Annotated in this window: 47 protein-coding genes, 1 tRNA gene and 1 pseudogene; 19 read left to right on the top strand and 30 right to left on the bottom strand. The window is 69.7% G+C overall.

The window, feature by feature from the left end; translation table 11 throughout:
- Positions 1-121: 121 nt before the first annotated feature.
- Positions 122-2536 (bottom strand): MFS transporter, encoded by a 2415-nt coding sequence (locus ABTZ94_RS09745; protein ID WP_502967213.1) that lies wholly within the window; start codon positions 2534-2536, stop codon positions 122-124.
- 104 nt (positions 2537-2640) lie between these two features.
- Entirely contained in the window at positions 2641-3162 is a 522-nt protein-coding gene (locus ABTZ94_RS09740) for a MarR family winged helix-turn-helix transcriptional regulator (protein ID WP_351199236.1), read from the bottom strand.
- Between the two features lie 563 nt (positions 3163-3725).
- Between ABTZ94_RS09740 and ABTZ94_RS09735 the strand changes: the two genes are divergently transcribed.
- A complete protein-coding gene (locus ABTZ94_RS09735; protein ID WP_351199222.1) occupies positions 3726-3944 on the top strand; it encodes a hypothetical protein in 219 nt (72 codons plus the stop codon).
- 39 nt (positions 3945-3983) lie between these two features.
- Here ABTZ94_RS09735 and ABTZ94_RS09730 read toward each other — a convergent pair whose 3' ends face one another.
- The 9 genes from ABTZ94_RS09730 to ABTZ94_RS09690 form a co-directional block, all read right to left on the bottom strand.
- The gene (locus ABTZ94_RS09730) at positions 3984-4799 is read right to left on the bottom strand and encodes a hypothetical protein (protein WP_351199220.1); all 816 of its coding nucleotides are present in this window, start codon (positions 4797-4799) and stop codon (positions 3984-3986) included.
- Between the two features lie 67 nt (positions 4800-4866).
- The gene (locus ABTZ94_RS09725) at positions 4867-5733 is read right to left on the bottom strand and encodes an RNA polymerase sigma factor SigF (protein ID WP_351199218.1); all 867 of its coding nucleotides are present in this window, start codon (positions 5731-5733) and stop codon (positions 4867-4869) included.
- Positions 5734-5970: 237 nt separating this feature from the next.
- Positions 5971-6852: an RNA polymerase sigma factor SigF gene (locus ABTZ94_RS09720; RefSeq protein ID WP_351199216.1), complete on the bottom strand. Its 882-nt coding sequence runs from the start codon at positions 6850-6852 to the stop codon at positions 5971-5973.
- Positions 6853-7049: 197 nt separating this feature from the next.
- On the bottom strand, positions 7050-7343 hold the full coding sequence (locus ABTZ94_RS09715) for a Dabb family protein (protein WP_351199214.1): 294 nt from the start codon (positions 7341-7343) through the stop codon (positions 7050-7052).
- Positions 7344-7352: 9 nt separating this feature from the next.
- Entirely contained in the window at positions 7353-7517 is a 165-nt protein-coding gene (locus ABTZ94_RS09710; protein WP_351199212.1) for a hypothetical protein, read from the bottom strand.
- Positions 7518-7973: 456 nt separating this feature from the next.
- Positions 7974-8058, bottom strand: a tRNA-Ser gene (locus ABTZ94_RS09705).
- A gap of 78 nt (positions 8059-8136) precedes the next feature.
- The gene (gene tadA / locus ABTZ94_RS09700) at positions 8137-8565 is read right to left on the bottom strand and encodes a tRNA adenosine(34) deaminase TadA (protein ID WP_351199234.1); all 429 of its coding nucleotides are present in this window, start codon (positions 8563-8565) and stop codon (positions 8137-8139) included.
- Positions 8566-8667: 102 nt separating this feature from the next.
- Positions 8668-9234 carry a tRNA adenosine deaminase-associated protein gene (locus tag ABTZ94_RS09695; protein ID WP_351199232.1) on the bottom strand — a complete coding sequence of 189 codons (567 nt, stop codon included), beginning with the start codon at positions 9232-9234 and terminating at the stop codon, positions 8668-8670.
- Between the two features lie 187 nt (positions 9235-9421).
- Entirely contained in the window at positions 9422-9658 is a 237-nt protein-coding gene (locus ABTZ94_RS09690) for a hypothetical protein (protein WP_351199210.1), read from the bottom strand.
- Positions 9659-9763: 105 nt separating this feature from the next.
- Between ABTZ94_RS09690 and upp the strand changes: the two genes are divergently transcribed.
- Entirely contained in the window at positions 9764-10399 is a 636-nt protein-coding gene (upp, locus tag ABTZ94_RS09685; protein ID WP_266747425.1) for a uracil phosphoribosyltransferase, read from the top strand.
- A gap of 45 nt (positions 10400-10444) precedes the next feature.
- Here upp and ABTZ94_RS09680 read toward each other — a convergent pair whose 3' ends face one another.
- The 3 genes from ABTZ94_RS09680 to ABTZ94_RS09670 form a co-directional block, all read right to left on the bottom strand.
- Positions 10445-11038 carry a LytR C-terminal domain-containing protein gene (locus ABTZ94_RS09680; RefSeq protein ID WP_351199230.1) on the bottom strand — a complete coding sequence of 198 codons (594 nt, stop codon included), beginning with the start codon at positions 11036-11038 and terminating at the stop codon, positions 10445-10447.
- A gap of 164 nt (positions 11039-11202) precedes the next feature.
- A complete protein-coding gene (locus tag ABTZ94_RS09675) occupies positions 11203-11499 on the bottom strand; it encodes a type II toxin-antitoxin system VapB family antitoxin (protein WP_072488263.1) in 297 nt (98 codons plus the stop codon).
- Positions 11500-11909: 410 nt separating this feature from the next.
- Complete coding sequence (locus ABTZ94_RS09670) at positions 11910-12527, bottom strand: HhH-GPD-type base excision DNA repair protein (protein ID WP_351199207.1); 618 nt, start codon at positions 12525-12527, stop codon at positions 11910-11912.
- 390 nt (positions 12528-12917) lie between these two features.
- Here ABTZ94_RS09670 and ABTZ94_RS09665 point away from each other — a divergent pair, with 390 nt between their 5' ends.
- The 3 genes from ABTZ94_RS09665 to ABTZ94_RS09655 all read left to right on the top strand — a co-directional run bounded on the left by ABTZ94_RS09665 (position 12918) and on the right by ABTZ94_RS09655 (position 15280).
- A complete protein-coding gene (locus tag ABTZ94_RS09665) occupies positions 12918-13709 on the top strand; it encodes an alpha/beta fold hydrolase (protein WP_351199205.1) in 792 nt (263 codons plus the stop codon).
- On the top strand, positions 13706-14986 hold the full coding sequence (locus ABTZ94_RS09660; protein ID WP_351199203.1) for a cytochrome P450: 1281 nt from the start codon (positions 13706-13708) through the stop codon (positions 14984-14986). Before ABTZ94_RS09665 ends, ABTZ94_RS09660 begins: the two co-directional genes overlap by 4 nt.
- A gap of 108 nt (positions 14987-15094) precedes the next feature.
- Positions 15095-15280: a hypothetical protein gene (locus ABTZ94_RS09655; protein ID WP_351199201.1), complete on the top strand. Its 186-nt coding sequence runs from the start codon at positions 15095-15097 to the stop codon at positions 15278-15280.
- A gap of 55 nt (positions 15281-15335) precedes the next feature.
- Here ABTZ94_RS09655 and ABTZ94_RS09650 read toward each other — a convergent pair whose 3' ends face one another.
- The 7 genes from ABTZ94_RS09650 to ABTZ94_RS09620 all read right to left on the bottom strand — a co-directional run bounded on the left by ABTZ94_RS09650 (position 15336) and on the right by ABTZ94_RS09620 (position 25677).
- Positions 15336-16682 carry a type III PLP-dependent enzyme domain-containing protein gene (locus ABTZ94_RS09650; RefSeq protein ID WP_351199228.1) on the bottom strand — a complete coding sequence of 449 codons (1347 nt, stop codon included), beginning with the start codon at positions 16680-16682 and terminating at the stop codon, positions 15336-15338.
- A 129-nt stretch (positions 16683-16811) separates the two neighbouring features.
- The gene (locus ABTZ94_RS09645) at positions 16812-18545 is read right to left on the bottom strand and encodes a helix-turn-helix domain-containing protein (protein WP_351199199.1); all 1734 of its coding nucleotides are present in this window, start codon (positions 18543-18545) and stop codon (positions 16812-16814) included.
- 36 nt (positions 18546-18581) lie between these two features.
- On the bottom strand, positions 18582-19820 hold the full coding sequence (locus ABTZ94_RS09640) for a cytochrome P450 (RefSeq protein ID WP_351199197.1): 1239 nt from the start codon (positions 19818-19820) through the stop codon (positions 18582-18584).
- A gap of 67 nt (positions 19821-19887) precedes the next feature.
- Positions 19888-21282 (bottom strand): NAD(P)/FAD-dependent oxidoreductase, encoded by a 1395-nt coding sequence (locus ABTZ94_RS09635; RefSeq protein WP_351199195.1) that lies wholly within the window; start codon positions 21280-21282, stop codon positions 19888-19890.
- A complete protein-coding gene (locus ABTZ94_RS09630) occupies positions 21272-21523 on the bottom strand; it encodes a ferredoxin (RefSeq protein ID WP_351199226.1) in 252 nt (83 codons plus the stop codon). Before ABTZ94_RS09630 ends, ABTZ94_RS09635 begins: the two co-directional genes overlap by 11 nt.
- A 652-nt stretch (positions 21524-22175) precedes the next feature.
- Complete coding sequence (locus ABTZ94_RS09625) at positions 22176-23927, bottom strand: ABC transporter ATP-binding protein (protein WP_351199193.1); 1752 nt, start codon at positions 23925-23927, stop codon at positions 22176-22178.
- A gap of 13 nt (positions 23928-23940) precedes the next feature.
- Entirely contained in the window at positions 23941-25677 is a 1737-nt protein-coding gene (locus ABTZ94_RS09620) for an ABC transporter ATP-binding protein (RefSeq protein ID WP_351199192.1), read from the bottom strand.
- 285 nt (positions 25678-25962) lie between these two features.
- On the opposite strand from ABTZ94_RS09620, the gene ABTZ94_RS09615 reads away from it, so the two are divergent.
- The 7 genes from ABTZ94_RS09615 (at position 25963) to ABTZ94_RS09585 (ending at position 36295) form a co-directional block, all read left to right on the top strand.
- Positions 25963-26991: an NAD-dependent epimerase/dehydratase family protein gene (locus ABTZ94_RS09615; protein ID WP_351199190.1), complete on the top strand. Its 1029-nt coding sequence runs from the start codon at positions 25963-25965 to the stop codon at positions 26989-26991.
- A gap of 17 nt (positions 26992-27008) precedes the next feature.
- A complete protein-coding gene (gene asnB / locus ABTZ94_RS09610) occupies positions 27009-29000 on the top strand; it encodes an asparagine synthase (glutamine-hydrolyzing) (protein ID WP_351199188.1) in 1992 nt (663 codons plus the stop codon).
- On the top strand, positions 28990-30210 hold the full coding sequence (locus ABTZ94_RS09605) for a glycosyltransferase family protein (RefSeq protein ID WP_351199186.1): 1221 nt from the start codon (positions 28990-28992) through the stop codon (positions 30208-30210). The genes asnB and ABTZ94_RS09605 overlap by 11 nt, the downstream gene beginning before the upstream one ends.
- Positions 30207-31790, top strand: coding sequence for an asparagine synthase-related protein (locus tag ABTZ94_RS09600; protein WP_351199184.1), 1584 nt, complete (start codon positions 30207-30209; stop codon positions 31788-31790). The genes ABTZ94_RS09605 and ABTZ94_RS09600 overlap by 4 nt, the downstream gene beginning before the upstream one ends.
- A 61-nt stretch (positions 31791-31851) precedes the next feature.
- Positions 31852-33372, top strand: a complete 1521-nt coding sequence (locus ABTZ94_RS09595; protein ID WP_351199182.1) for a B12-binding domain-containing radical SAM protein — start codon at positions 31852-31854, stop codon at positions 33370-33372.
- Complete coding sequence (locus ABTZ94_RS09590) at positions 33362-34645, top strand: glycosyltransferase family 2 protein (RefSeq protein ID WP_351199180.1); 1284 nt, start codon at positions 33362-33364, stop codon at positions 34643-34645. The genes ABTZ94_RS09595 and ABTZ94_RS09590 overlap by 11 nt, the downstream gene beginning before the upstream one ends.
- A gap of 57 nt (positions 34646-34702) precedes the next feature.
- Positions 34703-36295 (top strand): carbamoyltransferase C-terminal domain-containing protein, encoded by a 1593-nt coding sequence (locus ABTZ94_RS09585; RefSeq protein WP_351199178.1) that lies wholly within the window; start codon positions 34703-34705, stop codon positions 36293-36295.
- Positions 36296-36326: 31 nt separating this feature from the next.
- Here the strand turns inward: ABTZ94_RS09585 and ABTZ94_RS09580 are convergent, their stop codons facing one another.
- From ABTZ94_RS09580 to ABTZ94_RS09560, 5 genes are all read right to left on the bottom strand, one after another.
- Positions 36327-37157 (bottom strand): Moenomycin biosynthesis protein MoeN5, encoded by an 831-nt coding sequence (locus tag ABTZ94_RS09580; RefSeq protein ID WP_351199176.1) that lies wholly within the window; start codon positions 37155-37157, stop codon positions 36327-36329.
- The gene (locus tag ABTZ94_RS09575; RefSeq protein WP_351199174.1) at positions 37154-37996 is read right to left on the bottom strand and encodes a geranylgeranylglyceryl/heptaprenylglyceryl phosphate synthase; all 843 of its coding nucleotides are present in this window, start codon (positions 37994-37996) and stop codon (positions 37154-37156) included. The genes ABTZ94_RS09580 and ABTZ94_RS09575 overlap by 4 nt, the downstream gene beginning before the upstream one ends.
- A gap of 136 nt (positions 37997-38132) precedes the next feature.
- Positions 38133-39218, bottom strand: coding sequence for a prenyltransferase/squalene oxidase repeat-containing protein (locus ABTZ94_RS09570; protein WP_351199172.1), 1086 nt, complete (start codon positions 39216-39218; stop codon positions 38133-38135).
- 206 nt (positions 39219-39424) lie between these two features.
- Positions 39425-40105, bottom strand: coding sequence for a hypothetical protein (locus ABTZ94_RS09565; RefSeq protein ID WP_351199170.1), 681 nt, complete (start codon positions 40103-40105; stop codon positions 39425-39427).
- On the bottom strand, positions 40102-40773 hold the full coding sequence (locus ABTZ94_RS09560) for an ABC transporter ATP-binding protein (protein WP_351199168.1): 672 nt from the start codon (positions 40771-40773) through the stop codon (positions 40102-40104). The genes ABTZ94_RS09565 and ABTZ94_RS09560 overlap by 4 nt, the downstream gene beginning before the upstream one ends.
- Positions 40774-41358: 585 nt before the next feature.
- On the opposite strand from ABTZ94_RS09560, the gene ABTZ94_RS09555 reads away from it, so the two are divergent.
- The 3 genes from ABTZ94_RS09555 to ABTZ94_RS09545 all read left to right on the top strand — a co-directional run bounded on the left by ABTZ94_RS09555 (position 41359) and on the right by ABTZ94_RS09545 (position 44923).
- Positions 41359-42432 (top strand): glycosyltransferase family 2 protein, encoded by a 1074-nt coding sequence (locus tag ABTZ94_RS09555; RefSeq protein WP_351199166.1) that lies wholly within the window; start codon positions 41359-41361, stop codon positions 42430-42432.
- 85 nt (positions 42433-42517) lie between these two features.
- Positions 42518-43333, top strand: coding sequence for a glycosyltransferase family 2 protein (locus ABTZ94_RS09550; RefSeq protein WP_351199164.1), 816 nt, complete (start codon positions 42518-42520; stop codon positions 43331-43333).
- A gap of 39 nt (positions 43334-43372) precedes the next feature.
- Positions 43373-44923, top strand: a complete 1551-nt coding sequence (locus tag ABTZ94_RS09545) for a glycosyltransferase family 2 protein (RefSeq protein ID WP_351199162.1) — start codon at positions 43373-43375, stop codon at positions 44921-44923.
- Between the two features lie 101 nt (positions 44924-45024).
- Here the strand turns inward: ABTZ94_RS09545 and ABTZ94_RS09540 are convergent, their stop codons facing one another.
- On the bottom strand, positions 45025-45495 hold the full coding sequence (locus tag ABTZ94_RS09540; RefSeq protein ID WP_351199160.1) for an ArsI/CadI family heavy metal resistance metalloenzyme: 471 nt from the start codon (positions 45493-45495) through the stop codon (positions 45025-45027).
- 79 nt (positions 45496-45574) lie between these two features.
- Here ABTZ94_RS09540 and ABTZ94_RS09535 point away from each other — a divergent pair, with 79 nt between their 5' ends.
- From ABTZ94_RS09535 to ABTZ94_RS09520, 4 genes and pseudogenes are all read left to right on the top strand, one after another.
- A complete protein-coding gene (locus ABTZ94_RS09535; protein ID WP_351199158.1) occupies positions 45575-45982 on the top strand; it encodes an ArsR/SmtB family transcription factor in 408 nt (135 codons plus the stop codon).
- Complete coding sequence (arsB, locus tag ABTZ94_RS09530; RefSeq protein WP_351199156.1) at positions 45979-47076, top strand: ACR3 family arsenite efflux transporter; 1098 nt, start codon at positions 45979-45981, stop codon at positions 47074-47076. Before ABTZ94_RS09535 ends, arsB begins: the two co-directional genes overlap by 4 nt.
- Positions 47069-47467 (top strand): annotated as a pseudogene (locus ABTZ94_RS09525) (arsenate reductase ArsC); the annotation flags it as partial. The gene arsB and the pseudogene ABTZ94_RS09525, both read left to right, overlap by 8 nt.
- Before the next feature lie 94 nt (positions 47468-47561).
- Positions 47562-48419: a hypothetical protein gene (locus tag ABTZ94_RS09520; protein ID WP_351199154.1), complete on the top strand. Its 858-nt coding sequence runs from the start codon at positions 47562-47564 to the stop codon at positions 48417-48419.
- Between the two features lie 842 nt (positions 48420-49261).
- Here ABTZ94_RS09520 and ABTZ94_RS09515 read toward each other — a convergent pair.
- The 3 genes from ABTZ94_RS09515 to ABTZ94_RS09505 all read right to left on the bottom strand — a co-directional run.
- Positions 49262-52033 carry an alpha/beta hydrolase gene (locus tag ABTZ94_RS09515; protein ID WP_351199152.1) on the bottom strand — a complete coding sequence of 924 codons (2772 nt, stop codon included), beginning with the start codon at positions 52031-52033 and terminating at the stop codon, positions 49262-49264.
- A gap of 720 nt (positions 52034-52753) precedes the next feature.
- Positions 52754-54619, bottom strand: a complete 1866-nt coding sequence (locus ABTZ94_RS09510; protein WP_351199150.1) for a DUF262 domain-containing protein — start codon at positions 54617-54619, stop codon at positions 52754-52756.
- A 226-nt stretch (positions 54620-54845) separates the two neighbouring features.
- The coding region (locus tag ABTZ94_RS09505) for a hypothetical protein (protein WP_351199148.1) at positions 54846-55169 on the bottom strand (324 nt) is incomplete at its 5' end.

Here is a 55169-nt window from a genome sequence, read left to right as displayed (position 1 = left end):
CGGCAGGCCGTCCCCTGCCTGCCGTCCCCGCCACCGGGGCCCATTTCCACCGGCCGGTACAGCGTCTCCGCTCGAAACGCCGACCCGCCAGGGGTCTGTGGTTACGACCTCGCCCAGGTCGTTACTCGCCGGGGTGCGCGAGCTCGATGTCGTGGCCGTCGACCCCGCGACCGGCCACGGTCAGCGCACCGGCCACCGGCGGGTAGCCGGTCGCGATGACCGAGTACTCGCCCGCGTCCAGGTCGGTGAAGGCGTACGCCCCGTCGTCCCCGGTCGTCGAGCTGGCGACCACATTGCCCGCCGCGTCGACCAGCGTGACCCGGGCGTCCGGCAGCGGCAGGCGGCCGGTACCGGCCCGCACGACGCCCTGCACCAGCGCACCGGACTGCAGTGCGGCCTCGATCCGGGTGACGCCCTGGCCGCCGATCTCCACCGGCAGCGCCAGCGGACGGAACCCTGCGGCGTTCACCGCGACGGTCACCGAACCGGGGACCAGTTCACCGAAGGCGAACTCGCCCGTCTCACCGGATGTGCCGGTGGCCAGCACATCGCCGCGCACGTCGGTCACGATGACCATGGCACCCTCGACCGGCGCAGCGGTCTCGGCGGTCCGCACGGTTCCGGCCAGGCCGCTCGTACCGGAGAGCAGGATGTCGTACGAGAGCGGCTCGTCACCGACGACCACGGTGGACGCCTGCGGCTGGAAGCCGTCGGCGGACGCGATCAGGACGTAGCTGCCGGAGCCCGGCGCGTCCAGACCGTAGCTGCCGTCGGTCTGGGCGACGGAGCGTCCCAGCTGCCGGCCGGCCAGCGAGATCAGCGTGACGGCGGCCTGTGCGACGGGTGCGCCCTCGGCGCCGCGCACCACACCGTGCACGGCCGTGCCCAGCATGGTGGCGACCGGGGCTTCCAGGGTGTCGACCGAGGAGACCGGGGCAGTCCGGGCCGTTGCCCGGGAGACCGGCGCCCCAGCGACGGCCGGAGCCTCGACCGCCTCCGCGACGGGGACCTCGGCCGCGGCCGGGACCTCGCTCACGGAATTCGTCTTCAGCGCGACCTCCTTGATGAAGATCGTGATCAGGAAGGCGATCAGCGCGGCCGGAGCGGCGTACAGGAAGACATCGCCGACACCGTGTCCGTAGGCGCTCTCCACGACCGTACGGATCGGCGCGGGCAGCTTGTCCAGGTCGGGGATGCCCCCGCCGCCGGTGCCGCCATGGCCCATGGCCGCGCTCTTGGGGCCGAGCTCCGTGAGGCCGTCCTTGACGTAGTGGGTGACGCGGTTCGCCATGACGGCGCCGAGCGCCGAGACACCGATCGCACCACCGAGCGAACGGAAGAAGGTGACGACGGAGCTGGCCGAGCCGAGGTCGGACGGGTCGACCTGGTTCTGCGTGGCGAGCACCAGGTTCTGCATCATCATGCCGATGCCGAGACCCATCACGGCCATGAAGACCGCGATGTGCCAGTACTCCGTGTCGTACCGGATGGTGCCCAGCAGCCCGAGCCCGGCGGTGACCAGGAAGCCACCGCTGACCAGCCAGGCCTTCCAGCGGCCCGTCTTGGTGATGATCTGGCCGGAGACCGTCGAGGAGATGAACAGACCCGCGATCATCGGGATCGTCATGACACCGGACATCGTCGGCGACTTGCCGCGCGCCAGCTGGAAGTACTGGCTGAAGAAGACGGTGCCCGCGAACATCGCGACACCGACGAACAACGAGGCCAGCGACGCCAGCGTGATGGTGCGGTTGCGGAAGAGGCGCAGCGGGATGATCGGCTCGTCGGCCCTGGACTCGACGACGACGAAGATCGCTGCGAGCACGGCGGAGCCGATGAGCATCGCGACGGTCTGCCAGGAGAGCCAGTCGTACTTGTCGCCCGCGAAGGTGACCCAGATGAGCAGCAGCGACACGGCGGCGCTGATGAAGACCGCACCCCACCAGTCGACCTTGACGTCACGCTTCACGACCGGGAGCTTCAGCGTCTTCTGGAGCACGACGAGCGCGATGATCGCGAACGGCACACCGACGTAGAAGCACCAGCGCCAGCCCATCCAGCTGGTGTCCGTGATGACACCGCCGAGCAGCGGACCACCGACGGTGGCGACGGCGAACACCGCACCGATGTATCCGCTGTAGCGACCACGCTCACGCGGGGCGATCATCGCCGCCATCACGATCTGCGCGAGGGCGGAGAGACCGCCGACACCGATGCCCTGGACGACACGGCAGGCGATCAGCATGCCGCTGCTGGTCGACATACCGGCGACGACCGAGCCCGCGACGTAGATGACGAGCGCTATCTGGACCAGCAGCTTCTTGCTGAACAGGTCGGAGAGCTTGCCCCACAGGGGGGTGGTGGCCGTCATCGACAGCAGCGAGGCCGTGACGACCCAGGTGTAGGCGCTCTGGCCGCCGCCGAGGTCGGAGATGATCTCCGGAAGAGCGTTGGAGACGACCGTTGACGACAGGATCGCGACGAACATGCCGAGCATCAGCCCGGCCAGTGCTTCCATGATCTGCCGGTGTGTCATCGGCGCGCCGGACGAGGCATCGGACGATCCCCCGTGCTTGGCGTGGCCGCCCCGCACACCGGTTGGTGTGGTCGTAGCCATTGAGTTCCTTGTCTTTGCTTCTGTTACACAGGTGTGCGGGTGTACGAGTCGTTGTCGCTGTCGGCAGGCCGGGAACGGCAGTCGCCGATGTGCTTCCCGGGGGTGCACCCTCCTGGGCCGCGACAGGCGAAACTGTCACGCAGCCGGGCCAACAGCGTGTTGAGCTGTCCGACGTCGTCGTCGGACCAATCGGACAGGTTGTGGATGAACATGTCGGTGGTGCGCCGGTTCAGATCGTTGAGCACGTCGTGTCCGGCGGGGGTCAGCCGCAGGATGCGGGACCGCTTGTCCGCCGGGTCCGAGGACCGTTCGATCCAGCCACGCTCCGCCACATGGGCGACATGACGGCTGGTCACCGACATGTCGACGGCCATCAGCTCGGCCAGTCTGCTGATGCGCATTTCGCCGTGCTCACGGAGAAGTGCCAGTACGGCGGCGGAGCCGCCGGGGCATTCGGCGGGCAGCATGCGGGCGAGACCCCGTTTGACGGCCCCGATGGCGCTGAGCTGCCGGGCCAGTTCTTCGTACTGACTCCGTACGGCCACGGGCCCCCCAGACATCTCACCGGTTCATCTTGTTGCTTAGGGCAACGATAGAAGCTGTTGGTTGCTGCAGGCAAACGAAATGGGGCTTGCAGAAGTAAAGGAAAGCAAAAGGCTGCGTAGGGCTCGGGTCAAACGGCCAGCGTGTACGGGACGGGTCGGGTGTGTCTCGTGCCACACCCGAGGTGTGGACGGTGGCCTCGAAACGGCAGTAGGCCCCGAGCGTTACTCGGGGCCCGGCCGTCGCCCCGTAGGGGCATAGGGTGCCGCCGGACCGCTAGGGTCCTGACCCATGGCACACAACCGTTCCTTGGCGCCCGGCGCGAGGTGCTGTGCGTCTGGCGGGCCATCCCGAACGGTCTTGGACGACCTGGTTCTCCGCGTTCGCACCCCGGTGGCGGCACGCGTCACGCGCGTGATCCAGTCCGTGGCGGGCAGAGTCCCTGGTGCGAGAGGGGTCGAGCGTTGACCGCAGGAGCCTCTCCCACGTGACGACGCTACAGTTCCACAGGCTTCATATCGCAGTATCCGACGAGCACTTCACCCGATCGAGTGGGAATGCATTCATGCGTAATCAGCCGCCGGTAAATGGCGACCCCCAGGGCCCCGAGGGCAATTACGACGCCGCGGGCAGCACCCAGATGTTCCGCGCCTTCGTCGACGAGGGCGAGCCGCAGCGCCGGCAGCAGCCGGCCGCCTCGTCCGGACCGAAGACCGGGATGATCGTCACCGTTGCCGCGGTGATCGTCGTCCTCGCAGCGGTCGCCTGGCTCGCGCTCCGCTGACCCGCGCACCGGTTCCTCCGTAACTCCTGCCTCCACCCGTCACTTCAATACGGCGGTGACGTCCCGGGTCTCGACATGCATACCCAGGGGCACCCGCCAGGCGTCCACGCAGACGGTGTACGTCTTCGTCCGCGCCGCTCCCGCGTCGATCGGCGCGGGCAGCGGCGCGGTCGACTCGATGGTCGCCCAGTCGACCCCCAGCCCGCCGATGATGTGTGTGGCGAAGGTGACGGTCCCCGAACGCGCCGGTGATCCCCCGGTGTTGCGGACCTCCACAGTCACCTTCTCGCACCAGCGCTCGTCCGCGGCCGCCCGCTCGGGGGCACCCACCACCAGCACGGCAGGCCCCGCCGGCGCGGTGGGGCCGGGCGCCGGCGGGGTTGCGGGGTCCGGGGAGCCGCCTCCAGGGCCACCGGAGCCACCGGAGCCGGTCGTGCCACCTGTACCGCCGCCCGCACTGCCGGTGCCGCCGGCCGCACCGCCTGCGCCGGGGCCGGATGTGTCAGGCGTACCGGGCGGCCGGATCGCCCCGCCGCCCGCAGCGCTCGTACCCCCGGAGCCGTCGCCACCGGTGGAGGCGCCCGGCGAAGGCCCGCCGCCGTCGGCCCGGGCTCCGGTCCTCCCACCGTCCTTGCCACCCCTGTCCAGCGGCACCAGCGTCACCTTCCCCGACGGCGCCACCGCCCCCGACGGCGCTCTTTCGGGGCCCGTGCCCGCCGCGCCGACCGCCACATAGCCGTCGTCCGCCGTCCCGCCGCCGCAGGCGGCCAGCGCGCCGCCCAGACACAGCACGGCCGCCGAGGCGGCGATCACGAAGCCCCGGCGGCCGGTCGAGTCGAGTATCTGGCGTCGCATCGCGCCAGTGTGGCTGACGGTCCGTCAAATCGGAACCCTCGTGCGACGGTGCGGCGGTCCACGGCGGTCAGTCGGCGATGAGCCCTTCCCTGAGCTGGGCGAGCGTACGGGTCAGCAGGCGCGAGACGTGCATCTGCGAGATACCGACCTCTTCGCCGATCTGGGACTGCGTCATGTTGGCGAAGAACCGCAGCATGATGATCTGGCGTTCGCGCGGCGGGAGCTTGGCCAGCAGCGGCTTGAGCGATTCGCGGTACTCGACGCCCTCCAGCGCCGAGTCCTCGTATCCGAGCCGGTCTGCGAGGGAGCCCTCGCCGCCGTCGTCCTCGGGCGAGGGCGAGTCCAGCGAGGAGGCGGTGTACGCGTTGCCGACGGCCAGTCCGTCGACCACGTCCTCCTCGGAGACGCCGAGCGCCTTGGCCAGCTCGGGCACGGTCGGCGAGCGGTCGAGCTTCTGAGCGAGCTCGTCGCTGACCTTGGTCAGCGCGAGCCGCAGCTCCTGGAGACGGCGCGGGACGCGCACCGACCACGAGGTGTCGCGGAAGAAGCGTTTGATCTCCCCGACGACGGTCGGCATCGCGAACGTCGGGAATTCCACGCCCCGCTCGCAGTCGAACCGGTCGATTGCCTTGATCAGGCCGATCGTGCCGACCTGGACGATGTCCTCCATCGGCTCGTTGCGGCTACGGAACCGCGCAGCGGCGTAGCGCACCAGCGGGAGGTTGAGCTCGATGAGTGTGTCCCGTACGTAGGCACGCTCCGGGCTGTCCGTTCCATCGGGGCCCGGTGCTGGCCCCAGTGCGGCGAGCCGCAGGAACAGGGAGCGGGACAGAGTGCGGGTGTCGATGGCTTCCGACGAGCTGGTGAGCACAACTGGTGCGGGTGTGCTCTTCGTGAGCGTGAGCACCTTCGAGCTGCCCTGTTCTGCGGACATGCCACCCCCTTGAGGTCGCGGACGGTCGAGCGTTGAGCCGCGACCATCGGAGGAACGCAGCCTCCACCTGAATACCGGAGGCGAGGCCACGGCAAACGCGGTTTCCGCAGAATGTCACATGTCGTCAACGCGCTGTAGTGACATATCGACAAGTCCTTGTGGCGTCTGTGCAGTTAACAGGGGGTGTGCGGCATTTCGGCCGCCCGAACCGGACTTCGAGTGCTCTACCCGTTCCGGTTACGCCTCGATCTTGTTTGCGGATCGAAGTCGGGCGAAGCTACGGGCCAGCAGCCTTGACACATGCATCTGGGAGACACCCAGTTCGGCGCTGATCTGTGACTGCGTCAGATTGCTGTAGTAGCGCAGCAGCAGGATGCGCTGTTCGCGCTCGGGCAGTTGTACGAGCAGATGCCGGACCAGGTCGCGGTGCTCGACCCCCGCGAGGGCCGGGTCCTCGTAGCCGAGCCGGTCCAGGAGGCCGGGCAGCCCGTCGCCCTCCTGCGCGGCCTCCAGCGAGGTCGCGTGGTAGGAGCGGCCGGCCTCGATGCAGGCCAGCACCTCGTCCTCGGAGATCCTCAGCCGCTCGGCGATCTCCGCGGTGGTGGGGGAGCGGCCATGGGCGGTCGTCAGATCCTCGGTGGCACCGGTGACCTGGACCCAGAGCTCGTGCAGTCGGCGTGGGACGTGGACGGTCCGTACGTTGTCCCGGAAGTACCGTTTGATCTCGCCGACGACGGTCGGCATCGCGAAGGTCGGGAACTGGACACCGCGTTCGGGGTCGAACCGGTCGATGGCGTTGATCAGGCCGATCGTGCCGACCTGGACGACGTCCTCCATCGGCTCGTTACGGCTCCGGAACCGTGCCGCGGCGTAACGCACCAGGGGGAGGTTCGCCTCGATCAGTGCCGCCCGTACGCGGCCGTGCTCCGGGGTCCCCGGCTCCAGGTTCTTGAGCTGTCCGAAAAGGACCTGAGTGAGCGCCCTGGTGTCCGCGCCCCTGGTCCTGGCGGGCGGCGTCGTGCTGTCGGGCATCTCGGTCTGGACCGTGTCGACGGTTTCGACGGCCTGGAAGGTCTGGACGGTCTGGGGAGGCACTTGAGGCGCTGCACTGGCCGGCACGGTCACGCCACCCCTTTGCGGTCAACTTCGGTCAACTCATCCGTCAAAAGCGGTCATAGCATCACAAGACATGTCCACTGTGTGCAAGCACCGTATAGCGTCGTGTTGGGTTCAACTTGGTTTAAACACTAAAAAAAGCCCCTCGCCGTGGTGGCGAGGGGCTCAGGGGACCGGTTGGATCGGGCGGACCAGGTGAATCAGAACGGATAGTCGGCGATCACCCAGGTGGCGAACGCGCGCCACTGCCCGGCGGCGGACTGATGGGCAGGGTGCTCGATGTAGCGCTTCAGAGCGTCCTCGTCGGCGACCGCGGAGTTGATGGCGAAGTCGTACGCGATCGGCCGGTCGGTGATGTTCCAGGCGCACTCCCAGAACTCCAGCTCGGGAACCTTCCCCGCCAGCTCCTGGAAGGCCTTCGCCCCGGCGACGACCCGCGGGTCGTCCCGCTCGACGCCGTCGTTCAGCTTGAACAGGACCAGATGGCGGATCATGGGGTACTCCTACTTCACGAGCTCGGACATGAAGTCGCCGACGCCCTGTGCGGCACTCGAAATGCCCTCGAACCCTATCTGGACAAGTTCCGCCGCCCGGGCCGGGGACGTGATGATCGTGTACGCCACGAAGCCGACTATCACGTAGAGCGCTATCTTCTTCGCTTGCGCCATCAGCCCCTGCCTCCCCTTCGATCCCCTGTGCAGTCGGGCGATTCTATCCGTACGAATGGTCGTATCCCTCAGATGTTTCTGACCACTCACACGGCCTTTAAGGACCAAGGGCCCGGTGATCGGGGCCCTTTGCCCGCTCGTAAGGCTTCTGCGAGGCCGCAGGATGGACGGTGAGCCCAGCGGATCCGGCAGGAATCCGAGGGGCGAGGAACAGGACCTCACTGCGGGGTTCTCGCCGCGAGCTTTTCCCCTGACCGCGGCGAGGGCTTGAGGAGCCTGTTCTCATCGGGGGAAGCGGCTTGTCCCCCGATGCCGCTTCCCCCGACCGGACTTCGCGGGCGTTGGTCCCGGGTACGACGACCCTCGTACCCGGGACCACAGTCGTGTCCGTATCCGCGAGTGTCGGTGCGGAAAACTCGAAGGGCCCGACGCGATGCGCCGGGCCCTTCACAAGAGCGGTAGCGGAGGGATTTGAACCCTCGGTGAGTTTCCCCACACTCGCTTTCGAGGCGAGCTCCTTCGGCCGCTCGGACACGCTACCGAGAGAGAGCTTAGACCATCCCGGCCGTCGTTCGAAATCCGATTCGTCGGAGCAGGCCGCAGACGCGCGGGAGCCTGGTCAGAGGTTGCGGAAGAACGCCGTGAGCCGGTCGGCGCAGACGTCCTCCAGCACTCCGTGGATCACCTCGGGGCGGTGGTTGAGCCGCCGGTCGCGTATGACGTCCCAGAGCGAGCCCGCCGCACCCGCCTTCTCGTCCCGTGCGCCGTAGACCACCCGGTCCACCCGGGACTGCACCAGAGCGCCCGCGCACATCGTGCAGGGCTCCAGGGTGACCACCAGGGTGCATCCGGACAGCCGCCATTGGCCGAGCGCCGCTGCGGCCCGGCGGACGGCGAGGATCTCGGCGTGCGCGGTCGGGTCGCCGGTCGCCTCGCGTTCGTTGTGTCCCGCGGCGAGCAGAGCGCCGTCCGGGCCGAGCACGACGGCGCCGACCGGCACATCGCCGGCCCGCGCCGCCAGATCGGCCTCGGCCAGGGCGCGGCGCATATGCGCCCGCCACGGATCTCTCACGTGATCGTGAGGTTCTCTTACGGGATCGTGCGGTTCCGGCGGTCCTTGCGGGTGCGGTGGTTCGCTCACCCGCGGACCTTAACGGACGGTCTCCAGGACCTCGGCCGCGCCCAGCGCGTCCGCGATCTCCACCAGCGCGTCCGTGCGCAGCATCAGCAGTTCCGCCTCGGGGAGCCCGAGGTCGGCCAGGATCCCGGTGTCACCGAGCGGTCCAGCCGGTACGGCGTCGGCATCGAGTCCGTCGTCGTCGTTGTCGTTGTCGTTGTCGTTGTCGTTGTCGGGGGTGATGTCCGGCTCGCCGTCCTCCGTACCGTCGAGGCCGACGAGCTCTTCGAGGGCGGCAATCGTGTCCTCGGCCCCGGGTTCGCGGCCGAGCAGTTCATCCGTGAGAAGGATCTCCCCGTACGAGGAGCGGGCGGCGGCGGTGGCATCCGAGATGAAAATCCGGGGGTCCTCCTCACCGTCCACCCGGACGACGCCGAACCAGGCGTCCTCCTGCTCGATGAAGACGAGCACCGTGTCCTCGTCCACCGAGGCCTCACGGGCCAGATCCGTCAGGTCGGACAGGGTCTCCACATCGTCGAGTTCCGTGTCGCTCGCTTCCCACCCGTCTTCGGTGCGCGCGAGCAGTGCGGCGAAGTACACCGTGACTCTCCCACTGGTCATAGGGGTGTCGGTCCGGCGGGAGGGCAGCCGGTGGCCCGGCTGTCCTGCGTCCCGCCCATCGGAATCGTGGCAGAAACATAGGCTTTGCGAGAGGAGTTCGGCCGTTGCGTCGGCCATCAGTTCTCCTGGACGCCGCCACCAGGGGGATACCGTGCCGCCGTCCGACCTACCAGCGGAAGGCCCGCATCCGCATGGCCTGGCGCATCCGGGCAGCCCTGGCCCGGCGCGGCTGGACCCGGTCGCGGAGCGCCTTCGCCTCATGAAGCTCGCGCAGGAACTGGGCGCGCCGCCTGCGGCGCGCCGCGTCGGCCTCTTCCACGTCCTCCGCGTCCTTTGTGTCCGGCGCGTCCTGCGGGGCCGGTGTGTCCGGCTGATCCCGCTTCCGCTGTTCCCCGTCCGGCATCGGTTCATCACCCCCAAGGCTGGGTCCGTATGCCCCCCACCTTCCATCCGAACGTGTGATTGATGCCAGCGCACGCGTGCGGGAGGCCCGGTTACTGTTGAGCCCATGCGGATCCACGTCGTCGACCACCCACTGGTCGCGCACAAACTCACCACCCTGCGCGACAGGCGCACCGACTCCCCGACCTTCCGGCGGCTCGCCGACGAGTTGGTCACCCTGCTCGCCTACGAGGCCACTCGGGATGTGCGCACCGAGCAGGTCGATATCGAGACCCCGGTCACACCGACGACCGGTGTGAAGTTGTCGCACCCGCGCCCCCTGGTCGTACCGATCCTGCGGGCCGGTCTCGGCATGCTCGACGGCATGGTGCGGCTGCTGCCGACCGCCGAGGTGGGCTTCCTGGGCATGATCCGCGACGAGGAGACGCTGCAGGCGTCCACCTACGCGACGCGGATGCCGGAGGACCTCTCGGGCCGCCAGGTGTACGTCCTGGACCCGATGCTGGCCACCGGCGGCACGCTGGTCGCGGCCATTCAGGAACTGATCAAGCGCGGTGCGGACGATGTCACCGCGGTCGTACTGCTCGCGGCGCCCGAGGGCGTCGAGGTGATGGAGCGCGAACTGGCGGGTACGCCGGTCACCGTGGTCACCGCCTCGGTCGACGAGCGGCTCAACGAGAACGGCTACATCGTCCCGGGCCTCGGTGACGCGGGCGACCGGATGTACGGCACGGTCGGCTAGGACCGAGCAGGATGCGCTGGGCTGCCGGGGTCGACCCGGCAGCCGTCAGCAGGACGGTGCGGGGGCCGGCTTCGCCAGGGCGGCGAGGGCCGCGGCGGCCGACCGGGGTGTGCTGAACGCCTTGAACTTCGTACCGAGGATCAGATCGACGTCCGCCGTCCTGCGGGCATCGGTCTTCAAAACGGCCCCCTGCAACTGCGTACCAAGGACCGGGAACGAGCCGTTCGTGGCCGACGGGGCGCCCAGAAGTACCCCCGGACCGGCGACCTTCTTGTCGTACGCGGCCGAGGCATTCCCCACCTTGCCGATGGTGAAGCCGCGCTTCTTCAGCTCGTCGGCCGCCTTCTTGGCGAGCCCGCTGCGCGGTGTCGCGTTGTAGACGTTGACGGTGATCTTCGCCGGTTTCGGCAGCGCCTTCGCGGGCGCTGACGGCTTGGCGGACGGGCAGTCCGTCGTGTGGTCGGCGGCGCTGGCCTTCCTGTCGCCGCCCGTGAAGACGTCGATGAGCTGCAGTGTGCCCCATCCGGCCAGCCCGAGGGCAACCACGGAAGCGGTGGCAGCGAGGATCAGTTTGCCGCGACGACGGGGACGGCGCATGCGCGGGTACTTGTCGCCCGTGATGCGGTACTTTCCGCCCATGCCGGGGGGAGTGAGCATGCTCATGGGCGCAGCGTAGTGCGACTCGGTGATGACGCCTACTAAATGATCAATGGATCGCACCTGTCCGGGTGCGAAAGCACCCGAACGAACCTGGATCGGCCCTCAGGGCTTGCGGGTCCGTGGAAGGAACCCGCCGGGCTTCGTCAGCCGAGTTCGAGTACCCGGGCGTGCAGTACCTGGCGCTGCTGGAGTGCGGCGCGGACCGCGCGGTGCAGTCCGTCCTCCAGGTAGAGGTCGCCCTGCCACTTCACGACGTGCGCGAACAGGTCGCCGTAGAACGTCGAGTCCTCGGCGAGGAGGGTCTCCAGGTCCAGATTGCCCTTGGTGGTCACCAGCTGATCGAGGCGGACCGGGCGCGGCGCGACATCCGCCCACTGCCGGGTGCTTTCCCGGCCGTGGTCGGGATAAGGCCGCCCATTTCCGATGCGCTTGAAGATCACACGGAAAGCCTACCGGGCAAGAGCCTCCGGGCGCAGCCATGGGGCAGGACTGCGATGTTGGCGAGAACGCCACAAAAGCGTGCATTCCGGAACAAGGGGTCGTGATGAGTGACAACGACAGTACGGGCGAGACGCGGGTTCGGGTACCGGCGGCGGTTTTGATGCCGGCGCTCCGGACACGGGCGTGGCGTCGGGCGGAGGTGCCGGGGTTCTGCCGCAGCCGGCGCAGGAGATCGTTGCCGGGTACGCCGTCTCCGGGGCCGCCCTGGATCCGGGCGCGTTGCTCCGGGACGCGGTCGCCGGCACGGTCCTTCGGTACGCAGCCGGGGCGGGAGATGCCGTGGTCGCTCTTCGGTACGGCCCGCCGCAGGCGGTGGTTCCCGGCGGCGGGCGGTGCTGTTGTTCGTCGGCTACTGGTCGGCTGCGCGTTTGGCCGCCCTGGCCGCGTATGTGGCCTGCTGCTTGAACGCGCGGACCTCGGCGAGCGACTCCGGGCCGGTGATGTCGGCGACCGAGCGGTGCGAGCCCGCCTCACCGTACGGTCCGGCGGCCTCCCGCCAGCCCGTCGGCCGGACCCCGAACTGCTTGCCCAGCAGGGCCAGAAAGATCTGCGCCTTCTGGGTGCCGAACCCCGGCAGGGCGTTCAGCCGTTTCCGCAGCTCGGCCCCGCTGGAGACATCGCTCCACACCGAGCCGGCGTCGCCGTCGTACTCCGCCACCAGGTATTGGCACAACTGCTGGACCCGCTTGGCCATGGAGCCCGGATAGCGGTGCAAGGCAGGTTTGGCGGTGAAGAGTTCGACGAAGGCCTCCGGGTCGTACGCGGCGATCTCATGGGCGTCCAAGTCGTCTCCGCCCATCCGCCCGGCCAGGGTGTACGGGCCGGAGAAGGCCCATTCCATCGGCACCTGCTGGTCCAGCAGCATGCCGACCAGAGCGGCGAGCGGGCTGCGCGCGAGGAGCTCGTCCGCCTCCGGCTGCTGGGCGATCCGCAGGGTGATGTCCCGGTCCTTGTTGCTCTTGGTCATGGCTTGGATCATCCCGACGGAGGCATGGCCCGGCCACCCCACTGCCCGCCGATGCAGCCGTTTGCCGCCGGATTCCGTTCGAGGAGGCTATGCGAAGGCCTGCCGGAGGTGGCTGTCGGCGGCTGCCGGGCGCACGCTCGACGGCGGCGTGCGCGCGACGAGGGGCACGCTGCCCGCGCCGGTCGGCGCGCTCTTGTCCGGTGGGCCCGCGCTCGACGCGATCGCCGATGCGTATGGCGTGTCACTGCCTCGATTCGTCCTGAGGAGAGGGCGGTGGGCTCTTGCGGGGTTCCTCGCGTGGGCCCTTGCGCGGACCCGGAGTTGCCGCCACCGTGGGCGGGGTCGGGCCGGTGACCGACCGGTCTGCTCCCTACGGTGACGGGAGTCAGCGTGACCTCAATGCCCCTTCCCCACGGACTGCACGGCAACGGACCGCACAAGGTGATCGCGGTGCACGGCTGGCTCGCCGACCGCTCCGCATACGCCCCCGTGCTGCCGGACCTCGACCTCGGCTCGTTTCAGTACGCGGTGGTGGATCTGCGGGGATACGGCGAGGCCCGGGACACGGACGGCTCGTACACCACGGCTGAGGGGGCAAAGGACGTGCTCGCGCTGGCCGACCGGCTCGGCTGGGAGCGGTTCTCGCTGATCGGCCACTCGATGGGCGGCTCCGTCATCCAGCGGACGCTGGCCGCCGCGCCGGAGCGGGTACGCAGAATGGTCGGGGTGTCGCCGGTACCCGCGTCCGGCCTGCCTCTGCCGCCCGACCAGTGGGAGCTCTTCTCCGCGGCGGCGCACACCCCGGAGAACCGCCGGATCATTCTCGACCTCACCACCGGAGGCCGACGCCCCGCAGGCTGGCTGGACCGTATGGTGCGCCGCTCGCTCGAACGCAGCGACGCGAAGGCGTTCCGTGCCTGGCTGGACTCCTGGGCGGGCGAGGACTTCCACGACCGGATCGACGGTTCGCCCGTGCCGGCCCTGGCCGTCGTAGGCGCGCTGGACCCGGCGCTGTCGGCCGAGTTGCAGCGGGCCACCTGGATGCGCTGGTTTCCGCGCGCCGAACTGGTGGAGCTGCCCTCGTGCGGCCACTACGCGATGGACGAGGCCCCGCTCGACCTGATCCGCGTGATGGAGGACTTCCTGCGGGCGGACGCGGAGGACGGCGAGGCGAAGGCATGAGCGTGCCCGCCCCCGAAACGCTCGTACCGGACGTGTTCGACCCCAGGCAGTACGGGCAGGGCATCCCCCACGACCGCTACCGCCACCTGCGCGACCACCGCCCCGTGGCGTGGCAGGAGGAGCGGGAGGTGCTCGGCTGGCCGGCGGGCCCCGGCTTCTGGGCGGTCACCCGGCACGAGGACGCCGTCCGGGTCCTGAAGGACTCATCGACGTACTCCTCGTACCTCGGCGCCACTCAGATCCGTGACCCGGACCCGGCCGACCTGCCGTTCATACGCCGCATGATGCTCAACCAGGACCCACCACACCACCGACGACTGCGCATGCTTGTCAGCCGCGCTTTCACACCGAAGCGCGTGGACCGCTTCGGGGCCGTCGTTCGTGAACGCGCCCATTCTCTGCTCACCGGGGCAGTGGCCCAGGCACGGGCCACCGACGGCACCTGCGACCTCGTCGCCCACGTCACCGACGACTACGCCCTGCTCAACCTCACCGACCTGCTGGGCGTGCCGGACAGCGACCGGGGTCTCCTCCTGCACTGGACCCAACGTGTCATCGGCTACCAGGACCCCGACGAGGCCGGGACACCGGAACTGGGCCCGGACGGCAAGCCGGTCAACCCGCGATCCCCGGCATCACTGCGGGACATGTTCGACTACGCGCACGCACTGGCGGCACACAAGCGCCGTCACCCCGGCGACGACGTGATGACGGTCCTGGCCACGGACCCCGAACTCACCGAGCCGGAGTTGGAGATGTTCTTCTTCCTGCTCGTGGTCGCAGGAAACGACACGGTACGCAGCGCCGCCCCCGGCGGCCTGCACCTCCTGGCCCAACACCCGGACGCGTACCGCTGCCTGCGCAACGGAGAAGTGGAGTTCCCCACCGCCGTGGACGAACTCCTCCGCCGCCACCCACCCGTCCTGACCTTCCGCCGCACCGCCACCCAGGACACGGACCTGGCGGGCACGCGCATCCGCACCGGCGACAAGGTGGTCGTCTTCCACGCCTCCGCCAACCACGACGAACGCGTCTTCCCCGACCCGTTCGCCCTGGACCTCTCCCGCTCCCCCAACCCCCACATCTCCTTCGGCGACGGACCCCACGTCTGCCTGGGCGCGCACTTCGCCCGCCTCCAGCTACGTGTCCTGTACGACGAGGCCTGCCGCACCCTGCCGCCCGGCCCACTCCACCTCGCGGCTCCACCGCGCCGCCTGGTTTCGAACTTCATCAACGGCCTGAAGTCGCTGCCAGTGCGGGTGGTGACCGACGCCTGACAGGCCCGACGTACCGCCGGCTCCCACGCACACACCCCCGGGTCCGCCTCCAGCCCCGCCCTTCCGCTGCTTCAACTGCCGTACGGAGAACGCCCCGGACCGCACCCTGTGCATCCGCTGCGCACTGCACTGCTCACCTCCGCCGACGGAAGCCGGGTCAGCGAGGGAATCAGGATCAAGGACCAGCCGGGCCGGCAGACCTTCGATCTGCGTGGTTCGGAGATCGTCCGGGCCCGCCTCACGACGGACACCACCTACGGAGCGGGCCCCGGCCGTCGACTGGCCGTCGCCTAGGCCGAGTTCTTCGGCCGAAGGCCGTGACCCGAGAAGGAGCCTCGACGGAACCGCTTCAGATCGCGCGCAGAGCCACCAGCGCGCCCGCCTGTGCGAGGCCGCTCTCCTCGACTACCTCGCGCACGCTCTGCGCCTCGCGTACGAGCGCGAAGTGCACCTGCCCGTCGGCACCCGTCCGATAGCCGTGGACGGCGGGCCGCGGCAGCGAGTTGTACGAGAAGTGCGACGAGAAGTAGTACGCCCCGGTGTCGTGGAGCGCCACCACGTCACCGGGCTCGATGACCGGGAGCTCGCGCCCGGCCGCGGTCAGGTCCCCCGCGAAGCAGCACGGGCCCGCGATGTCGACGATCTCGGTCGGGCCCTGCTTGGGGCGGCCCGCGGCGTCGAACACCCCGACGCGCAGCGGCCAGGCGCCGGGCATGAACACCGTACGGGTGGCCACCTGGGCCCCCGCGTGCGTGACCGCGATCTGCCGCCCCCCGGCCGACTTGGTGTACTCGACGACCGTCGCGACCGTTCCGCTCTTGGCGAGCAGGGAGCGGCCGAACTCCGTGATCAGGGTGTAGCGCCCGTCGAAGAGGCCGGGTACGGCGCCACGGAGCTCGGCGACGTAATCGGCGTACGTCGGACGGTCGTCCTCGCTGTCGAAGTTGACGGGCAGCCCGCCACCGATGTCGATTCCGGTGATCCGGTCGTGGCCCAGCTCCGCGTTGATGCGCTCGGCCAGCTCGTACGCGACGCGGATGCCCTGGGCGATGAGCGGCAGGGGGCAGCCCTGGGAGCCGACGTGTGCATGCAGACGGTTGAGCCACGGCCGTCGCGCGAAGGCGTCGATCACCGCGTCGACGGCCTCCGGATCACGCAGCGCGACGCCGAACTTCGAGGTCGCGGTCGCGGTGCTCATCGCTCCGATGGCACCCGCCCCGACCTGGGGGTTCACCCGCAGCCCGATGGGCCCGGCGGCAGGGCGCCCGGCCAGCAGACGGTCGACGCGGGCCATCTCCTGGAAGTTGTCCAGGTTGACCGCGATGCCATGGGTGAGGGCGAACTCCAGCTCCTCGACCGTCTTCGCGGGGCTGTCGAAGACCAGCCGGTCGTACGTGAAGCCGGCTGCCAGCGCCTGTTCCAGCTCACCGGGCGAGGCCACCTCGCAGCCCATTCCGGCCTCGGCGAGCAGCCGCAGCACGGGCACCAGGCCGCACGCCTTGGCCGCGAACGTGTGCCGTACCGGGGCGGGCCCGCCGAACGCCTCGTTCAGCGCGTCGACGGCGGCGAGCACACCGTCCACGTCGAGGAGACCGACCACGGGCGAGTGCGGACCGAGCAGCCCGTCCTCGACGGCACGCGCCAGCGCCGCCGCACGCCGGGTACCGCGCCGCTGGGCCGCCGAGCCGGAAGTCATGTGAACCACAACAACCCTCCATGTGTCACGTCGGTTGTACGGACAGCTTCGACGCGGAAGGGAAGGCGCGTCTTCGACCGGTACGACGATGCCTGCCCGATTCCTTTGTCGCACCGGACAGCTCGACGATCAACGACCGGACGGCCCATGGCTGCTCGCCCCGTGCGCCTCGCGAGCCGCGATCCGCAGCCCGATGTCCGCCAGGAGCCGCACGGTCGGATCGGCCGGATCGACGCCGAACAGCTCCCGGGCCCGGCGCAACCGGTACCGCAAGGTGTTGGGGTGCACATTCAGGCGCTGCGCGGCCGTGCCCGTATCGCCGAACGCGTCGAGGTAGGCGGCGACCGAATCGCCGTACTGTGAACCGTGCGCGCGGTCGTGCTCCACCATCGCGTGCACGGGCCCCGACAGCGACTTCCACAACGGCTCGACCAGGTCGAGCACCCGGAGCACCGACGTGTCGGCGACCACCTCGCCGAACGCCGCCACCGCCGACACCACCTCCGCGACCGGCAGCCCCGACGCCCGGTCCCGCAGCACCCGCACCACCAGCTCCGCGGCCTCCCGCGACCCGGACAGCCCCGACAGGTCCGCAGCCACCGGCCCGGCGCCCGCGAACACCACACTGCGCGGCACCGATCGGGCCGTCGCCAGCAGGGTGCGCGCCGGATCGGACTCACCGTCCCCCGCTGGGACCAGGACGTACAGCCGACGCCCGGACCGGGCGGTCACGCACCCCGGCCGGTATGCGGCGGCCTGCAACGCGAGCACGTCCAGAACCCGCTGCTCGGCGCCGACGCCGGTACCGCCCCCGGACGCGGCACCGGACGCGGCACCGAACGCCCGGCTGTCGTATGCCTCCGCCACCACCACCGCGTACGGCCGGTGGGCCGCGATCCCGGCATCGTGCGCGGCCCGCGCCGCGTGCGCGGCCCCGTCCAGGAGCGCGTGCACCGCGTCTTCCCGCGCCCTGGCCGCCGCCCGGCCCCATGTCCGGTGGTGGGAAAGATGCGGCACGGCGGCCCGGGCCGCCGTGCGCAGCGCCGCTGCCGCGCTCTCGGCGAGCGGCCGGCCGTCGGCGGCGGCCCAGATGGACCCGAGTACCTCGGACCCGTGACGCACGGCGATGGCCAGCCGCTCGGCGGACCGGTCGTCGGCGGGCCGGCGCACCACGTCGTCGGTGCTCCACAGTGCTTGGAAGAAGCCACTCTCGCGCAGTTCGTCGACCCGCCAGCGAGGGACCTCCTGCCCGAGGATCGTCAGTCGGCGCATCGGATCGGGCTCGTGGTCCATCCGCGAGTACGCCAGCACCCGCGACTGCGGATCCTCGATCGTGATGGCACCGCCGACCAGGTCCGCCACCGTATTGGCCAGCCCCGACAGATCGCCGAGCCGCAGCCCGCCCACCCCGTCGGGGCCGGCCGATTCGATGGCGGAACAGGCCGGGGAGCTGTGCACCAGAGCGGTCCGCAACTGACCGAGCACCTCCGTCCACGCCTGCCCCGGCCGCCGGGTCAGCAACGCCGTACGCCCCAGGCCGGCCGCTTCCAGAAGGGCCGCGCGCGGCCCGCGACCGCCCCGCCGCATGACCACGGCCGCGGCCCCGGTCCGGTCGGCGTCGCGCAGCACGTCGATCGCCTCGGGCGAGGCGACCTCCACACCGACGGCGAGCAGGATCAGCCCGGACGCGGCCCGGGCGTCGTCGTCCCGTTCCTCACCGGGATCGTGCAGCACCACATCGGCCACCGGCACGCCGGTACCGCGCGGTGCCACGACGACATCGAGCATTCCGGGGGCGATCAGCCCGAGGATCTGATCCAGCGAGGGCCATGCGTCGTGCCGGTCCGGTTCATGCGCAGGCATCCACCCATCATGGTCGGCGGGCCCTGACGTGAGCCACTACTGGGCGCGGAATCCGTCGAACGCGATGTTCAGATGGCGGGGGCCGCGCAGCACGGCGTTCTGGCGGTACGGAGGCGGGTCCTCCACCAAGCGGGGGCTGTTGAGCCTGCGGGCCAGCTCGGTCAGGGCGATCTGTGCCTCCAGGCGGGCGAGCGGCGCACCGAAACAGTTGTGGATGCCGCTGCCGAAACCGAGGTGCTGGTTGTCCTTCCGGTCGGGGTCGAAGCGGTCGGGGTCGGGGAACCGCTGCGGGTCCCGGTTGCCGGAGGCCAGGACGAGCCAGACGGAGGCGCCCTTGGGGATGGTGACGCCGCAGATGTCGATGTCCGCGAGGGTGGTGCGCTGCGGAAGCAACTGCACGGGGGGCTCGAAGCGCAGGAGTTCTTCCACGATCGGGAGGGCCAGTTCGAAGTCGCCCCGCAGCCTCTCCAGGACGTCCGGATTGCGCAGCAGGGTGAGCATCCCGTTGGTGATGAGGTTGACCGTGGTCTCGTGACCGGCGATCAGGAGCAGGGCGGCCGTGCTGAGCACTTCCATCCGGGTCATCTGCCTGTCCGGGCCATGCTGGGTGACCAGCGCGGAGAGCATGTCGTCGCCGGGTGCGCCGCTGCGTTCGTCGATGAGCCCGGACAGATACTTCCCCAGTTCGGCGCGGGCCTCCTGGGTGACGCGGCGCCGCACTCCGGGGTCCTGGCCGGGGTCCGGGTCGAGGCCGGCGGCGATGGTGTCGGCCCAGGAGTGGAAGAGCGCCTCGTCCTCGCGCGGGACCCCGAGCAGTCGGCAGATCACGGTCACGGGGAAGGGGTACGAGAAGTCGTCGACGAGGTCGGCCTCGTTCCGGTCCCCGAAACCGTCGATGAGATCGGAAACTATCCGGGTCAGTTCGCCACGCATGCTGTGGACGCGCCGGGGGGTCTCCGGCGGCCCGAACGGGCGCATCGTCATGCGGCGCAACCGGTCGTGCTCGGGAGGGTCGAGCCTCAGGAAGGCGGGCGGCAGGGCCGACGCCTCCTCCTCCTGCAGGAGCGTGCCCGCGGCGCTGGGGGAAAGATTGCGGGCGTCCGAACTGATCCGCGGATCGTGCAGCAGACTCTTGATCTCCCAGTACGTGCTGACGACGAACAGCTCGTCCCCCTCCTGAAGCACCGGCGTCTTGCGGAGCTCGGCGTACAGCGGGTACGGATCGGCGCGGCTGGAGTAGTCGATGATCTGCCGCAGGAGCGTGGCTTGCGTCATGTCGGGTCCTTGGTGGCGCCGTGGGCGTCCTTGTGGGCGTGGGACAGCGGGGCTCTGCGGGCTGCGATCAGGCCCGTGCGGGGACGAAGGTGATCCGCTGGTCGGTCGGTGAGTAGCCACTCACCGTGACGGACGGCCCGTGGGTGGGCAGGGACGGGTCCGGGAATTCGGCCGGGACCGGCTGCAGTCCCTCGGGACGGCGGTCCACCGAGGAATAGGCCGGCGGGAACGGCGCGGCCGACTCGATCTGCCGCTGGTAGAACTCCAGCCACTTCGTCTGGTCGAAGGTGACAGCGGCGATGACACGGTCCTGGTATCCGTACACACAGGTGAAGCGGCGTTCGGAGAGCGACCCCTGGGCGACGATGACCTCCTCGCCCAGGGACGGGACGCCGACCGACTTGATGTTGACCCCGAACTGGGCGGACCAGAAGGCCGGCACCCACAGGTGCGGGCGGCGCTCCGAACTGCTGCTGATCATGTTGTGCGCCGCGGTCTCGGCCTGTGCGACGGCGTTGCCCCAGTGTTCGAGGGACAGGAACTGGTACCCGAAGAGCGCGTGCGGGGACCGTGCCACGTCACCGGCGACGAAGACGTCGTCGGTCACGATGCCGCGTACGTCGAAGGCCCGGCATCCAGCGTCGCAGGCGATTCCGCGCGGTCCGGCGCCGAGCCCGGATCCGGCCAGCCACTCGGTGTTCCGCGTCGCGCCGAGCGAGACCACCGCGATGTCCGTGTCGATGGCGGTGCCGTCGGACAGATGGGCGCGCCGCAGACGTCCTGCCGAGTCGCCCTCCAGGCCCGTGACCATGATCCCGCAGCGCAGGTCCACGCCGTGTTCGCGCTGCAGCTCCGCGGCCACCCGGCCGACCACCCCGCCGAGCGCGCCCACCAGGGGCGCCGCACCGCGTTCGGCGACGGTCACCGGCAGCCCGCGCTCGCGGCAGGCCGAAGCGATCTCCGAGCCGGTGAAACCGGCGCCGATGACGAGCACCCGGCGGGGCGACGCCGCCAGCCGCCGCTGCAGCCGGGCCGCGTCGTCGCGCGTACGCAGTACGAAGACCCCGTCCAGCTCGGCCTCGGTCTCATGCGGCCAGGGCCGGGCATGAACGCCGGTGGCGATCAGCAGCCGGTCGTACTCCACTTCGTCCCCGTCGGCCAGACGCACCCGCTTGGCCGCCATGTCCAGTCCGGTGGCGGCGACACCGAGCCGCCAGTGCGCGTCGAGCTTCAGACGCCGGGGCAGCGCGGTGCGATCGGCGGTCGCGTGGCCCAGCAGGACCTGCTTGGAGAGCGGCGGCCGGTCGTACGGTTCATGGGGCTCTTCACCGATCAGCGTGAGCGAACCGGTGAAGCCCTCCTTCCGCAGGGTCTCCGCAGCCCGGAGACCTGCCAGCGAGGCGCCGACGATCACGATCCGTCCCTCGCGCCTCAGCCACGCCAGAGCACCGTCACCGGACACCTGACAGCCCTTCTCGCACCGCGCCTTCTCCTGCCGCGACCGACGTGTCGCCCAGGTCGTCCACCAGGATCGCCTGCACCGGACACGCAGTGGCGGCACGAAGCACATGCTCCCGTTGCGTCTCGTCGGCGTGCGGGTTGTACAACAGCGCCTCCTCGCCATGCATGGCGAAGACATCGGGTGCGAGGAAGGCGCACTGTGCGTACCCCTGACACCGGTTGAGATCGACGACAAGCCTCATCAAGGGGCCGCCCTTCCAGTAGGACTTCCGACTCAGCCTGCGAGTGCCGCTGCGGTTGCGCGAGCAATGCCGGACCAATGGAGTCATCGGCGCGCGGCGGCCGGGGTCGCTGAAGTACTGGATCACCACGCCTGACATCAGCGCGAGCCGGACGCCGCCGAGGCATGTGCGGACGTTGGCTTCGGACGCCAGGAGGCGCACGGACTTCGCGAGGGACCACAACCACCTGTTCCGGAAGAGCCACGGCTGACCGGAGCCCTGCACATCGGCATCTGGAGTTTTTTTCGGAAATGGGGCGAAAACCCTTGACCTGGGAGAAATGGGGAGGAGAATCGTCAATACACCAGAAAACCAGAGCGAGCCGCACCGTCGACGGAGACGTTCGCCGATGTGAGTGGTCCTCTTGTTGGCTCTGGCCAGGCCCCCGGCGGATCCTCTTGATCCCGGACCTTTCAGCGACGGTTGAAAGCTCGTGGAACCAAGAAGGACTACCGGGGACTGCATGTGCGGACCCAAGAGTGGAATGCAGAAGGGACCCACCGCTCGCGGTGGGTCCCTTCTGCGTGTGCGCCGGTCGGTAGCTGCATAAGGGAGTTCGTCGACGCCCTGGACGGGATCCGGGGCGAGCTGGACGCGCCACGGGGGTGAGCCCTCAGCTCGCGTCGGCGCCGTTCGCCCAGATCCGGCGCATCTCGGCGGAACGGTCCAGTACCTCGTCCAGTGTTCCCGTCGCATCGACCCGCCCGTCCTTGAGCACCACGACATGGGCGGCGGCGCGCAGCAGCACAGGCCGGTGCGACACCGCGAGCACCGTGACCGAACCGTCGAGCAGCCGGTTCCACATGTGCTGCTCGGTGTCGGGGTCGAGAGCGCTGGACACATCATCGAGGACCAGGAGTTGGGGGCTGCGGGCGAGCATCCGGGCGATGGCGACCCGCTGGAGCTGACCGCCGGACAGCCTCAGGCCACGGGGTCCGACGACGGTCTCCGCGCCGTCCTGCATGGCCGCCACGTCGGGGGCAAGCACCGCCGTGTGCACGGCGTTCTCGAAGGCCGTGCCGTCCTCCACGCCGAGCAGCACGTTGTCCCGTACGGATCCGCTGAAGAGGCGGGGGGCCTGCGGTGTGTAGCCGCAGCGCGGGGGCAGCAGGAACGAGGCCGGGACGGTGACCGGCTCCCCGTTCCACAGGATTGTGCCGCTCTCGTGCGGCAGCAGTCCGAGGACGGCTCGCACCAGCGTCGTCTTCCCGGAGCCGACGCCGCCGGTGATGACCGTCACCGTGTTCCGGGCGACCGTCAGATCGATGTCCTCGATGCCGCGGTCCGTGCCCGGGTATCGCGCCGTCAGGCCCTGTACGGTCAGCTCCCGCAGCTCGGAGACGGGGCCTGCGGCCGCGTCGCCGGACCACTCCTCGGCGGCCGGTTCTGCAAGGGACTGCCGCAGTCCGCCGCCGAAGAAGCCGGCGATCCGCTCGAGCGCCACCGACACCCGCTGCAGCCGCACCGAGAGAATCCCGATCGACGTGAGGGCTTCGGCAAGAATCTGCAGATAGAAGGTGAACAGCGCCAGGTCTCCGACGCTGAAGCCCCCGCCCCGCGCCCGTCCGGAGGTGAGCAGCAGCACCACACCGATACCGATGGGGGCCGCGTTGCCGATCACATTGCGCTGCACGCCGGCGAACATCTCCTCGCGCACCGCGGCCCTGGCCCGGGACTCGTTCAGCCGGCCGATGTGCGCGGTGACATGTTCCTCGGCACCGGCCGCCTGCACCGCTTTCACGGAACCGACAGCCTCCCGCAGCGCGCCCGTGACCTGGGCCGACGCGGTGCGGGTGGCCCGCCGGTAGCGGAGGAAGCGGCCGTGGATCGCCCCCGTTACGACGGTGACCAGGACCAGCAGGCCCACCAGCGCACCCGTGACCACCGCGTCGATCCGCATCATGACCGTGACCGAGGCGATGACGAACAGCCAGTGAGCGAGGTTCGTCGGGGCCCAGGCCACGAAGAAGCCGGTCTCGTTGACGTCCTCGCCGATGGCCTGCAGTGTCTCTCCCGGTGCGGTTCGGGCAGTGGCACCCGGCCGCCGCAGGGACGAGCTGAGAAGAGCGCGTCGCATCCGGGCCGTCGTACCGTACTGGACCCGCGGTTCCAGTCGGTTGATCATCACGCCGAACTGGAGGAACATGCGGGCACCTTCGATCGCGGCCACCCAGGCGATGAGCAGCCAGACATCGTCGCCCTCCCCGCCGATCTCGTCGAACAAGTACTGGAAGAGCAGCCCCACCGCAAGGGTTCCGGCGCGCAGCAGCACCCACAGTCCGGTCAGCCCCCAATAAGCACCTGCCGATCCGTGCAGGACGGCTCTCAGCCGTCCGACGGTGACCGCCGGCCCTGCGCCGGTCATCCGCGCTCACCCCTCACTTCGCTGCCCCGCCGGTGCGCAGCAGCCCGTGGAAGCGGGACATGGGGTCGGCGGCGAGGGCGGCCTGCTCCCCGCGCTCGACCACCGTGCCCTCGTCGAGTACGAGGATCTGGTCCACCCGCCGCAGGGCGTGCGGGCGGTGCTGCACGACGACGGCCGTCCGGCCCTCCAGCAGGCGCTCCATGGCCGGTTCGAGGAGCCGCTCGGTGTGCGGATCCAACCGGGCCGTCGGCTCGTCCATCAGCACGACAGCCGGATCGCGCAGGAACGCCCTTGCCAGCGCGAGGAGTTGCTCCTCGCCCGCCGACATCCCGCGCGCCCCCGCCCCGAGCACGGTGTCCAGGCCGTCGGGGAGGGCGCGGTGCCAGTCGCTGAGCCCGGCCTCGTCCAGCGCGGCGTAAAGCCGGCGGTCCTCGATGGAGCGGTCGAAGAACGCGAGGTTGTCGCGGAGCGGCGCGTGGAAGACGTACACCTCCTGGGTGACCAGGGCGACTCTGCTGCGCAGCGCCCGGGTGTCCACCGTCCGTATCTCCCGGCCGCCGAGTGTGACGGAGCCACGTGCCGGATGGTGCAGCCCGAACAGCAGCCGTACGACGGTGGACTTGCCACTGCCGGTGCGACCGACGATGCCGAGCCGCTCGCCCGGAGACAGCTGGAAGGAGACCTTACGGAGCACCGACTCACCGGGCTCGTACTGGAAGGACACCTCGTCGAACCGAGCGTCCAGCGGACCGTCCGGAAGTCGCCGAGTGCCGGCACGGGGCGCTTCCTCCGGGCCCGTCAGGTCCTTCAGGCGGCGCACGCTCACGACCGCTTCCTCCAGGTCCTGGAAGCGGGTGGTGACGGTCAGCAGGGGGCGGCGCAGCAGCATCGCGTACGAGAGCACGGCGAACACCGTGCCCGTGGAGAGCTGCCCGGCGGCACGCAGCCACACGCTGGCGACCAGGGCGAGTACGACGCTGAGCGTGGACAGGCCCTGGACGGTGACGGGCCACAGAACCGAGACCTGAGCGGCCTTGCGGGCCCGCTCGTACAGGGTGGCCAGCCGGTTCTCCAGGGCCCGCAGCGTGTACGCGGAGGCGCCATTGGTCCGCAGATCCTCGGCGCCGGCGAGGCGTTCCTCCAGGAAGCCCAGGAGGTCGGCGCCCGACACGTGCCGTGCGGTCACGAAGGGCACCGCACGGCCCACCAGGCTGCGCAGCAGCACCAGCGTGCCCGCGACGAACGGCGCGAAGACCAGGGCGAGGCGCCAGTCGAGCCGGAACAGGGCGGTGAGGATTCCGATGACCAGGAGGATCTGTGCCAGCACCTCCAGGACCAGTGCGGACATCACGGCGGTCAGCCTCGTCACGTCGCCGTCCATGCGGTCGACGAGTTCGCCGGGCGGATGCTCCTGGTAGAACCGTGCGGGCCGGCGCAGGCAGTGCGCGACCAGTTCCGTGCGCAGCCGGTTCGTGCTGCGCCAGGCCAGGCGGGCGGCCACGACATCGCCGCACATGGTCACGGCCATCTGTCCCAGGGCGGCGACCAGGTACCAGGCCGCCACCGTGAGGAGCACATCGGAGGAACGTCCGGACAGCGCGCTGTCGATGAATCGGCGGAGCATTTCCGGTGCCACCAGCTGGAGCCCGACCCCCAAGGGCACGAGCACCGCGAGAAGGGTCACCGGCAGCCGCTCACCGCGCAGATAGCGGGTCAGCGTGGAGAGCTGTCGTAACGGACTTTCTTCCAACGGGTCCCCTTCCGGAAGCCGTCAGGATAAGCAGTCATGCGGAGCGTTGGGAATGGGCCGTCACATGTCGAATATTCCCGCCGCTTGATCTCCTCGCCGCGGTCGACTGTCGTCCCGTTGCTACCCGTTCGCTGCCTTGTTAGACTCCCCGGGTCTCTCGGGGCCGCACATATTCCGCGCCGGCCGATTTCCTGTGGTGTACGGCTGATCGACCCCCGAGACGTACGTCAGCACAGAGCACCGCCTTGAACAACCGGCCTACCAGACCGACCAAGGGGGATTCTCATGTCAGGCGATGTCCGGGGCCCGGGCACCAGAACCAGAACAGTGGTTACCGGTGCGGCGGGTTTCATCGGTATCCATCTCACAAACGCTTTGCGCCACAGTGGCAAAAACGTTGTGGGTATCGACCGCAGGGACACCTGGACGGATGGCGAACTTGAGCTGTCTCCCGATGCCGGATCCTTACGCGCGGTCCACGGCGACCTCGTCTCCATGGATCTGAAGGACTGCCTGGAAAACGCCGAAGTGGTTTTTCACTTAGCCGCGTTACCGGGAGTCCGCCCTTCCTGGACACAATTCCCCGATTATCTCCACTCCAACGTATTGGCCACTCATCGGCTCATGGAAGCCTGCGTCGAGTCAGGCGTCCCGCGCGTGGTCATAGCCTCCTCGTCCAGCGTGTACGGCGGTGCGCAGGGCGCGATGAGCGAGGACCATCTGCCGCGGCCGATGTCCCCGTACGGAGTCACGAAACTCGCCGCGGAACGCCTGGCCCTGGCCTTCGCCGAACGCGGTGACGCCGCGCTCTCGGTGCACGCCCTGCGGTTCTTCACCGTCTACGGCCCGGGGCAGCGCCCGGACATGTTCATCTCCCGGATGATCCGCGCCACGCTGGAGAACAAGCCGATCCGGATCTACGGCGACGGCACGCAGATCCGCGACTTCATCCACGTGAGCGACATCGTGCGGGCACTCGTCCTCGCCGGCACCGGCGCGGTGGCGGACAACGGTGCCGGCGACGTCCTGAACGTGGGCACCGGACACTCGGTTTCGGTGAACGAAGTCCTCGCTCTCACCGGCGAGTTGACGGGAATTCGTCCCGAGGCCCGGTACGGAGCCGCGCGCCTGGGCGATGTGGGGGCGACCGCGGCCGACACCAGCCGTGCGCAGCGCCGCCTCGGCTTCAGCGCCGCGATGAATCTGCGCGCCGGGCTCGCCGACCAGATCGAGTGGACCAGGCAGTCGCTCGCCGGCACGCTGCCCCCGGCATCCGGCACACCCGTGAAGATGGCCCCCACCCACGGGTCGTAGCCGGCATGTGCGGTTTCGTGGGATTCAGCGATCCCGGCGCGGGGCAGGGCGACTCCAGGGTCCTGGCCGAGCGGATGCTCGCCGCCGTGGCGCACCGGGGGCCCGACGGCTCCGGCTGGTGTCACCACGGGGGTGTCACCCTCGCGCACTGCGCCCTCACCTTCGTCGACCCGCTCGGCGGGCGGCAGCCGTTCGTCTCCGCCAGTGGTGCCACCGCGCTCGTACTGAACGGCGAGATCTACAACCACGCCGGACTCCGCGACGAACTCCGGGCGTGGGGCGTCCACCCGCGCTCGGACAGCGATACCGAGGTCCTGGTGGAGCTGTACGAGCGGCTCGGCATGCGGGTACTGGAGCGGGTGCGTGGCATGTTCGCCTTCGTGCTGCATGACGCCCGCACCGGGAGCACCGTGCTGGCCCGCGACCCCATGGGCAAGAAGCCGCTCTACTACACGCGGGTCCCCGCCGGGCTTGCCTTCGCCTCCGAACTGACGGCCCTGCTGCGGCATCCGGACGCGCCGCGCACCCCGGACGTACGGGCCCTCGCCGACTATCTGGTGCTCCAGGCGTTCCCCGCACCGGGTTCGGCCGTGGCCGGCGTGCACAAGGTCCGGCCCGGCAGCTATGTGGAGTACGCGCAGGGCGCGCGGCGTGAAGTCGAGTACTGGCAGCCGGTGTTGGGCCGGGCGGATGCTGCGGCAGCCGCAGGCCATCAGCCCCTCGGAAACACTCGGCGAGTCCCCGGCACGCGTGAGGCCGCGGAGCGCTTCGAGGCGCTGTTCCGTGCCGCCGTCGCGCGCCGTGTCACCAGTACCGATCGCCGCCTCGGGGTGCTGCTGAGCGGAGGTCTCGACTCCAGCGCGGTGGCCGCCGTGGCCCAGGAACTGTCCCCGCACGCGCCCGTCCCGACGTTCAGCGCGGGGTTCGAGCACCCGGACTTCGACGAGAGTGCCCATGCCGAGGCGGTCGCCCGCCATCTCGGCACCGAGCACCACGTGGTCAGGATCGGCGGACGCGACCTGGCCGAGGTGGTGGAGTCCGAATACGCCCACGCCGACGAACCGCTCGCCGATCCCTCGCTGCTGCCGACCAGGATCGTCTGCCGGGCGGCCCGGCGGCAGGTACGCGGGGTGCTCACGGGTGACGGCGCCGACGAACTGCTGCTGGGCTACCGGTACTTCCAGGCCGAGCGGGCGATCGCTGCTCTGCTCCGGATCATGCCGGCGCCCCGGCTCGAAGCCCTGGTGAAGGTCCTGGTCCGCAGGCTGCCCGCGCGCACCGGGAATCTGCCGGTCACTGCCGCCCTGCGTCAGCTGGCCCGCGGTCTGCGCTCGACGCCCGAGCATCGCTTCTATCTGTCCACGGCACCTTTCGTTCCGGCCGAACTGCCCGGGCTGCTGCGCCCGGAGGTCCGCGCGGAACTGGCCGGGCACGATCCCTTCGCCGAGATATTCCGCCTTCTCGACGGGCAGCCGCGGCTGACCGGCGTCCAGCGCAGCCAACTCGCCGTCATCACCCACTTCCTGCGCGATGTGATCCTCACCAAGACCGACCGGGGCGGCATGCGAAGCTCCCTCGAACTGCGCGCGCCGTTCCTCGACCTGGACCTCGTCGAGTACGGCAACTCTCTGCCCACCGGGCTGAAACTGCGCCGCTTCACCGGCAAGTACCTGCTGCGCAGGATCTCCGCCCCCTGGCTGCCGCAGCAGATCGTCCGGCGCACCAAGCTCGGCTTCCGCCCCCCACTGGCGGCCCTGCTGCGCAACGAACTGCGCCCGCTCCTCCTGGACACGCTCTCCGCGCCGGCTCTCGAGCGCGGCGGGCTGTTCGACGCCGGGGTCGTCCGCGGCCTGACCGACGACCATCTCAGCGGCCGGCGCGACACCTCGCGCAGGCTCTGGTCGCTGCTGACCTACCAACTCTGGTACGAGGGCCTGGCCGCCGGCTCGGGTCCGACCGCTCCCCACGCCCGCCTCGCCCTTACCGAGGAGACCCACCGTGCCCGCTGACCGTCCTCGTATCCAGGTACTGTCCCCCCGGACCTGGGGGGAGTTCGGTAACTATCTCGCGGCCACCAGCTTCTCGCGGGTGCTGCGCACCGCCGTCGACGCCGAGGTGACCCTCCTCGAGGCCGAGCCGATCCTGCCCTGGCTCGGTGACGCCGGGCAGCGGATCCGCACCATCTCGCTGGAGAGTCCGGACGCCGCGACCAGGACCCGGCGGTACATGCAGCTGATGTCGCAGCTGCAGGATCGGTTCCCCGCGGGCTTCGAGACCGACCCCACGCCCGCACAGACCGAGGCGCTGGCCCCGCTGACAGAGCATCTGCGCACGACCGCGCCGGACGTGGTGGTCGGTACCAAGGGCTTCGTGGCCCGGCTGTGCGTGGCCGCCGTACGACTCGCAGGGACACGCACCCGGGTCGCCAGCCACATCACCAACCCCGGCCTGCTGCACCTTCCGCTGCACCGCAGCGCCCACCCCGATCTGACCCTCGTGGGCTTCCCCTGGGCGAAGGAGCACCTCCTCGCGCACGAGGGCGGCGATCCGGAGCGCATCCGCGTGGTGGGCCCGCTGGTCGCCCAGCACGATCTGCGCGATTTCCTGACCGATGAGCTCGCCGCCCCGGCGGCGGCACCCTGGGGCGGAGACGACGACGATCCGGCGCGCCCCCGGCTGATCGTCTTCTGCAACCGCGGCGGCGACACCTACCTGCGGCTCCTGGAGCACATCGCCGAGCGGCACCCCGCCACCGACCTGGTGTTCGTCGGGTACGACGATCCCGAACTGGCCCGCCGGGCGGCGCGTGCGGCCGGGGCCTCGCGGCTCGCGCACTGGCGGTTCCACAGCCGCCTCACCCAGGCCGAGTACTTCGACTACATCACCCAGGCGTCCCGGTCCCCGCACGGACTGCTCATCTCGAAGGCAGGGCCCAACACCACCCTGGAAGCGGCCTACTTCGGCATTCCGGTACTGATGCTCGAATCGGGTCTGCCCATGGAGCAGTGGGTGCCGGGCCTGATCCACGAGCGCGGTCTCGGGAGAGCCTGCGACACGCCCGACGAGCTCCTCACGACCGTCGACGACTGGCTCGCCCGCCCCTCGGAGATCGAGCAGCACAAGAAGGCCGCGGTCGAGTTCGCCGAGTCCGTACTCGACCAGCAAGCGGTGGCCGCCCGCATCGGAGCCGCCGTGCAGTCCCTGCTGGACGCCCGGTGACCCCGCGTGCCGGACGCCCGGTGCACCCGCGCGCCCCGGCAGCCCGTGCGCCGTACATACGCCTGACCGCAGGGCCGGACGGGATCCGGGCGGAGGGCGACAAGGAGGCCCGGCTCGGGCACGCCATCGGCGGCCTCCGCCTGGACGCGGCCGCACTGCCCGAAGGGGTCTTCGCCGCCTGGGAGTGGGACGGCCGAAGGCTCCTCGTCCGCAACGACCGGTACGGCATGTTCCCGCTGTTCTACCGCTCCGAGGGCGACTCGATCGCGCTGTCGCCCGACCCGCTCGCGCTGCTGGAGCCCGGGGTGCCGGCCGAGCTCGACCACGACGCGCTCGCCGTCTTCCTCAGGCTGGGTTTCTTCCTCGCCGAGGACACCTGCTTCACCGCTGTCCGCGCGCTGCCCCCGGCCGCCACACTGACCTGGTCCCACGGCGACCTGCGGGTGGAGTGCGCACCGCGGCCCATGCCCGGGCCCGCCGACATGACCGGGGCGCAAGCCGTCGACGGCTTCATCGACCTGTTCCGTGCCGCCATCGCCCGCCGGCTGCCCGGTGAGCCGTACGTCCTTCCGCTGAGCGGCGGCCGGGACTCGCGGCACATCCTGCTGGAGCTCGACCGCCAGGGAGCGCCGCCCCGGCTGTGCTTCAGTGGCGCGAAGTTCCCGCCCGATCCGGGCGTCGACGCCCGTGTGGCGGCCGTGCTCGCCGGGCGGCTCGGCCTGCCGCACCAGACCCTCGCACTGCCGCGCTCGGAGTTCACGGCGGAGCTCACCGCCAACACCGCACAGGGCATGTGCACCCTCGACGGCGCCTGGGCCGGGCCCGTGTTCGCCCATCTGCGCCGCCATTGCGGTGTCTCCTACGACGGCATCGGCGGAGGCGAGCTGGCCCAGAACCCCAGCATCGACCTCATCAGGGACAACCCGTTCGACCCGGTCGATCTGCCGGGCCTCGCCGACCGGCTGCTGGCGGCCGGACGCACCGGGCCGCATGTGGACCACCTCCTCGGCCCCCGGCAACGGAGTCTGTGGAGCAGGGAGCGAGCCCGCCGACGGCTCGTCCCCGAACTCGCCCGGCACGCCGAGGCCGCCTTCCCCCTCGGGTCGTTCTTCTTCTGGAACCGCACGCGCCGGTCCATCGCCATGGCGCCGTTCGCGCTCGGGGCCGGCGACACGGTGGTCCATGCCCCCTATGTGGACCACGCCCTGTTCGACCATCTCGCCTCGGTGCCGCACCGGCACCTCATCGACGGCACGTTGCACGACCAGGCGCTGCACAAGGCGTTCCCCGAGCATGCGGCGCTCGGTTTCGCCGCCGCCGTGCCGAATCGCCGCGGACCGGGCCTCGTCGGGCACCGGCTGGCGTATCTCGTCCAGCTGCTCGCCCACTCGGTGTACGCCGAGCGGAGCTGGTGGCGCAGCGGCGACCAGGTCCTGCAGCGGCTGCTGGCCGCCGGGCGCGGCCCGGGAGCCCCGCAGCGCGTCAGCCGGCTCCAGCCCCTGGCCGTCTATCTGCTCCAGCTGGAGTCGCTGGCCGCGGGAGACGGCCGCGACAGAGCCGGGCCCGTCCGACGCCCGTAAGGACTGTGGCCCTCACCACATCGCAAGACCGCCCGCACCACCCCGAGAAGGAGGGGACACCATGCGCAAGACACTGCCCGTCATCAGCACCAACTCGGCCGCGGAGCCCGCGTCGGGCAGCTGCTCGACCTCCGCGTCCGCCACCGCCCCGGCCCGCACGGAACTGCCACGCTGGCGCAGGCGGAAACTGCGGATAGCACTCGTACGCCATCACGACCTGTGCCTGAACACTCGTCAGATCACCAAGATCCAGAAGCGGGCCGGCGTCCTGCCGCACCTCGGGCTCGGCTACATCCACACCGCGCTCAAGACGGCCGGGTTCCACAACGTCATCCAGGTCGACACGCCCGCCCTCGGACTGGACAGCGAGGGGCTGCGCAAACTGCTCGCGGACTTCGAGCCCGACCTGGTCGGCGTGAGCACCACCACGCCCGGACTCCCCGGCGCCGTCGAGGCGTGCGAGGCTGCGAAGAGCACCGGAGCCAAGGTCATCCTGGGCGGCCCGCACACCGAGGTCTATGCGAGCGAGAATCTCTTCCACGAGTGCATCGACTACGTCGGCGTGGGCGAGGGCATCACGATCATGCCGGAACTGGCGGAGGCCCTGGAGCAGGGCGAGAAACCCGAGGGTATCCGCGGCCTGGTGACCCGCGAACACGACGGCGGCGCCGCGCCGATGGTGAACCTGGAGGAGGTCGGCTGGCCCGAGCGCGAGGGGCTGCCGATGAACAGCTACTACTCGATCATGGCGCCGCGGCCCTTCGCGACGATGATCTCCAGCCGGGGCTGTCCCTTCAAGTGCAGCTTCTGCTTCAAGCAGGCCGTGGACAAGAAGTCGATGTACCGCTCCCCCGAGGACGTCGTCGGCGAGATGGCGGAGCTGCAGAAGCGGTGGGGGGTGAAGGAGATCATGTTCTACGACGATGTGTTCACCCTGCACCGCGGCCGGGTCCGCGAGATCTGCCAACTCATCGGCGAGACCGGCCTGAAGGTCCGCTGGGAGGCGCCGACCCGGGTGGACCTGGTCCCCGAAAAACTCCTTGAGGCGATGGCCGGGGCCGGCTGTGTACGGCTGCGGTTCGGCATCGAGCACGGCGACCCGGAGATCCTGCGCCGGATGCGCAAGGAGAGCGACATCGAGAAGATCGAGAAGGCTGTCACCGACGCGCACGCGGCGGGCATCAAGGGCTTCGGGTACTTCATCGTCGGATGGCTCGGCGAGACCCAGGAACAGTTCCGCCGCACCGTCGACCTCGCCTGCCGCATCCCGCTGGACTACGCGAGCTTCTACACCGCCACTCCGCTGCCCGGCACTCCGCTGCACAGCGAGTCGGTGGCCGCCGACCGGATCCCCGCCGACTACTGGGACAAGTTCGTGCGGGGCGAGTTCGACGAGCGGATCGGCTATCTGGTGCCGGACGCCCAGCGCCGCGCCCAGGCTGCTTACCGAGCCTTCTTCCTGCGGCGTTCCATGGCCAAGCCGCTGTTGACCCACATGGCGGCGACCGGGCAGTGGCGCAACACCCTGGACGGCCTGCGCAGCCTGGCCCGGTCGACCTCGAACACCGACCGTGACTTCTGACGCCGCCCGCCCCGCCGCCGGTCCTCGCGCGACGGTGCGGCCGGGCCCTCCCGTCCACCTCAACGAGCCGCTGCCGCCGGGCAGCCGGCGCGGACGCCGCCGACCGGACGAGCCGTTCCCACTGCGCCATCTCCGCGCCACCATGGCCCGTGGGTTTTGCCCGGAACCGACCTGGTCGGTGCCGGTCCGCTACGTTCTGCCCGGCGGGACCACTTCGTCGTACGAGCCGGTCCGGGTCGCACGCGCGCAGGACGCGGCGGACGCGCTGCGCGGGGACCATCCGCCGGCCATCGCGCTGATCGCCCCGACGTACGTGACCCGCGGCACCCTCGCCGAGCAGACGAGCCGCGCGGATGTGCTCCTCGACCGCATGACCGAAATGGCCGAGGACCATCCGGGCGTCCCGGCGGTGTTGTTCGTCGGCATGCAGTGGTCGGCCACCCGGGAGGAGGACGAGTCCGTACGGCGGCTGGAGATCCTGCTGCGGCGGGCCGGCGAGAGGCTGCCGGGGCTACGGGTCTGCGGCCTGTCCCTGCCGGGTCCCGGCAAGCCCCGTACGCTCAATGCCGCGATCGAGGTGGCCGAACTGCTCGGCTGCGTGGGCGTCGGCTGGGTCGACGACGACGTGACACTGGAACCGGGCTGTCTGGCCCGCCTGGTCCGCGACTTCCTCGCGGCCGGCTGCCGTGGCGCCGTGGGGGCCACCAAGATTCCGCACACCAAGGAGTTCCGCACCTCCCGCCTGCTGGCCCGCGCCAAGGCGATCGCCGCACCCGCCACGAACTATCCGCACGGCTGCTGCATCCTGGTGGCCACCGACGTGATGGCCGGCGGCATGCCGGGCCGGTACATCTCGGACGACGGCTATGTGTGCTTCCGCCTTCTCGACCCCCGGCTGGCCGATCCGCTCAGCCATCTGAGACTGGTGCCGGACGCCCGCTGCCACTACTACGTCGCCGGGCCCGCGGGCGAGACCCGACGCAGGATCCGAAGACTGCTCCTCAACCACCTCGTCGACCTCGCCGACTGGCCCCTGCCGGTCGCCCGCCACTACTTCCGCCATGTCCTCTTCGGCGGCATGTGGCCGCTGACCGGCTTCGACGGCTCCCGTGGACGGCGCTTCGGCCTCGGGAAGTCCGCGATCAAATGGCTGTACTTCGGCTGGTTCGCCGGCCTGGGCGCCGGCCTCTATCTGCGCGGACTGTTCAACAGGCCGCTGCGCCAGGTCGATTGGGCCCCGTACTCGACCGTTCAGACGCTCACGCCCCACTGACGGGCACCACGCCCACCCGACACCGCCGTTGCACCTCCGCACGCTTGAGGAGCGTTGATGAAGGTACTGTCACTCCACTCCGCCGGCCACGACACCGGCGTAGGGTACTTCGAGGATGGGCGGCTGGTCTTCGCCGTCGAAACGGAGCGGCTCACCCGGACCAAGCACGACCACCGGGCGGACATCGCCCTGCGTCATGTGCTGTCGCAGGACTGTGTCGACGCCGCCGGGATCGACCTGGTGGCCGTCAGCACGCCGGTCCGCAGCGCCCTGATGCGCATCCCGGACCTGGACCGGGCGATGGAGCGGATCGGTTCCGGCGCGCAGCACCACCGGACGGTCTGTGAACTCCTCGGCCGCCGTGTGGAATGCGTGATCGTCACGCACGAGGTCTCCCACGCGGCCCTCGCCGCCCACTACGCGGGCCACGACGAGGGCACCACCGTCCTGGTCAACGAGGGGCGCGGCCAGATCACCCGCAGCTCCCTCTTCCATGTCGCCGACGGCCGCCTCGAATGGACCGCGAAGGACCCGCTGCCCTGGTACGGAAACGGCTTCGGCTGGACGGCGATCGGACACCTTCTCGGCTTCGGCACGAGCCCGAGTGTCGCCGGGAAGGTGATGGCGCTGGGTGGCTACGGAGAGCCGGACGCCCGAATACGGGAGCAGCTGCAGGCGGTCGACCCCCGGGTGATGCACGATCTGCGGCTGGCCGAGCAGGTGCGCGCGAAGCTGGCCGAACGGCCCGAGTTCGGCCGTGACTTCGAGAAGATGGCGCAGGTCGTGGCCACCTTCCAGGAGATGTTCACCGAGACCGTGCACGGTGTGCTGGACCGCCATGTCGTACGCACGGGCGCGGGCGTCGGGCCGATCGCCCTGGGCGGCGGCTGCGCGCTGAACATCGTCGGCAACTCCGCGCTGAGGGACGCCTTCGGCCGGGACATCGCCATTGCGCCCGCGTGCGGCGACGCGGGTCATCTGGTGGGCGCCGGGATCTACGCCCTCAAGTACGTGGCCGGGCAGGACGTCGAGCCGATCAGTGTCTACGCCAACGGCACCGGCGAGACACGCGCGGCAGTGCTGGACGCACTGGCCAGAACGGGGCTGGCACCCGTGCCCTACGACGGCCCCGCGGTCGCCCGGAAGCTGGCCGACGGCGGTGTCGTGGCGCTGATGGACGGCGCGGCCGAACTCGGTCCCCGGGCCCTCGGCCACCGGTCGCTGCTCGGCAACCCGGCCGTGCCTGGCATGCGCAAACGAATGAGTGAGGAGCTCAAGCAGCGCGAGTGGTACCGCCCGCTGGGCGCCGTGATCCGCGAGGAACGGTTCGCCGAGCTCTACCCGGGCCACCACCCGTCGCCGTACATGCTCTTCGACTACCTGCTGCCGGAGGGGACGGCGCCCGAGGCCCGCCATGCCAACGGGACCTGCCGGATCCAGACCCTGGGGCCCGACCAGGCACGGCTGCACGGGCTGCTCGCCGAGTTCGAGACGCTGAGCGGGGTGCCCGCGCTGATCAACACCTCGCTCAACGGCCCGGGCCGGGCCATCGCGCACACGGCGCGGGACGTCCTCGACGACTTCGCGGAGAGCGGGGTCGACCTGTTCGTCTTCGACGACGTGATGGCCTACCGGAGCGATCCCCGGTAGGCCATCGGTGGCGCGCCCCGCGCCAGGTCGGTCAGTGTGCCGCGTGGACGGGGAGCAGCCGGCCCAGCACGTCGTCGGTGTAGACGCCGACGACCGGGACGAGACCCGCTGAGGCCGGCTGTTCCCGCACCGCGCTCAGGGCCTGTGCGCGCAGCCGTTCCAGCAGGGCCTTGACGTCCCCGGCGGGCACGGCACCCGTCCGCATGAGATGGCCGAGGTTGCCCGCCCGTTCGCCGTTGCGGTCGTAGTCGGTCAGGTCGTCCGCGATCGTGATGATCGTGCCGAACGCCTCGGCGAACAGACGGGCGGGGCCCACCGATTGGGCCGCGCCGCCGCAGATCGCCGCGAGCGCGCCATAGCAGCCGAGGAAGGTCGCGCCGTACGTACTGGCGTTGGCGCACCAGGTGTCGAGGTCCTCGGCGCGCCTGCTCTTGGTGCGTATCTGGCCGGTGCAGACCGTGGTGAAGTCGTGTTCCAGCACATCGATCACGGTCTGGGCGTCCTGGGCGAGACCACACAGCTCGTGCACCGCCGTGAGGTGCAAGTGGAGGGACAGACAGGCCAGTTCGATGCGGTCGAGCCCGGTGTCGTCGTCCATGAGGTCGTCCAGGAGCTTCATGGCGACGATGTCCAGGGTGAGCGCCCGCGCCACCTCGGCGCGCCGCTGCGGGTCGGTGATCCACTCGGTGAGGAAGTGCGGCACGCGCAGATACAGCCGCAGTGCCGCGACATGGGCGACGAGGCCGGGCGAGCCGCCGTTGCCGGCCACGAAGCCGGTGGCGCGGTCGCGGTTGGCGGACTCGGTGACGAGCATCGCCGCGGTGTAGTCGTCGGGAAGCCGCGCGGGCGCGACGGCGTTCACGGCCGGGTCCCCGGGCGGTGCGGCGCGACCTGTGTGGCCGTCATCTCCTTGAGCGTGGACCTCCAGTCGGGATGTTCCAGGGCTCCGGCGAATCCCACGTAGTCGGCCCCCGCGTCGAGATACGTCGTGACCTGCTCGCGGGAGCGGACGTTGCCGCTGACGAACAGGATCTGGTCCGGGTCGAGCCGCTCGTGGAAGTACCGGACGACATCGATGGGTACCTGCGCGTTGCGCGAGTAGAGGTAGACCATGTGGAAGCCGAAGCTGCGGGTGACAGCGATGTGCCGGTCGAGCTGTTCGGTGGTCGTGGTGGCCACCGGCACGGTGCCGAGGAGATCACCGGTCCTGCGGTCCTCGCCGAAGGTGAGGGCGACGGTGAGCAGCAGTTCCGGCCAGTCCTCGCGGTCCACCCTGCCGGGCATGTTCAGCAGGGTCTCGAGATAGCTCTTCCATACGTAGTAGTCGTCGCGCGAACCCAGCAGCGCGGGCAGCAGCATCGCGTCGGCGCCGCCCACCAGCGGGAAGCCGAAGCCTTTGCGCGGCGGGAAGTGCAGTAGTACGGGCAGCGACGTGGCGGCCTTGATGGCGGCCACGTACGGGTCCATCCGGGTCTCGAACGACTCGTAGTCGGTGCTGGCCAGGATGATGGCGGGAAAGCCGAGTTCGTCGAGCGCGACGGCCTTCTCGACGGCTTCGTGCTGCGGGACCTTGAAGGGGTCGATGATGTGGACGGGACCCGGAGGGTGGCCTTGCAACCGGGTCAGGAACTTCCCCGGGCTCAGCAGGGGCGGCGCCGTCGAGTGTCCTATGTGCTGGGCCAGTTCCGGTGATGCGTTCACCAGCGTGCTCCCCCTTGCGGTCCGATGATGCGAGGTGCGGGCCTTCGCGGTCCGTTGACGCGAAGTGCCGTGCCCTCGTTGCCCGTTGATCCGAAGTGCGGTTCCCTCGTTGTTCGTTGCTGTTCCGTGCGCGCGGTCACGCTTCGCCCGCGGAGTGCTCCGCGGTGACTGTCAGGGTCTGTGGCGCGGCGCGGGTTCTGGCCAGTGCGGCGACGACGGATGCGGTGGTGTAGAGCGCCTTGGTGTCCAGGACCACGGATCCCAGCGCGGCCTTTCCGCGACGCCCACGCTCCCAGTGCTCTCGCTCATCGGGGTTCCGCTCCATCGGGCCGGGCACCTGACACCATGCGGACGCCTGCCAACTGCCGTCCTGCGACTGGGTGTGGAGAAGGTGATCGACTGCTCGCCGAGCGGCTTTTGCGCCGTCCGGCGCCGCGCCCGTGACGACGGCGCGCAGCGCGAAGGCCGTCGCGAAAGCGGAGCCCTCTGGTTCCCATACGGTCCGTACGGCGCCGTCCGTGCCGATCCGGTCGGCGGCCCAGCGGGCAGCCGCGGCCGCTTCCGGGCAGTCGGGGCCGTCGGGACCCGCGGTGAGCGCCTCCGCCGCCAGGGCTGTGGGGTACTCGCGGTCGGGCCACCAGTAGGCGGGCCACGATCCTTCGGGACGCTGGATCTCGCGGAGCCTGGCCAGGAGGCGCTCACGCCGTGGCAGTCCCCGCAGCCCGGCCGCGGCGGCCGTCACACACGGGTGGCTCGCGTACCAGGCGTCCCAGCGCGGAGCGACCCGCTCCAGGAAGGGAGCGGCGACTTCCGGCAGATAGCTGGAGATTCCCCCGTCCCCCTGAAGATGTGCGTCGACGAACCGGTACCCCTCGGCCGCACGCGGGTCGGTATCGGCGCCGAGCGCCTCCGCGAGGCGCAGCGCCCAGGAGGTGATATCGGCGTCTCCGGGCACCTGCGGGCAGTAGCCCCAGCCGTCGGACGGGCCGCGGGACTTTTTCAGCAGTTCCCATGACTCGGTGGCCGCCGTTCGCCCGGGACCGTCCGGTAATTCCGCGAGTGAGGCCCCGACAAAGGCAGTCGCCCAGAACTGGCCGGGGCCGCGGACTTCGTAGTCGTTCCACCAGCCGTCCGCATCACGTGTGGACCGCAGGAATTCCGTTGCCCTCGACAGGGCTTGGTCGACAGAATTGCCGTCGGGTAATCGCCGTGCACCGTTCACGTACTCTCCTCCCATTGGGAGAGGCGACGAATCGGGACACCATGCCGAGGCACTCAGCGCGTATCGGCATGACGGCATCCAACCCTACACGTGTTCGTTTACGTGAGGTAGGGGGCATTGTCCGGCGACGGGCCCGGTGGAATGCCGTCGGGGCGGCGGCGCACCTGGCCCCGGCCCCGACGGGTAGCCCATACAGACAGGTGGATTCAGACGAATTGCATGTGGGCCCGGCGTCGCAATCGGGCGGACATGACGGCGCCGCTCGCCAGGATCAACAGCCCGGCCACCACGATGGCGTGGGTCGTTCCGGAGGCGAGGGAACCGCTGGCCGAACCGTCGACCGCGTAGGTGATGATCTCTCGGGTCGACCAGAAGGGCAGCAGCCTCGCGGAGTCCTTCGCCGGGTCGATCACCATCTGCGCGCCGATCACGGAGATCAGCAGCAGGGAGCCCTCGAGGTCGCGGGGGACGACGAGCCCGAGGAGCAGTCCCAGCGGCACGGCGACGACCGTCGTCAACGCCAGTTCCAGGACCACGGCCTGCGGGCTCTGCACGTCCTGGTCCACGATGACGACCACGGAGTAGAGCGCGGAGATCAGCAGCCCGGCCGTGATCAGGGCGAGGGTGCGGCCGATGTACAGGTGCTGGGGCCGGAAGCCGGACAGGGCGAGCCGGGGCTCGATCTCCCGGCTGCCGACGGCCGAGAAGAGGGCCGCGGTGCTCACGGCGAATCCCACGCCGAGGCTGGCGAACCTGATGGCCTGGCCCGCCTGGTCGTGCCGGCCCAGGTAGAAGACGAGCGGCACCAGCAGGAGCAGGCCCAGAACGCCGCGCCTGCGCAGCAGTTCGCGCAGGGTCATCTCGGCCATCCGCAGCGTTCGGGTCATCGGTCGGTCTCCTGGGTCCTGGGGCTGAGGTCCAGCACGTGGTCCACCTGGTCGAGCTGGTTGAGCATGTGGGTGACGACGACGACGGCCTTGCCCTCCTCGCGCCAGCCCCACACGTTCTGCCAGAAGTCGACGTAGGAGCCGTGGTCGAAGCCCTGGTAGGGCTCGTCGAGCAGCAGGACGTCAGGGTCGCCGAGCGCCGACAGAACGACGTTCAGTTTCTGCTGGGTGCCGCCCGACAGGTCCTTGGCGAGGGTGCTTCTGGCGACGGTCCAGTCCAGCCGGCCGGCCAGCTCGCGGCCACGGCGGTCCGCGGCCGGGCCGCTCATGCCGCGTCCCGCGCCGAAGAGGGTGAAGTGCTCGCGAGGCTTGAGGAAGTTCATGACGCCCGCGTTCTGCGGGCAGTAGCCCAGCCGTCCCGAGATGGTCACCCGGCCCTCGTCCGGGGAGAGCAGCCCGGCACAGATCTTGAGCATGCTGGACTTGCCGGCTCCGTTGCTGCCCACGATCGCCGCGACCTCGCCCGCGCGCACGACGAGGTCGACGCCGTTCAGGACGCGGCGCCGGCCGTAACTCTTCACGATCCCGTGCGCGTGCAGGAGGACCTCTCGCCCCTTGCCGCCGGATACGCCGCTTAACCGCTGTTCCGCACTCGCGGAATACACCATGTGTGTCACCCTCCTGCCGTCCGCGGCGAATGGCGCGGAATTCTGGCCGTCATCATCATGGGGTTTTTCAGGTCCGCCCGGCTCCAGTACTTCGGCCGCCGCGCCCTGTGCAGTCACCCTCCCACAACTCGGTCGAGCGGCGGCGCACTCCCGTACGGATACGGCATGTCCGATACCTCGCGAATGAATACTTTCGGCCGCCTCCGAGAGGCGCTATGAGTCGAACAACGCCCGGGACAGGCCGGATTCGGCCACGTCGGCGCGGGAGCTTTTGTGCCCGTGCCGACGTCAAATCGAGTCAAGGGCCTTGGTGAACCGGGAATTTCGGCCAATTGCAGGGAGCCCGGCAGCTGGTCTTGTGATCACTGAGTAGCGCTGGTTACCGTGATCGCGCTGAAATTGTGCCTCATTCCGCCTGTTTCATGGCAGCCGCGCGAAAAGGTGCTTTTCCAGGGACCGGACGTCGGCGGGCAGACGAAAGGGCTACGGATGCGCGGGGGCACCAAGAGCGGACGCACCTGGATACAGCGCGTCGTGGCCCGCGGCTTCGACCCTCTCTCCGAACCCCGGACACCCCTCACACTCGTGAGACCCGGGGAAACCCCCCTCCCGGTCCAACCCGACGGGCTGTCCCGCGAACTGCTCGCCGGACTGCCTTCCACGGGCCTCGGTGTCCTGCTCCCCACATACGTGAACCGGTGCGATGCGCACGCGCACGAGACCGCGTTCCGTCATCTGCTCGGCGCTCTCGCCGACGTACGCGAAAGCCACCCTGATCTGCCCCAGACCGTCTGGGTGGGCATGCAGTACGGATCCGGCGAGTACGCGGAGGCACTGCGCCGGCTGCGGCGGCTCACCGAGCTCGCCCGGGACGACAGGGGCACCGCCGTGGTCGGCCTCGCGCTGCCGGGACCGGGCAAGCTGCGGACCGTCAATTCGGTACTGCGACTCACCCGGAAGCTCGACTACACCGGCTGGCTGTGGACCGACGACGACGTGGAGTTCGGCCCGAAGTGCCTGGAGCGGCTGGTGTCCCGCTTCCGGGGGCGTGGCTGCACCGGGGCCATCGGCGCCCGTCTTGTCGCGCTGCCCCGGGCCTCCACCGCATCCCGGACCATGGGCAGGATCGCCGACTTCACGGTGCCGCCGGGCGCGTATCCGGCGGCGGCCTGCATGCTCGTCGCGACCGACGTCATTGCCTCCGGCATCCCGTCACGACGGCTCGCCGACGACGGGTACGTCCTCTTCGAACTCCTCGACGCCGACGCCGCCGACCCACTGCGTGATCTGGAGGTACTGCCGGACGCCTACGGCAGCTTCTACCGGGTCAGCAGGACGCATGACACACTCCGCCGCCTCCGCCGCTCCCTCTACAGCCATGTGACATGCATGGCCGACTATCCGTGGCCCACCGCACGTCAGTACTTCACCGGCACCCTCTTCCACGGGCTCTGGCCGCTCGCACCCTGGGACGGCAGCCGGGGCACCGTACGGGGGCTGAAGCGCTGGACCGTCAAAGCCGTGCACTTCACCTGGTTCTGCGGGGTCGCCGCGAACCTGGCCGTACGCGGGGTGGTGCGCCACCCGCTGCGGTACGTGCCATGGGGCGACGAGGGGGACTTCCGCAGCCCCGCGGTCGGGGAACCCGCTGCGGTGTGAGGCCGGGCGGCGTGTGACAGCAGTACGGCACAGCCCCGTGAGCGGCAGAGGCTGCCGCAGGGCCGAGACCTAGGAGGAGACCGCGGTGCGGGCATCGAAGGAAACAGGGGCGGCGGTCACCGTCGTCCTCCCTCACTACGACTGCGCGGACTACCTCGGTCCGGCGGCGGCTTCGGTCCTGGCGCAGGACCGTACCGACCTCCGTCTGATCGTCGTCGACGACTGCTCGCCCGACGACGCATGGCGCTCCGCTCTGCGCCCGTACGCGGACGACCCGCGTCTCGTCGTGCTCCGCACCTCCGAGAACGTCGGCCATCTGCGCATCAAGAACAAGGTGCTGGAACGGGTGGACACGCCGTATGTGGGGTTCCAGGACGCCGACGACATCAGCCTGCCCGGCCGACTGCGCCGCCAGCTGGCCCTGCTGGAAGGGGGCAAGGCCGATCTGGTGGGCTGCGCGTACGAGTGCATCGACGCCGCCGGCCGCACGACCGGGCACCGGCGCATGCCCCGGCACGGGAACCTGTGGATGCGGATGGGCCGATCGACGGTGGTGCTCCATCCGTCGACCGTCGTGCGCCGGGAGGTGCTCCAACGGCTGGGAGGTTTCGACGGCACCGTAAGGCTGGGCGCCGACACTGACTTCCATCTCCGGGCGGCCCGCCTGTACCGGCTGCGCAGTGTGCGCCAGGTGCTGTACCGCTACCGGATCTGGCCCAAATCGCTGACGCAGGCGCCCGAGACGGGCTTCGCGTCCACGGAGCGCCGCTCCTACACGCAGGCCATGGCCGCTCAGGAGCGCAGGAGGCGTGAGGCGCGCTCCCGGGAGGAACTCCTGCCCCTGCTGGTCGCCCCGCCCAACGACATCGACTTCGCACTCGAACCGATCGAGCTCGGCTGAGCACGCCGGCGCATGATGAGCGACCACGAGGACCGGAACATGGATGCCCCCCTGCCCGACTTCGGCGTCGTCGTCGTAGCGCCCGACGGGGACTGGGAACCCGTGCTGCGCAGCCTTTGCGAGCAGACGCTGCCCCCTGTCTCCGTCACCGTCGTCACGTTGGCACCCCGCCCGCAGTCCGACGTTGCTGGAGTGCACGTGGTGCACTGCGCGCCCGCGGGCCTGGAGACCGCCTGCATCGAGGCGGCGAGGAGCATGCACACCGATTACGTGGCCTTCCTCCAGGGCACCGACGAGGCGCTGCGGGGATGGCTGCGGAGGCTGGCGGAGGCGGCTCGCGACGGCGGGCGGGGGGCTGGTGACGGCGTCGGGGCAGGGGCCGGTAGGCATGCCGGGAGCCGGGCCGGTTGCGGCGCGGGCATCGTGCACTGCGGCACGGTTGAGCTTCGGGCCGACGGCCTGGTGGACGGCATCGCCCTGCCGCCCGGGCGGCCCGGCACCCGTGGCGGCCCGGGCGAACTGCGTGGTGGCGCGTACGCCGTGCGACGGGATCTGTTCGACGCGAGCGGGCAGGTTGCTGCCGCGTGGGTGGCTGTGCCGCGGTTGCTGGTACGCCGCCGGGAGGACGACGGCGCCACCCGCACCGCTCTCGCCCCGGGTGCCGACGTCATCCGCCGCACCTTCCTGACGCACTGCGCGTACGCTCCCGCCGCCGGGCCCCGCAAGCACGAACGCACCCCGGAACTGGTCTCCGTGGTCGTCCCCGTCCGCGACGGCGCCCGCACGCTCCCGGCGCAGTTGCGCGCGCTCGCGGCCCAGACCTACCCACGGCCCTGGGAGGTCCTGGTCGTCGACAACGGCTCGGTGGACCGGACCCGGGACGTGGCCGAGGAGGCACGCGCCGAACTGCCGGGTCTGCGGATCGTCGAGGCGCGCGACCGCGCAGGCGAGGGTTACGCCCGCAACCGCGGGATCGCCGCCGCCCGCGGCGACTTCATCGCCTTCTGCGACGCGGACGACGTCGCCGATCCCGGTTGGCTCGCCGCGCTGGCCCAAGCCGCGGGCGACGCCGATCTGATCGGCGGCAGCCTCGACAGCACTGTGCTCAGCCCTGCGTACACAGCCGAGCAGCCATTGCCCATGACCGAGCAAACAGACTTCCTGCCGTTTGCGAGGGGCGCCAACTGTGCCGCGTGGAAAGACGTGTTGACGACGATCGGCGGCTGGGACGAGAACTACCGTGGCGGTGGCGAGGACATGGATCTGTCCTGGCGTGCCCATCTGTGCGACTACCGCGTCGGGTACGCACCCTGCGCCCGTATGCACTACCGCCTGCGCGACGGGCTGTCCTCGCTGGCCCGGCAGAAGTGGAACTACGGGAAGTCGGGGGCCCATCTCTACGCCGCGTACCAGCACGCCGGCTTCGAACGACGCAGCGCGTCCGTGGTGCTGATGAACTGGACCTGGCTGCTGGCCCACACCCCCGACCTGCTGCGCTCAGGGCCCCCGCGCCGCCGCTGGATCCGCTACGGTGCCCGGCTCTCCGGGTTCCTCGCGGGCAGCGTGCGGCAGAGAAGCCTGTATTTGTGAGGGATCCGACTGCACCAACGAGGTCAATCCGCTCATCCTCTGACAGGCGTCAAAGCAACGGCAACAGAATCACGGGACACCAGTCAGGAAGGCCGAGTCCTTCAGGCAGGCGCCGAGCCCGCCGTCTCCGACTCGCTTTCTTGGGGCTGGCCAGTGCAGCAGCCGTCACTGCTCGCGTCGGGCCGGGCGCTCTTGCCGAGGGTGTCGGCGTCGGCCTTGACGACGTAGATCTCCCACGGCTCCTGGCCGGGGCCGTGGACCCACACCTTGTCCTGGAGTGCGTAGCAGCAGGAGGTGTCGCTCTCCTCGAAGGTGGCCAGGCCGGCGTCCATGAGCCGGGTGGTGGCCGCGTTGACCTGGTCGGTGGACTCGACCTCGACGCCGAGGTGGTCCAGGCGGGTGTCCTGTCCGGGCTCCCCCTCGATCAGGACCAGCTTGAGCGGGGGCTCTGTGATGGCGAAGTTGGCGTAGCCCTCACGTCGCTTGGCCGGTTCGGTGCCGAACAGCTTCGAGTAGAAGGTGATCGACGCCTCCAGGTCGCTGACACGCAGGGCGAGCTGAGCGCGGGACATGGCGGTGCTCCCATCGATTTGTATTGATGTCCGTCGATGCAAGATTGCGCGCTATATCGAAGGATGTCAACATAGAAGCATGTCGAATCAAGAGTTTGTCCGGCTCGGCCAGGGTGACGAGACCGGTGCATGCTGTCCGGGGCTGTTGATCGCCCCTCTGGACGAAGATCAGGCTGTCGAGCTGGCGAAGGTGTTCAAGGCGCTGGGTGACCCGGTGCGGCTGCGACTGCTGTCGATGATCGCCTCACAGGCGGGCGGTGAGGTCTGTGTCTGCGACCTGACCCCGGCCTTTGACCTGTCGCAGCCGACGATCTCGCATCACCTCAAGCTGCTGCGGCAGGCCGGTCTTATCGACTGCGAGCGGCGCGGCACCTGGGTCTACTACTGGTTGCAGCCGGAGATGACCGACCGCCTCGCGGGCATCCTGACCCGCCCTGCCGGTGAGCCGGTGCCCGACCGTTCGGAGACGGCCGGGGCTGCTTCGTGAGCACGAGTACGCCTGAGCAGGGCGTGGCCGGGCGCCTGTCGTTCCTGGACCGCTACCTGGCCTTGTGGATCCTCGCTGCGATGGCCGTGGGGCTCGGCCTGGGACGCCTCGTCCCCGAGCTCGGGGACGCGTTGGCCACCGTGACCGTGAGCGGGGTGTCCCTGCCGATCGCGCTGGGGCTTCTCGTGATGATGTACCCGGTGCTGGCCAAGGTTCGGTACGACCGCCTCGACACCGTGACCCGTGACCGGCGCCTGTTGCTGCCCTCGCTGCTGCTGAACTGGATCGTTGGCCCGGCGCTCATGTTCGCCCTGGCCTGGTTGTTCCTGCCGGACCTGCCCGAATACCGCACCGGCCTCATCATCGTCGGCCTGGCCCGCTGTATCGCCATGGTCATCATCTGGAACGACCTGGCCTGCGGACACCGCGAGGCGGCGGCCGTCCTGGTCGCTCTGAACTCGGTGTTCCAGGTGATTGCGTTCTCGGCGCTCGGCTGGTTCTACCTCAGCGTCCTGCCCGGCTGGCTGGGCCTGGAGCAGACCGGACTCGACGTGTCGGTGTGGGAGATTGCCCGCAGCGTGCTCATCTTCCTCGGTATCCCGCTCGCGGCCGGATACCTCACCCGCCGGATTGGTGAGAAGACCAAGGGCTGTGCCTGGTACGAGGCGAAGCTGATCCCGCGCATCGGCCCCTTCGCCCTGTATGGCCTGCTGTTCACGATCGTCATCCTCTTCGCCCTCCAGGGCGACGCCATCACCTCACAGCCCCTCGACGTGGCCCGCATCGCCCTGCCACTGCTCGTCTACTTCGCACTCATGTGGGCCGGGTCCATGGCCCTGGGCCGCGCCGTGGGCCTGGACCATCCGCGCGCCACCACGCTCGCCTTCACCGCCGCAGGCAACAACTTCGAGTTGGCCATTGCCGTGGCCATCGCTACATTCGGCGCCTCCTCGGGTCAGGCCCTGGCCGGCGTCGTCGGTCCGCTCATTGAAGTGCCCGTGCTGATCGGTCTCGTCTACGTGGCGCTGTACGCCCGCCGCTACTTCTCGACGCCCAACACGCCTTCGCCGCAGGAAGACCCCGCCCATGCCTGACACCACGCTGCCCTCCGTCCTGTTCGTCTGCGTCCACAACGCCGGACGCTCGCAGATGGCTGCCGCCTTCCTCACCCATCTCGCCGGCGACCGCGTGCAAGTGCGCTCAGCAGGCTCCGCGCCGGCCGATTCGGTCAACCCGGCCGTGGTCGAAGCCCTCGCTGAGGTCGGCATCGACATCTTGGCGGAGGTACCCAAGGTGCTCACCGTGGAAGCCGTCCAAGCCTCCGACGTCGTCATTACCTTGGGCTGCGGCGACACCTGTCCCGTCTTCCCCGGCAAGCGCTACCTCGACTGGCAACTCCCCGACCCGGCCGGGCGGGGCATCGACGCCGTCCGGCCCATCCGCGACGAGATCGAGCAGCGCATCCGAAGCCTCATCGAGGACGTGGTACTGCTGTCCGCTGGCAGCCCACCACACTGGAGCGCTGCACAGGACGTCATCGCCTCCCCGCTCGATCCGGGTCACCTCAGGAAGGTCACCGATGTACTCGCCCAAGGATGAGACGACCAGGGCCCGCATGGAGGAAGCTCTGGCGCACGCCGCCGCCCGGTTCTCCACCACCACGACGGGGGCGCCCGCGTGGGGCTGGTTGGGCCGCACCATCGGCAGCCGTACCGAGGGCGGCCACTGGCTCCGCGTCCACTGTGGCGAGGCGTCCAAGACCCCCGCCACCCGGAACGAGGGCATCGCGCTCGCGGAGGAACGGGTGTCCGACAAGGTTTCCCGCCCGCACCTCCACGACCTGCACCGCTGGGATGGCGGGGAGTACGTCTTCGAGGCGGAGCTGATCGACTACATCGCTCAGCCGGTCATCTCCCAGGAAACCCCCGACCTCACCGCGGACCCGGGCCTGCCGGACTCCTGGTGGGCGACCCTTCGGGAGAGCCTGGACGCACTCAGCACCGCCGAACCACCCCGCGAGACCATCCGGCAGTCCTGGGCCGACCGGGTCTTCCCCGAGTTCCTCGGCATCCCCGCTCCGGCCATCACCGAACGCATCACCGGCCACGCCGATCTCCAGTGGGCCAACCTCACCCACGACCCCCTCGTCATCCTGGACTGGGAACGCTGGGGCGCCGTTCCCGTCGGCTATGACCCGGCCATGCTCTACGTGAACAGCCTCCGCGTCCCCACCGTCGCCGACCGCATCCGCGTCGAGTTCGCCCACGTCCTCGACACTCCCGCCGGCCGGATCGGCGAACAGATCGCCCTCGCCGAGATGCTCCAGGCCGTCGGCCGCGGCTGGTACGTCGAGCTGGCCCCACTCTTGCGCCAACGTGCGGAGCAACTGACCGGGGTTCACCCTCCGGGCTCGACGCCCGCCCCATCGACCACCTGACCGATCCTCCCTCCGGGCCCCGGCGTCGCCTTTTGGCGCTGGGGCCTTTCCGCGTCAACTACCGCCTTCTCTTGGGTGTTTGGCGTTGTCTGCCGCACCCGATCTCCACGGCCGACCGGAGCGGCTCTGGCCGGCGCCCTGTTCAGATCGGGGTCAAGCACGGTCAGAAGGACGTGCTCTCTGAGCAATTCGGGCAGGCTCCATCCCTGCTCTGACGGACACCCCCACACGTCAGTCACGACGCTCCCGCGCTTTGACGATTGCCCGTCACGTGGCCCACCCGCAGCACGGCGGGCCTGCGCCACCTTGCCCTGCTCTTGGCCTGCGCCGCGGGGTAGCTGGGCCTTCCTGATCCCTGTCGGATCGCTTGGTCTGGCCTTGCGCGCTGAGTGGACGGGGCCGCCGGAGCGGTGGCGGAGACATGGAGCGTCGGCGGCCATAGGCCGCCAGCGCGCGCGGCCCGCGCCAGCGGGCCGCCTTGATCCAGTAAGGAAACTTTCGACAGCTCGCCCCTCTGGCACTTTCGGCCGACAGGAATGGGCCATTTCGTCATGTACTACACCAGTTTGATCGTGCAATCGCCGGAACTCATCCACAATTTGACGATGGTTGGCTCTCATTGCGCGGAGTCGTCCACAGGCGGGTCCTGCTCGGGCTTCTTCGGGCTGCGGTCGCGCGGGCTTGTCCGCCAGGGCTGTGCCTGTCGCTCCGGGGGAAGCGGGTTTCCGTGGCCCCCGCGTGGCCCTCTCACGCCGATGGCACCGGCCCCCGTGGCGGGGGCCGGTGCCATCGGCCAGGTGGTGCGCTCAGGCACCGTCAGCGCGGGACGTGGACCCTGGGCGTCAGCCCTGGCGCGCGTCCGTGACCTTCCCCGTGAGGAGGGGACCCTCCATCCACTCGTCCTCCCAGAGGATGTGCGCCTGCATCCGCAGGGACTCCTCCGGCTCGGTCAGCGCGTCGGTGACCGTGGGCACGGACACCTCGGTGCTCGTCTTGCCCTCGGGGACGGAGACCCAGAGGGAGGGACTGTTCGTGGACAGGGGCCGCTCCGGGTCGGCGGACTCGCCGAGCTCGGAGAGCCATTCCTCGTCGACGTCCTTCGTGGACAGCTCGGTGCCCTTGCTCACCGGCAGGAGGTCGAAGCGCGTCTCGATGCTGGTGTCGGCGGGCTCGGAGAGCTCCACCTTCCAGGTGAGTTTCTGGCCCTCGGTGACCGAGCCGGCGACCGGGGTCACGCTGACCGTGGGCCTGGGGTCGTCGTTCTCGACGAGCACGCCCCCGAAGGCGCTGCCGACGGCCGTGCCGCGCACGGGCTTGGCCGCGACGTCGTGGCGGAGGTCGTAGTCGTAGCGGGAGTTGCCCTTGACCGTGATCGACGTCTCCAAGGAGCCGCCGGCCTTCACCGTCACGGTGCGGACGGTGGACTTGTAGGTCTTCGGGTCGAGGACGGCGAGCTTGACCACGCCGGTGCCCTTGCCGGTGACCCGGACGGGCACACGGTAGGTGCGGGTGCCGGAGTCGCCCTCCTTGACCGTCAGCCTGCCGATGTCGACACGCGGGAGCGCGACGGGGCGTACCGCCGGGGTGCCGGGGCGCCAGCCCCAGGCGTCCATCAGCCAGAGCTCGCCGGAGCTGCTGCGTGGGGTGAGCTCCAGCGACTGCGTCCGCTTCAGGTCGACACCGGCGCTGATGGCGGCCTTCAGCGGGACGCGGACCTCACGCGCCCAGTGCGCGGCCGTCGAGTCGGAGCCGGGAAGGCCGTCGACGGTGACCTGACCGAGCCTCACCCGCTTGCCGGAGGTGTCGGTGAGGGCGATGTCGAGCCGGGTGCCCCGGGTGTTCGGCGGCACTATCACCCGCAGGGCGAGCGCTTCGGAGCCCGCCAGCGAGAAGGCGCGCTCCGGCGTCAGCCGGACCGGGGTGCCCGGCTTGGTCCAGCGGGCCGTGACCGCGTTGCGGCCCGGCTCGCTGGTGGCGTTCGCCCAGGACGCGAAGTGTGGCGACCCGCTGGGGTCGGAGTCCGGCCTGCAGGCCCGGGCGGTGCTCGTCGTGATCTGCCGGCACACGCGCCCGTTCGTCACCGAGAGCGGGCCGTCGGGCCGGATCGCCGGGGTGCGGTTGCCGCCGACGGCGTGGGTCAGCACCCGGGCGGGGCCGGCCGAGGGCGCCCGCCGGTCGGAGCCGTCGAGCAGCGGGCGGACCCGGTCGTCGCCCGCGAGGAAGAGCCGCGCGGCGGCGGCGATGTAGGTGGTGCCCGCCGTCTGCTGCTGCTTGGCGCTCAGGCGGGTCTTGGCCCCTGCCGAGCACACCGGGTCCGGGTTGTCCTCGTCGTCCCAGAAGTCGTCGGCGGCCGGGGCCTCGGCCTGGCCGGGCGTCCACTGCGTGTTGAAGAAGTTGTGGTTGGCGCCGACCATGTACACCGCGCTGTGCAGCGCCGTGCCCCGGCCGATGCCCCGGGTGCCGTCGAGGTAGATCTGGCCCTGGAGGTCGCTCACATCGCCGTCGCAGCCCGGCAGGATGGTCATGGAGGGCACGTCGGGTGTGGGGTTCTGCCCGAAGATGGTGGGGCCGATCAGAACGGTGCCGCGGATCCGCCAGCCCACCGGTCCCCGGTAGCCGTCCTCGGCGGGCGGCGGCGGGGAGACGCTGTCGAGGGCCGCCCGGTTGACGCCCTCGCCGCCCCGGGAGTGGCCGACGAGCAGCACTTTCGACAGGTCCGCGGGCTCTGTCGCGCGCACGGCCTTGGGCGCCTTCGCGGGGTTGGCGCCCCACGCCGCCCAGCGGGCGAGGTGCTGGCGCACCAGGGACGAACGGGCCTGCGCCCCGTAGTCGGCCGCGCGGCCGTCCTGCGCGTTGACACCGTTCGCGGAGATGGAGACGGTCACATAGCCCTGGGAGGCCAGGCGCTTCTGGTCGTGCAGATAGCCGCGGTAGCTCGGGACCGCCTTGTGGCCCGGCTTGCACGGCCACTGCATGCCGGCGCTGTTCTTGCCGGGCTCGTAGCAGGTGGCGCTGCGGCCGTGGAGGAAGAGCGCCATCGGCCGCTTCCCCGGCGCGTCCGTCGGACCGACGACCGTGGCGCGCATCTCCACGGGCTCGGCGTAGCCCGGCAGCCTCACCGACTTCAGAACGTACTCACCGCTGGTGGTGCGGTACTTACCGGCGACACCGGGGTCGACCGGGTTGGCGGGGAACGGTTCCTGGGGCACCGCCGCGGCCGTCAGGCGTCGCTGACCGGGTGCCCGGTCAGCCCCTGCGGCGTCCAGCCGCCGCGAACCGGCGACCACTTGGAGTTCGCTCACCGGTCCGACCCTCGCCCCGTCGAGGCGGAGCCGGAAGGTGCGTTGGTCGGGGGAGGGCTTCGGGACGCCGAGGGTCCGCGCCCCCGAGCGGAACTCGACCAGGGCGCCGCCCATGCCCACGGGCTCGGGTGAGCTCCAGACCAGCTCCCCACCCTCGACACGCCACCCTTCCGGCAGCCGTTCCCCGGAGGCGCCGGTCGGCGCGCCGGGTATGGAGTCGGCGGTCGGCTGCGCGTGCGCCGACCCTGGCGCACTCGCCGCCAGCGCTACGGCCGCCAAGGCAACCGTCAGCGCGCGTGAGACCTGTCTCACGATGGTGTCTCCTCATCGTTGGTCGTGCTTCAGCGCCCCAGGAACCCCAGGAGCACCCCCCGCACCGGGAGAGGGTGACGTGTCGTCACCGGTTGTCCCACCTCGGGAGATCTGACAGGAATCTGACAGGAATCTGACATGGGCCAAACAAGAGCAAACGGGAGCCGGACGGGAGTCATGGGCCGGTCCGCTGATAGAGGGATCCTGGCCCGGAGCGGCGGTCCGACGTCCGTGCGGCGAACCGTGACCTGCCCGCTGCGACGCGAGTCACCTGGCGCTTCGTGGCTGCACTGGCTTCCGTAGCCGTCGCCCTGCCGGCCTTCATGCTGAAAAGGTGCTCAGGGACAGGACGACCCGAGGCTGTCTTCGTAGCCGGCACGGCGTTCGTCGGCTGCATGGTCTTGCGCCTCGGGGTGCTGACCGCGGCCTTCGGTACCTGACTGGGGCAGCGAGCAGAACGCCAAAGGCCCGGACAGGCAGCGCTGTCCGGGCCGCAAACGGTTCGAACCCGTCACCTTCGACGTATTGCCCGGTGAGAGCAATGGCGGAGGATACGAGATTCGAACTCGTGAGGGGTTGCCCCCAACTTTCCACATGTTCGCTTGGGGGTTCAGGAAGGGGTGAGAGCGTTCTGACCTGCGGCTGGGCTGTCTGCGGACCTGGCTGCGAACGCCGCTGCACAATGATGAATGAGACCAGAAATGAGACCCGGAACAGCCTTCATGCCTGTTGGGCGTCGGACGCGGCCCTTGGCCAGGCACTCAAGGCTGCCTTGGTCAGCCACATGGTCCGTAGAGTGATGCGGTCTTCATTCCACTCTGCTGTCCATGTATCTGTGTCCCAAGACCGCTCAAGCCCTTCAGGCGCTGTAAGGATGGATGCGGTAGTCAGTCGCAGCAGGCTGTGGCTACGGAGCGAGTCCTTCTTGTGGCTCCATCCCTTGTTGCTCAGCGAGGGATTCAGCTTGGTTGTCGTAAGCGTCAGATTGCCGAGTCGGTGGACCGCGTTGATCCGTTGCTGAAGGCGGTCATCATCGGCGCCGCCGTCAAGAGGCCAATGCGTTTCCCACTTTTGCGGTAGGACGTGCTCGATATTGAGTGTCGATTTCGAACATGCCAAGGGAGTAGTTGGCTCGGTCTTCGGGGTTCGCAGGTGGTTTTCCAGCCCGATGAGGAAGGCGCGCAACCGCGCCCGGTAGCAGCGGTTGTAGATATCCGCACTGGTCAATGCCGTTAAGAAATCGCCATCGCTGGGCCACAGCCGAGCGTCTGCGGTTTGGCCGAGCAGGCTTTGCGCCACGGCATTTCCTGCTTGGGTTGGGTCGCTGACCTGAGCGTCTGCCAGCACCTGGACGAAGAGCCGGTTGTAGTCCTTGGTCGTCATTGCACATATGGCGCGCCGCATCAAGAATGAGTCGATGGCATTCGCTGCGATATGTCGTTGCTCGGGTGGCACTGCTTCTGTGGCGTGGAGGTACAACAAGACGGGCCATGGTGTCGCAGTGGAAGTGGCCTGCATACGGTCGAGCAGCTGCGCTGTCGGATCCGTCATCGGGAGCTTGTGCATGGCCTGATAGGTATCTGCGTAGTGCCGGATGTCTCGAATTATATCGGCGGCCTGGGCTCCGCTTTCAGTGAGCCATTTTTTGAAATCAACGAACAGGTGCTCGATGAGGACTTCTCGGCGTCCATGAATGGTTAGCCAGTAGGACAGAAGTAGATCAATCAGGGCGCGCTTAATGCGTCCAGTGGTGACGTCCCCTCGCCAAGGCAAATCATCCAGTGGCAGCCAGGACTCCATCAGCAGTCCTTCTGCCTGAGTGTGCTGGCCTTGGATGTCCAATGTTTGGAACAGTAGATTTTTCACCAGATCTGCCGCATCGAGGCGAACACCTCGGTGGTTCAGTGCCTCGAAAATGACCTGTGGGTCGTCTCTGGCGTCAAGAACGATCTCGACGAGCTGCATGCGCTCCAGGAGGGTGTAGTAGAGATCGTCCAATCGCTGCGTTGGGGCTGTTCCGGCCTTGGCCCACTCTGCGATCTCCTGCTCAAACCACTCGCGGGCGCGTACCAGTCGATGAGCAGGTTTGGGCAGTGGACGCTCGTCAGTTGGAGCCCGTACTGCCCAAAGGAAGGCGTTGCGGTCCTGCGGTAGCGGCCAGACCTTGTAACGGTCGTCCGGGAAGTCTTCGTGAACCGTTTCGGGGCGGTTCTCCAAGAGGCTTGCGAAGCGACCGGCCACACTGTCGGCTGCGAGGGTGTGGGCCACCGAGCGGGCAGCGGCCAAGAGCACCTGGAGGGTGGTCATACGCTGTTGGCCATCGATGATGTGCGACGACGCGAGTCGGCGTGGCGGCCTGCGGCGTTGCTGCAGGACTACAGCTCCGAGGAAATAGGTGCGGGGGTCCTGCTGGCTGGACGGGGAGTGTTGTTCCGCCTCGAACTCTTCGGTGGCCGTCCGGACGTCTTTCCACAGGGGGAGCCAGTTCGCTTCCTGATCCCAGACGTATGGCCTCTGGAAGATCGGGATCACGTTCTGATGGTCGTTCGCGAAGACCGCGCCCAGCTTCACATCGCCGGCCTGCATCGCACCCCCGGTTTGTTCGGATCGGACAGTGACGGCAGGGTACCGACGGTGACCCACCACATATGACCGATCCGGGATGTCTGCACACCACGGCCTGGTTGAGAACGAGGTCGACCGTATGCCGTCGGAGCTCAGCTGACGGCACGTCCGGGTGACCTTTCTCTGAACGGAGGAAGCATCTGTGAAGGGTCACCTGCGTAGGTACTCCTCGGTGCACCGCTCGCCTTCAGCCGCGGCTGGACATGACGCGCTGATCTGGACGGCTGAGACTGTGCCGTGCGCGCTTGATCAGGACCAGCTCGTCTCCGTCGAGAAGGATGGCGCGGACGACGCCGAGGGGCGTACCCTCCTCATCCTTGGCGGCGACCGCCCGGTCGGGGCTGAGGTGGCGGGACTGACTACCGCCGTCGTCCTGGCCGAGGCGGCCACAGGGGCGCAACCCGAGGCCGGCGTAGCGCCAGAAGGGCAACCGCAACCAATACTGCAACCACCAACGTCGAAGGCCCCCACTGCGAGCAGCGGGGGCCTTCGACGTATTGCCCGGTGAGAG

The organism is Streptomyces sp. NPDC002785 (assembly GCF_040295565.1).
In the GTDB taxonomy this organism is placed as follows: domain Bacteria; phylum Actinomycetota; class Actinomycetes; order Streptomycetales; family Streptomycetaceae; genus Streptomyces.
This window is presented reverse-complemented; position numbering and strand designations above follow the sequence as displayed.

Bases quoted from the DNA above. Each gene is read 5' to 3' on its own strand.
- ABTZ94_RS09545 (WP_351199162.1), top strand. From the start codon at position 43,373: ATGGATGCCCCCCTGCCCGACTTCGGCGTCGTCGTCGTAGCGCCCGAC.
- ABTZ94_RS09670 (WP_351199207.1), bottom strand. From the start codon at position 12,527: ATGACCAAGAGCAACAAGGACCGGGACATCACCCTGCGGATCGCCCAG.
- ABTZ94_RS09690 (WP_351199210.1), bottom strand. From the start codon at position 9,658: ATGCCGGACGGGGAACAGCGGAAGCGGGATCAGCCGGACACACCGGCC.
- ABTZ94_RS09680 (WP_351199230.1), bottom strand. From the start codon at position 11,038: ATGGGCGGAAAGTACCGCATCACGGGCGACAAGTACCCGCGCATGCGC.
- ABTZ94_RS09660 (WP_351199203.1), top strand. From the start codon at position 13,706: ATGAGCGTGCCCGCCCCCGAAACGCTCGTACCGGACGTGTTCGACCCC.
- ABTZ94_RS09645 (WP_351199199.1), bottom strand. From the start codon at position 18,545: ATGCCTGCGCATGAACCGGACCGGCACGACGCATGGCCCTCGCTGGAT.
- ABTZ94_RS09640 (WP_351199197.1), bottom strand. From the start codon at position 19,820: ATGACGCAAGCCACGCTCCTGCGGCAGATCATCGACTACTCCAGCCGC.
- upp (WP_266747425.1), top strand. From the start codon at position 9,764: ATGCGGATCCACGTCGTCGACCACCCACTGGTCGCGCACAAACTCACC.
- ABTZ94_RS09630 (WP_351199226.1), bottom strand. From the start codon at position 21,523: ATGAGGCTTGTCGTCGATCTCAACCGGTGTCAGGGGTACGCACAGTGC.
- ABTZ94_RS09615 (WP_351199190.1), top strand. From the start codon at position 25,963: ATGTCAGGCGATGTCCGGGGCCCGGGCACCAGAACCAGAACAGTGGTT.
- ABTZ94_RS09745 (WP_502967213.1), bottom strand. From the start codon at position 2,536: ATGACACACCGGCAGATCATGGAAGCACTGGCCGGGCTGATGCTCGGC.
- ABTZ94_RS09710 (WP_351199212.1), bottom strand. From the start codon at position 7,517: ATGGCGCAAGCGAAGAAGATAGCGCTCTACGTGATAGTCGGCTTCGTG.
- ABTZ94_RS09520 (WP_351199154.1), top strand. From the start codon at position 47,562: ATGTACTCGCCCAAGGATGAGACGACCAGGGCCCGCATGGAGGAAGCT.
- ABTZ94_RS09650 (WP_351199228.1), bottom strand. From the start codon at position 16,682: ATGACTTCCGGCTCGGCGGCCCAGCGGCGCGGTACCCGGCGTGCGGCG.
- ABTZ94_RS09735 (WP_351199222.1), top strand. From the start codon at position 3,726: ATGCGTAATCAGCCGCCGGTAAATGGCGACCCCCAGGGCCCCGAGGGC.
- ABTZ94_RS09510 (WP_351199150.1), bottom strand. From the start codon at position 54,619: ATGCAGGCCGGCGATGTGAAGCTGGGCGCGGTCTTCGCGAACGACCAT.
- tadA (WP_351199234.1), bottom strand. From the start codon at position 8,565: ATGCGCCGCGCCCTGGCCGAGGCCGATCTGGCGGCGCGGGCCGGCGAT.
- ABTZ94_RS09585 (WP_351199178.1), top strand. From the start codon at position 34,703: ATGAAGGTACTGTCACTCCACTCCGCCGGCCACGACACCGGCGTAGGG.
- ABTZ94_RS09595 (WP_351199182.1), top strand. From the start codon at position 31,852: ATGCGCAAGACACTGCCCGTCATCAGCACCAACTCGGCCGCGGAGCCC.
- ABTZ94_RS09715 (WP_351199214.1), bottom strand. From the start codon at position 7,343: ATGATCCGCCATCTGGTCCTGTTCAAGCTGAACGACGGCGTCGAGCGG.
- ABTZ94_RS09535 (WP_351199158.1), top strand. From the start codon at position 45,575: ATGTCGAATCAAGAGTTTGTCCGGCTCGGCCAGGGTGACGAGACCGGT.
- ABTZ94_RS09565 (WP_351199170.1), bottom strand. From the start codon at position 40,105: ATGACCCGAACGCTGCGGATGGCCGAGATGACCCTGCGCGAACTGCTG.
- ABTZ94_RS09730 (WP_351199220.1), bottom strand. From the start codon at position 4,799: ATGCGACGCCAGATACTCGACTCGACCGGCCGCCGGGGCTTCGTGATC.
- ABTZ94_RS09540 (WP_351199160.1), bottom strand. From the start codon at position 45,495: ATGTCCCGCGCTCAGCTCGCCCTGCGTGTCAGCGACCTGGAGGCGTCG.
- ABTZ94_RS09560 (WP_351199168.1), bottom strand. From the start codon at position 40,773: ATGGTGTATTCCGCGAGTGCGGAACAGCGGTTAAGCGGCGTATCCGGC.
- ABTZ94_RS09625 (WP_351199193.1), bottom strand. From the start codon at position 23,927: ATGACCGGCGCAGGGCCGGCGGTCACCGTCGGACGGCTGAGAGCCGTC.
- ABTZ94_RS09725 (WP_351199218.1), bottom strand. From the start codon at position 5,733: ATGTCCGCAGAACAGGGCAGCTCGAAGGTGCTCACGCTCACGAAGAGC.